This window comes from Myxococcales bacterium (genome assembly GCA_016717005.1).
GTDB lineage: Bacteria > Myxococcota_A > Polyangia > Haliangiales > Haliangiaceae > UBA2376.
Genome location: JADJUF010000008.1, coordinates 423529 through 481199 on the forward strand (window position 1 = coordinate 423529; position 57671 = coordinate 481199).

Annotated in this window: 48 protein-coding genes and 1 pseudogene (1 of these 49 running past the window's edge); 20 read left to right on the top strand and 29 right to left on the bottom strand. The window is 73.2% G+C overall.

Going from position 1 to position 57671, the window contains the following annotated elements; all coding sequences use genetic code 11:
- Positions 1-66: 66 nt before the first annotated feature.
- From IPL61_11600 to IPL61_11610, 3 genes are all read right to left on the bottom strand, one after another.
- A complete protein-coding gene (locus IPL61_11600; protein ID MBK9031952.1) occupies positions 67-597 on the bottom strand; it encodes a hypothetical protein in 531 nt (176 codons plus the stop codon).
- Positions 598-869: 272 nt separating this feature from the next.
- Positions 870-2576: an ABC transporter permease gene (locus tag IPL61_11605; protein MBK9031953.1), complete on the bottom strand. Its 1707-nt coding sequence runs from the start codon at positions 2574-2576 to the stop codon at positions 870-872.
- 39 nt (positions 2577-2615) lie between these two features.
- The gene (locus IPL61_11610) at positions 2616-4280 is read right to left on the bottom strand and encodes a lysine--tRNA ligase (GenBank protein ID MBK9031954.1); all 1665 of its coding nucleotides are present in this window, start codon (positions 4278-4280) and stop codon (positions 2616-2618) included.
- 82 nt (positions 4281-4362) lie between these two features.
- On the opposite strand from IPL61_11610, the gene IPL61_11615 reads away from it, so the two are divergent.
- The 3 genes from IPL61_11615 (at position 4363) to IPL61_11625 (ending at position 7929) form a co-directional block, all read left to right on the top strand.
- Positions 4363-5844, top strand: coding sequence for a thioredoxin family protein (locus IPL61_11615; protein MBK9031955.1), 1482 nt, complete (start codon positions 4363-4365; stop codon positions 5842-5844).
- Positions 5841-6983, top strand: a complete 1143-nt coding sequence (locus tag IPL61_11620) for a PLP-dependent transferase (GenBank protein MBK9031956.1) — start codon at positions 5841-5843, stop codon at positions 6981-6983. The genes IPL61_11615 and IPL61_11620 overlap by 4 nt, the downstream gene beginning before the upstream one ends.
- A gap of 79 nt (positions 6984-7062) precedes the next feature.
- Positions 7063-7929: a hypothetical protein gene (locus IPL61_11625; protein MBK9031957.1), complete on the top strand. Its 867-nt coding sequence runs from the start codon at positions 7063-7065 to the stop codon at positions 7927-7929.
- Between the two features lie 177 nt (positions 7930-8106).
- Here IPL61_11625 and prfB read toward each other — a convergent pair whose 3' ends face one another.
- Both prfB and IPL61_11635 read right to left on the bottom strand, forming a co-directional pair.
- On the bottom strand, positions 8107-9126 hold the full coding sequence (gene prfB / locus IPL61_11630) for a peptide chain release factor 2 (protein ID MBK9031958.1): 1020 nt from the start codon (positions 9124-9126) through the stop codon (positions 8107-8109).
- A gap of 114 nt (positions 9127-9240) precedes the next feature.
- Positions 9241-10637, bottom strand: a pseudogene (locus tag IPL61_11635) (amidophosphoribosyltransferase).
- A 107-nt stretch (positions 10638-10744) separates the two neighbouring features.
- Between IPL61_11635 and IPL61_11640 the strand changes: the two are divergent.
- A complete protein-coding gene (locus tag IPL61_11640; GenBank protein MBK9031959.1) occupies positions 10745-11704 on the top strand; it encodes an FHA domain-containing protein in 960 nt (319 codons plus the stop codon).
- Positions 11705-12216: 512 nt separating this feature from the next.
- Here IPL61_11640 and IPL61_11645 read toward each other — a convergent pair.
- Both IPL61_11645 and IPL61_11650 read right to left on the bottom strand, forming a co-directional pair.
- Positions 12217-12432 (bottom strand): hypothetical protein, encoded by a 216-nt coding sequence (locus IPL61_11645; GenBank protein MBK9031960.1) that lies wholly within the window; start codon positions 12430-12432, stop codon positions 12217-12219.
- 75 nt (positions 12433-12507) lie between these two features.
- Positions 12508-13425, bottom strand: a complete 918-nt coding sequence (locus tag IPL61_11650; GenBank protein MBK9031961.1) for a phage tail protein — start codon at positions 13423-13425, stop codon at positions 12508-12510.
- Positions 13426-13506: 81 nt separating this feature from the next.
- Here IPL61_11650 and IPL61_11655 point away from each other — a divergent pair, with 81 nt between their 5' ends.
- Both IPL61_11655 and IPL61_11660 read left to right on the top strand, forming a co-directional pair.
- The gene (locus IPL61_11655) at positions 13507-14115 is read left to right on the top strand and encodes a hypothetical protein (GenBank protein MBK9031962.1); all 609 of its coding nucleotides are present in this window, start codon (positions 13507-13509) and stop codon (positions 14113-14115) included.
- On the top strand, positions 14112-14864 hold the full coding sequence (locus IPL61_11660) for a M50 family metallopeptidase (GenBank protein ID MBK9031963.1): 753 nt from the start codon (positions 14112-14114) through the stop codon (positions 14862-14864). The genes IPL61_11655 and IPL61_11660 overlap by 4 nt, the downstream gene beginning before the upstream one ends.
- Here the strand turns inward: IPL61_11660 and IPL61_11665 are convergent.
- From IPL61_11665 to mutL, 5 genes are all read right to left on the bottom strand, one after another.
- A complete protein-coding gene (locus IPL61_11665) occupies positions 14818-15384 on the bottom strand; it encodes an OmpA family protein (GenBank protein ID MBK9031964.1) in 567 nt (188 codons plus the stop codon). The genes IPL61_11660 and IPL61_11665 overlap by 47 nt on opposite strands.
- Before the next feature lie 108 nt (positions 15385-15492).
- Positions 15493-16128, bottom strand: a complete 636-nt coding sequence (locus tag IPL61_11670) for an extensin family protein (protein MBK9031965.1) — start codon at positions 16126-16128, stop codon at positions 15493-15495.
- 46 nt (positions 16129-16174) lie between these two features.
- The gene (locus tag IPL61_11675) at positions 16175-17140 is read right to left on the bottom strand and encodes an acetyl-CoA carboxylase carboxyltransferase subunit alpha (protein ID MBK9031966.1); all 966 of its coding nucleotides are present in this window, start codon (positions 17138-17140) and stop codon (positions 16175-16177) included.
- A gap of 7 nt (positions 17141-17147) precedes the next feature.
- Positions 17148-18083 carry a tRNA (adenosine(37)-N6)-dimethylallyltransferase MiaA gene (gene miaA, locus IPL61_11680; protein ID MBK9031967.1) on the bottom strand — a complete coding sequence of 312 codons (936 nt, stop codon included), beginning with the start codon at positions 18081-18083 and terminating at the stop codon, positions 17148-17150.
- A gap of 26 nt (positions 18084-18109) precedes the next feature.
- The gene (gene mutL / locus IPL61_11685) at positions 18110-20011 is read right to left on the bottom strand and encodes a DNA mismatch repair endonuclease MutL (protein MBK9031968.1); all 1902 of its coding nucleotides are present in this window, start codon (positions 20009-20011) and stop codon (positions 18110-18112) included.
- Between the two features lie 97 nt (positions 20012-20108).
- Between mutL and IPL61_11690 the strand changes: the two genes are divergently transcribed.
- The 3 genes from IPL61_11690 (at position 20109) to IPL61_11700 (ending at position 23048) form a co-directional block, all read left to right on the top strand.
- Positions 20109-21146: an NAD-dependent epimerase/dehydratase family protein gene (locus IPL61_11690; protein ID MBK9031969.1), complete on the top strand. Its 1038-nt coding sequence runs from the start codon at positions 20109-20111 to the stop codon at positions 21144-21146.
- Positions 21147-21251: 105 nt separating this feature from the next.
- Complete coding sequence (locus IPL61_11695) at positions 21252-22328, top strand: acyltransferase family protein (protein ID MBK9031970.1); 1077 nt, start codon at positions 21252-21254, stop codon at positions 22326-22328.
- Positions 22329-22511: 183 nt separating this feature from the next.
- Positions 22512-23048 (top strand): hypothetical protein, encoded by a 537-nt coding sequence (locus tag IPL61_11700; GenBank protein ID MBK9031971.1) that lies wholly within the window; start codon positions 22512-22514, stop codon positions 23046-23048.
- Positions 23049-23063: 15 nt separating this feature from the next.
- Here IPL61_11700 and IPL61_11705 read toward each other — a convergent pair whose 3' ends face one another.
- From IPL61_11705 to IPL61_11715, 3 genes are read right to left on the bottom strand one after another with little or no spacing between them, the layout of a single operon-like run.
- The gene (locus tag IPL61_11705) at positions 23064-23786 is read right to left on the bottom strand and encodes a hypothetical protein (protein MBK9031972.1); all 723 of its coding nucleotides are present in this window, start codon (positions 23784-23786) and stop codon (positions 23064-23066) included.
- A 3-nt stretch (positions 23787-23789) separates the two neighbouring features.
- Positions 23790-24674, bottom strand: coding sequence for a diguanylate cyclase (locus tag IPL61_11710; protein MBK9031973.1), 885 nt, complete (start codon positions 24672-24674; stop codon positions 23790-23792).
- Between the two features lie 28 nt (positions 24675-24702).
- Positions 24703-25242 (bottom strand): hypothetical protein, encoded by a 540-nt coding sequence (locus IPL61_11715; protein MBK9031974.1) that lies wholly within the window; start codon positions 25240-25242, stop codon positions 24703-24705.
- A gap of 132 nt (positions 25243-25374) precedes the next feature.
- Here IPL61_11715 and IPL61_11720 point away from each other — a divergent pair, with 132 nt between their 5' ends.
- Both IPL61_11720 and IPL61_11725 read left to right on the top strand, forming a co-directional pair.
- On the top strand, positions 25375-26694 hold the full coding sequence (locus IPL61_11720; GenBank protein ID MBK9031975.1) for a hypothetical protein: 1320 nt from the start codon (positions 25375-25377) through the stop codon (positions 26692-26694).
- Positions 26695-26795: 101 nt separating this feature from the next.
- A complete protein-coding gene (locus IPL61_11725) occupies positions 26796-28004 on the top strand; it encodes a hypothetical protein (GenBank protein ID MBK9031976.1) in 1209 nt (402 codons plus the stop codon).
- Between the two features lie 46 nt (positions 28005-28050).
- Here IPL61_11725 and IPL61_11730 read toward each other — a convergent pair whose 3' ends face one another.
- Positions 28051-28989 carry a hypothetical protein gene (locus tag IPL61_11730; GenBank protein MBK9031977.1) on the bottom strand — a complete coding sequence of 313 codons (939 nt, stop codon included), beginning with the start codon at positions 28987-28989 and terminating at the stop codon, positions 28051-28053.
- Positions 28986-29267 (bottom strand): GIY-YIG nuclease family protein, encoded by a 282-nt coding sequence (locus IPL61_11735; GenBank protein MBK9031978.1) that lies wholly within the window; start codon positions 29265-29267, stop codon positions 28986-28988. Before IPL61_11735 ends, IPL61_11730 begins: the two co-directional genes overlap by 4 nt.
- A 96-nt stretch (positions 29268-29363) precedes the next feature.
- Between IPL61_11735 and IPL61_11740 the strand changes: the two genes are divergently transcribed.
- Together IPL61_11740 and apaG are read left to right on the top strand one after the other, a co-directional pair.
- Complete coding sequence (locus tag IPL61_11740) at positions 29364-30662, top strand: citrate synthase (GenBank protein MBK9031979.1); 1299 nt, start codon at positions 29364-29366, stop codon at positions 30660-30662.
- 208 nt (positions 30663-30870) lie between these two features.
- Positions 30871-31287 carry a Co2+/Mg2+ efflux protein ApaG gene (gene apaG, locus IPL61_11745; GenBank protein ID MBK9031980.1) on the top strand — a complete coding sequence of 139 codons (417 nt, stop codon included), beginning with the start codon at positions 30871-30873 and terminating at the stop codon, positions 31285-31287.
- 395 nt (positions 31288-31682) lie between these two features.
- Here apaG and IPL61_11750 read toward each other — a convergent pair whose 3' ends face one another.
- From IPL61_11750 to IPL61_11760, 3 genes are read right to left on the bottom strand one after another with little or no spacing between them, the layout of a single operon-like run.
- Positions 31683-31940: a hypothetical protein gene (locus IPL61_11750; GenBank protein ID MBK9031981.1), complete on the bottom strand. Its 258-nt coding sequence runs from the start codon at positions 31938-31940 to the stop codon at positions 31683-31685.
- Positions 31937-33511 (bottom strand): hypothetical protein, encoded by a 1575-nt coding sequence (locus tag IPL61_11755; GenBank protein MBK9031982.1) that lies wholly within the window; start codon positions 33509-33511, stop codon positions 31937-31939. The genes IPL61_11750 and IPL61_11755 overlap by 4 nt, the downstream gene beginning before the upstream one ends.
- A complete protein-coding gene (locus IPL61_11760) occupies positions 33508-34452 on the bottom strand; it encodes a D-glycerate dehydrogenase (GenBank protein MBK9031983.1) in 945 nt (314 codons plus the stop codon). The genes IPL61_11755 and IPL61_11760 overlap by 4 nt, the downstream gene beginning before the upstream one ends.
- A gap of 233 nt (positions 34453-34685) precedes the next feature.
- On the opposite strand from IPL61_11760, the gene IPL61_11765 reads away from it, so the two are divergent.
- A complete protein-coding gene (locus IPL61_11765) occupies positions 34686-37406 on the top strand; it encodes a tetratricopeptide repeat protein (GenBank protein ID MBK9031984.1) in 2721 nt (906 codons plus the stop codon).
- A 577-nt stretch (positions 37407-37983) separates the two neighbouring features.
- On the opposite strand, the gene IPL61_11770 is transcribed toward IPL61_11765, so the two are convergent.
- On the bottom strand, positions 37984-38709 hold the full coding sequence (locus IPL61_11770) for an FHA domain-containing protein (protein ID MBK9031985.1): 726 nt from the start codon (positions 38707-38709) through the stop codon (positions 37984-37986).
- Between the two features lie 115 nt (positions 38710-38824).
- Positions 38825-40132 (bottom strand): hypothetical protein, encoded by a 1308-nt coding sequence (locus tag IPL61_11775; protein MBK9031986.1) that lies wholly within the window; start codon positions 40130-40132, stop codon positions 38825-38827.
- A 42-nt stretch (positions 40133-40174) separates the two neighbouring features.
- Here IPL61_11775 and IPL61_11780 point away from each other — a divergent pair, with 42 nt between their 5' ends.
- From IPL61_11780 to IPL61_11800, 5 genes are all read left to right on the top strand, one after another.
- Positions 40175-41611 carry a hypothetical protein gene (locus tag IPL61_11780; GenBank protein MBK9031987.1) on the top strand — a complete coding sequence of 479 codons (1437 nt, stop codon included), beginning with the start codon at positions 40175-40177 and terminating at the stop codon, positions 41609-41611.
- Complete coding sequence (locus tag IPL61_11785) at positions 41608-42696, top strand: saccharopine dehydrogenase NADP-binding domain-containing protein (protein MBK9031988.1); 1089 nt, start codon at positions 41608-41610, stop codon at positions 42694-42696. The genes IPL61_11780 and IPL61_11785 overlap by 4 nt, the downstream gene beginning before the upstream one ends.
- A 68-nt stretch (positions 42697-42764) precedes the next feature.
- A complete protein-coding gene (locus tag IPL61_11790) occupies positions 42765-44174 on the top strand; it encodes an insulinase family protein (protein MBK9031989.1) in 1410 nt (469 codons plus the stop codon).
- Complete coding sequence (locus tag IPL61_11795; protein ID MBK9031990.1) at positions 44171-45466, top strand: insulinase family protein; 1296 nt, start codon at positions 44171-44173, stop codon at positions 45464-45466. Before IPL61_11790 ends, IPL61_11795 begins: the two co-directional genes overlap by 4 nt.
- A 46-nt stretch (positions 45467-45512) precedes the next feature.
- Positions 45513-46973, top strand: a complete 1461-nt coding sequence (locus IPL61_11800) for a hypothetical protein (GenBank protein ID MBK9031991.1) — start codon at positions 45513-45515, stop codon at positions 46971-46973.
- Positions 46974-47158: 185 nt separating this feature from the next.
- Here the strand turns inward: IPL61_11800 and IPL61_11805 are convergent, their stop codons facing one another.
- The 3 genes from IPL61_11805 to IPL61_11815 all read right to left on the bottom strand — a co-directional run bounded on the left by IPL61_11805 (position 47159) and on the right by IPL61_11815 (position 49427).
- Entirely contained in the window at positions 47159-47809 is a 651-nt protein-coding gene (locus IPL61_11805) for a glutaredoxin (GenBank protein MBK9031992.1), read from the bottom strand.
- Between the two features lie 221 nt (positions 47810-48030).
- On the bottom strand, positions 48031-48507 hold the full coding sequence (locus IPL61_11810) for a hypothetical protein (GenBank protein MBK9031993.1): 477 nt from the start codon (positions 48505-48507) through the stop codon (positions 48031-48033).
- Positions 48508-48521: 14 nt separating this feature from the next.
- Positions 48522-49427: an alpha/beta hydrolase gene (locus IPL61_11815; GenBank protein MBK9031994.1), complete on the bottom strand. Its 906-nt coding sequence runs from the start codon at positions 49425-49427 to the stop codon at positions 48522-48524.
- A 232-nt stretch (positions 49428-49659) separates the two neighbouring features.
- On the opposite strand from IPL61_11815, the gene IPL61_11820 reads away from it, so the two are divergent.
- A complete protein-coding gene (locus IPL61_11820) occupies positions 49660-50244 on the top strand; it encodes a universal stress protein (protein MBK9031995.1) in 585 nt (194 codons plus the stop codon).
- A 58-nt stretch (positions 50245-50302) separates the two neighbouring features.
- Here IPL61_11820 and IPL61_11825 read toward each other — a convergent pair whose 3' ends face one another.
- The 4 genes from IPL61_11825 to IPL61_11840 form a co-directional block, all read right to left on the bottom strand.
- Positions 50303-51757 carry a hypothetical protein gene (locus IPL61_11825; protein ID MBK9031996.1) on the bottom strand — a complete coding sequence of 485 codons (1455 nt, stop codon included), beginning with the start codon at positions 51755-51757 and terminating at the stop codon, positions 50303-50305.
- A 94-nt stretch (positions 51758-51851) separates the two neighbouring features.
- The gene (locus tag IPL61_11830; GenBank protein ID MBK9031997.1) at positions 51852-52556 is read right to left on the bottom strand and encodes a glutathione S-transferase N-terminal domain-containing protein; all 705 of its coding nucleotides are present in this window, start codon (positions 52554-52556) and stop codon (positions 51852-51854) included.
- Positions 52557-53029: 473 nt separating this feature from the next.
- Positions 53030-54961: a 2-hydroxyglutaryl-CoA dehydratase gene (locus IPL61_11835; protein MBK9031998.1), complete on the bottom strand. Its 1932-nt coding sequence runs from the start codon at positions 54959-54961 to the stop codon at positions 53030-53032.
- A 27-nt stretch (positions 54962-54988) separates the two neighbouring features.
- Positions 54989-57671 carry the 3' portion of a CoA activase gene (locus tag IPL61_11840; protein ID MBK9031999.1) on the bottom strand. 881 nt of this gene lie beyond the right edge of the window, so the window shows 2683 of its 3564 coding nt (coding positions 882-3564); its start codon lies off the right edge, out of view; the stop codon is at positions 54989-54991.

The following is a 57671-nucleotide window of genomic DNA, read 5'->3' on the forward strand; positions in this document are numbered from 1 at the left end:
CGGGGCTGTCAACGCGATTGGACCCCGACTCACGCCCCCGGGTTGCCTCGAGATCGCCGACGGCGGTCACAGCCCCAGGGTCGCGCCCAGGGTCCACAGCCGCACGCCGCCCTTGGAGTCGTCGGCGAACGTCAGCTCGTCCTGGCTGACCTCGGCCCAGATCGCGGCCTGGCCCAGCAGCGGCATGGTCAGGCGGTACTCGAGCCCGAGGCCGGCCACCATGCCGTCGGCCGACTCGCCGAAGCGCGGGTCGAGCTCGCGCAGCCAGACCCGCTCGACACCGAGCCGGCCGTAGGCGCCGAAGTTGCCGTCGAGCGGCACCGACAGCCGGGCGTGGGCGCCGGCGGCGATCGCGTCGCCCGCGCCGACGCCGAAGCGCCCGACGCTGGCCTCGATGGCCAGGCGGCCCAGGCTGTGGCCGAGCGCGATGCGCTGCTGCGGCACGTCGCTGTCGCCGGTCGAGGCGGCGACGGTGAGATCGCCCTGCCCGCTCGGCGAGCCGCCGATGCCGAGCGAGACGTAGGTTCCAGCGGAGGCGAGCGCGGGGGCGGCGAGGAGCGCGGGGAGGAGCGCGGAGAGGAGGACTGCGGGGCGCATGACCTCGACATGAGCAACCGCCGTGCCACGCGGGCGCGCCGTCGTCACGGCGGGTTACCGCGCGATCATGACCCCTGGTTCACGGTCGCCCGCACACGTGGTCGCGGCGGCCACACCTGCCGCAGCGGCGTCGATCTCGATCCTGCGCCCGGATCGTGCCCGTGGCGTGGACGGCGCCAGCGGCCGGTCGCGCCGCGCATGGCCTCGACCGGGAGCGGCGGCGGCGGACGCCGCGCGATCCCCGCAAGGATCGCCCGCCAGGATCGCGGCGGTCACTTCTTCAGGCCGACGGCCGGCCGCAGCTGCGAGCCCAGCACCGACGGGTAGATCGTCGCGGCGAAGCTGATCACCAGCGCCGCGATGTAGACCAGGCCCACGGTCGCGAGGTCGATCTGCACCGGCAGCCGGTCGATGTAGTAGACGTCGGGGTTGATCGGGAACCCGAACGCCTTGAGCCAGGCGCACAGCCCCAGGCCGATCGCGACGCCGAGCGTGCCGCCGATGAAGCCGATCAGGCTGCCCTGGGTCACGAACACCGCGACGATCCCGAGGTCGCTAGCGCCCAGGGTCTTGAGCAGCGCGATCTGCCGGGCCTTCTCGATCACGGTCATGATCAGCGTGCCGACGATCGAGAACGACGCGACGATGATGATGATCGCGAGGATCATGAACATCGCGATCTTCTCGAGCTTGAGGGCCGAGAACAGGTTGCGGTTGAGCTCGCGCCAGCCCTGGACGTGGTACGCGGGGCCGATCTCCGTCGAGATCCGCTTGACCAGCGCGTCGACGTCGTCGGGATCGCTGATCCGCACCTCGATGCCGTCGACCGCGTCGCCCAGGCGCAGGAACCGCTGCAGCGAGTCGAGCGTGACGTAGACCAGCTTGAGGTCGTACTCGTACATGCCGGTGAAGAACTGGCCGGCCACCCGGTAGTCGCGGTTGAACGGGATCGGCGTGCCGTTGGCGTCGGGGTTCATCGGATCGGCCAGCGGCGACACCATCCGCACCTCCTGGCCGGTGAACAGGTGCATCTGCTTGACCAGCTCCTTGCCGACCAGCACGCCCGACAGCGTCGACACCCGCGACGGCGGTCGGCCGCCGCCGCCGAGCTCCGGCGGTGGCGCGTCCTCGGACAGGTCCCGGGGCGCGGCGTCGGGCAAGGCGTCGGCGCCGTCGGCGAAGTCGGGCGGCGCCGGATCGAACGCCGGCGGATCCGCGGTCGGATCGCTCCAGTCGATCGGATCGCCGGCGCTCGGCAGGTCGTCCGGCGCCGGGTCGATCACGTCGCCGGTCGGCGGCGCGGCCGGCGCCACGGCCGGGGCCTCGGGGCCGTCGCCGACCAGGGGCTCGAGCCGGTCGAGCGCCTCGGGGTCGTCGAGGCTCTTGCGCAGCGACGTCACCTCGACCGCGCTGGCGACGTCGATGCCCTTGACGACCACGTTCGAGTAGTTGCTGTTGGCCGCGATCACGACCTCGCTGGTGGCGAACGGGGTCGACGCGACCACGCCCGGGACCCGGTCGATCCGCGCGCGGACCTCTTCCCACTCGACGAACTCGCCGTCGTCCTTCGAGACCTGGACGTGGGCGTTCGAGCCGAGGATCTTGGACCGCAGGTCGCCCTCGAAGCCGTTCATGACCGACAGCACCGTGACCAGCGCGGCGCAGCCGATCGAGACCCCGACGATCGACACGGTCGAGTAGAACGTGAAGAAGATCCGGATCAGGAACACGTAGACGCACACGCCGCTGACCGCGAACGCGATCGCCCCGGCCGACAGGACGTCCTGACGGTAGGGCGAGCCGGTCTCGATCAGCGAGCGCGGGTTGGGCGCCTCGAGCACGAAGTGCCCGACCGCGGTCAGCGCGCCGCCCGTCACGAACGCGACGATCGCGACGATCACCGCGATCCAGCTGACGTGGATCGGGTGCGCCATGAGATAGCGCAGCGCCACGAAGATCTGGAACCGGCTGCGGCTCATGCGGGTGACCTAGGCGGTACCACTTCCGGCCCGGGCGCGCTACTCGGCCCGCATCTGCGGGAACAGGATCACGTCGCGGATCGACGCGGCGCCGGTCAGCATCATCGCCAGACGATCGATGCCGATGCCCTCGCCCGCGGTCGGCGGCATGCCGATCTCGAGCGCGCGGCAGTAGTCCTCGTCGTAGTCCATCGCCTCGTCGGCGCCGACCGCCTTGGCCTGCTGCTGGGCCTGGAACCGGGCGCGCTGATCGTCGGGGTCGTTGAGCTCGGAGAAGCCGTTGGCGATCTCGCGCCCGGCCACGAACAGCTCGAACCGATCGCAGAACGCCGGATCGCGCTCGCTCTTGCGCGCCAGCGGCGACACCGCCAGCGGGAACTCGCACAGGAACGTCGGCTGCACCAGCTTGGCCTCGGCCGTGGCCTCGAACACCAGGTAGCCGAGGTGGCCGGCGCGCACCCGCGCGGTCAGGCCGGCGTCGTCGGCCGGGTAGCCGGCGACGATCCGCGGCGCGACCCCGGCCGCGGTCGCGGCGTCCCTGAGCTCGGCGGTCAGCGCGGCGCGATCGAGGCCGCGCGCGCCCTCGGCCACGCCCTCGAGCAGCACCCGGACGATGTCGGCCGCCGGCACGCCGTGGGCCAGCGCGATCGCCGCGCCCGCGACCGGATCGGTGAACAGCGCCGCGGTGTCCTCGGCCGACAGCCCGCCGAGCTGGTGGACCGCGTCCCTGATCGTGATCCGGCGCCACGGCCGGGCCAGGTCGAGGTCGACGCCGTCCCAGGTCAGCTTGGTGCCGCCGCAGATCTCCTCGGCCAGGCCGGTGATCATCTCCTCGGTCAGGTCCATCAGGTCGGTGTAGACCGCGTAGGCCCAGTAGAACTCGAGCATCGTGAACTCGGGGTTGTGCTGGCGCGACAGCCCCTCGTTGCGGAAGTTGCGGTTGATCTCGTAGACCCGCTCGAGCCCGCCGACCACCAGCCGCTTCAGGTACAGCTCGGGCGCGATGCGCATGTACAGGCGCATGTCGAGCGCGTTGTGGTGGGTGATGAACGGGCGCGCCGCGGCGCCGCCGATGATCGGGTGCATCATCGGGGTCTCGACCTCGAGGAACGCCCGCTGGTCGAGGAACCGGCGGATGCCGGCGACGATCTTCGAGCGCTTGACGAACACCTCGCGCACGTCGGGGCTGATCGCCAGGTCGACGTAGCGCTGACGGTAGCGGGCCTCGACGTCGGTCAGGCCGTGCCACTTGTCGGGCAGCGGCCGGATCGCCTTGGTCAGCAGGAACAGCCGGGTCACGAGCACGCTCAGCTCGCCGCGCTTGGTCCAGAACGCCGCGCCCTCGGCGCCGACGATGTCGCCGACGTCGAGCTCGGGCACGACCGTCGCGAAGTCGTCGGCGTCGAGCTGATCGATCGCGAGGTAGAGCTGGATGTCGACGCCGCCGTCGCGGATCGGCGCGAACACGGTCTTGCCGAAACCGCGCTTGGCGACCAGGCGCCCGGCCAGCCGCACGACCTCGCCGTCGATCGGCGTGATCGGCGCGCCCTTGTCGCGCGGCGCGTCGGCGGCCGGCGGCGGCGGCTTGGTCGGCTCGTAGCGCGCGCGCACCGCCGCCACCGTGTGGCTCGGGCGGAAGTCGTTGCGGTACGGATCGCGGCCGGCGGCGCGGAGCTTGGCGGCCTTGGCCCGGCGCTCGGCCATGATGCGGTCGAGGGTGGACTCGTAGCTGGGCCCGTCGGACATGGCCGCGGAGCCTACACGAGAACGTGCTATCACGCGCCCCATGAGGACGATCGCGTTGGTCGCGCTGGCCGGCCTGGCCGGCGTGGGATGCAAGGGCAAGGCGAAGGACGGCGGCGGGCCTGGATCAGGATCGGGGTCGGGCACCGCGGGGACCACGGCCGCCGCGACCTGCGCCGGGCCCGACGCCAAGGGCCCGCTGCGCTGGTTCGAGGACGACTACCCCGCGGCGCTGGCGTGCGCGCGCGCGTCGCACCGCCCGCTGGTGATCGACATGTGGGCGCCGTGGTGCCACACGTGCCTGTCGATGAGCGCGACCGTGCTGATCGATCCGTCGCTGGCGCCGCTGGCCGATCGGTTCGTCTGGCTCGCCCTCGACACCGATCGCGAGGCCAACGCGGCCGCGGTCGGAACGTTCGCGCTGCAGAACTGGCCCACGTACTTCGTCCTCGACGCCGCCGACGAGAGCATCGCCGCCCGCTGGCTGGGCGCGGCCGCGGCGCCGCAGTTCCGGCAGTTCCTCACCGACGGCGAGCGCGCGGTCCTGGCCAGCCGCGGCGGCGCGGCGCTCGATCCCCTGCTGGCCCAGGTCCGGGCCGGCGACGTCGCCGCCAGCGCCAAGGACTGGGCCGCGGCCGAGGCCGCGTACGCGGGCGCGCTGGCCGCGGCGCCGGCCGACTGGCCGCGCCGGCCCGACGTGCTGGTCGCCCAGATCGCGGCGCGGCAGAAGGCCGGCGACGTCGCCGGCTGCCTGGCGCTGGGCACGAGCGCCGCCGGCCAGACCGGCGCGAGCGCCAACGCCACCGACTTCCTGGTCTGGGCCCTGGCCTGCGCCGACGCCGAGGGCGCCGACCCGGCCGCGGCCAAGGCGCTGCGCGAGCGGGCGGTCAGCGTGCTCGGCGCGCTCGACGCCCAGGCCGACGCGCCGCTGTCGCTCGACGACCGCAGCGATCTCATGCTCAACCTGCGCGAGGCGCTCGGCGCCCTCGGCCGCACCGACGACGCGCGCGCGGTGGCGACGCGCCAGGCGGCGCTGCTCGACGACGCCGCCGCCAAGGCCGGCTCGCCGGCGGTGGCGATGACCTACAACTGGCACCGGGCCGAGGTCTACGTGTTCCTCGGCAAGGGCGCGGAGATCGTGCCGGCGCTCGAGCAGTCGACCAAGGATCTGCCGACCGAGTACGACCCGCCCTACCGCCTGGCGTGGGTGTACCTACGGATGGGCCAGGCCGCCGAGGCCAAGCGCTGGGCCGAGGACGCGCTCGGCAAGGCCTACGGGCCGCGCAAGGTCCGCGTCGCGAACCTGGTGGTCGAGGCGTGCAAGGCGCTGGGCGACGGCGCCGCCGAGCGGGCCGCGCGCGAGGGACTGGTGGCGACGCTCGCGGCGCTGCCGCCCGAGATGGCGCAGCCCGAGAACCTGGCCAAGGCGCGCGCGGACCTCGCGGCGATGACCGGAACCGGGCCGCCGGACCGGACCGGGCCGGAACCGGAGCCGGAACCGGAACCGGAGCGCGCTGACCCATGACGATCGATCGCGCGGCGTCGATCGACACGATCCTGGCGCAAGGCGGAGCCCCGATCGATCCGGCCTACGGCGAGGTGGTGCCGCCGATCCGCGTGTCGACGACCTACGCGCGCGACCCGGCCTACCAGCTGCCGACCCGCGCCGCCTACAGCCGCGACGACAACCCGACCTCGCGGCCGGCCGAGGCGCTGCTGGCGGCGCTCGAGGGCGGGCCCGAGGCGATGATGTTCGCGTCGGGGATGGCCGCGGCGACCGCCGTGATCCAGGCGCTCGCGCCCGGCGACCACGTGATCGCGCCGCGGATGATGTACTGGGGCCTGCGCGGCTGGCTGGTCGAGCACTGCCGGCGCTTCGGCCTGGGACTCGATCTGGTCGACACCCACGTCACCGACGCGGTGCGGGCGGCGCTGCGCCCGGGCACGACGAGGCTGGTGTGGCTCGAGGTGCCGGCCAACCCGACCTGGGACGTGGCCGACGTGGCCGCGATCGCCACGCTGGCCCACGCCGCCGGCGCGCGGGTCGCGGTCGACGCGACCGCGGCGACGCCGGTGCACCTGCGGGCGCTCGCGCTCGGCGCCGATCTGGTGATGCACTCGGCCACCAAGTACCTGAACGGCCACTCCGACGTGATCGCCGGCGCGCTGGTGACCGCCGCCCTCGACGAGGCCTGGCAGCGGCTGCGCGCGCACCGCCACGACGTCGGCGCGGTGCTCGGGCCGTTCGAGGCGTGGCTGGTCCACCGCGGCATGCGCACGCTGGCGGTGCGGGTCCGGCGCCAGAGCGCCGGCGCCCTCGCGGTCGCGACCGCGCTCGCCGGGCACCCCGGGCTGGTCGACGTGCTCTACCCGGGCCTACCCACGCACCCGCACCACGCGGTCGCCGCGCGCCAGCTGCACGACGGCTTCGGCGGCATGCTGTCGCTCCGGGTCGCCGGCGGCGCCGAGGCCGCGCTCGCGGTCGCCGGCCGGCTGCGGTTGTTCGCCCGCGCGACCTCGCTCGGCGGCGTCGAGTCGCTGGTCGAGCACCGCGCGTCGGTCGAACCACCCGACTCGCCGGTGCCGCACGATCTGTTGCGCCTGTCGATCGGCCTCGAGGACCCCGGCGAGCTGATCGACGATCTCCGCGCCGCACTCGGTTAGCAGCGGCCAACGGTCGATCGAGCGACTGGTCTGGCCACCTGCTCCGGCCCGTGCTCCAGTCGCGGCCATGCGCCAGCCCGTGATCGCCCTCCTCCTCGTGTCCGCGGTCGCCTGCGGCGGCGACGACACCTCCGCCGGTGCCGACGCCGGCCTCGACAGCGGCTCGACCGTCCACGCGTTCGTGCCGACGCCGACCGGCACCTGCCCGCCGCTGGTCACGGGCGATCAGATGTTCGCGCCCGGCGGCGTCGCGCCGCGCCGGGTCAAGCTGACGCTCAGCCCCAGCGCCGCCCGCGGGCCGCTGATCCTCTACTGGCACGCCACCGGCAGCAACACCGACGAGGCCGCCTACGCGCTCGGCGCCACCCAGCAGGCGCTGGTCGACGCCGGCGCGGTCATCGCGGTGCCCGCGGCCGATCCCGCGGCCGGGCAGTTCCCGTGGTTCATCGTCAACCAGAGCACCCGCCAGGACGACTTCCTCGTGGCCGACGAGATCGTCGCGTGCCTGGCCCAGGCCAACCGCATCGACACCGATCGCGTCCACTCGATGGGCATGAGCGCCGGCGGCCTGCAGACGACCGGCATGACGTTCCTGCGCGGCACGTACATCGCCTCGGTCGCGACCTACTCGGGCGGCGTCCCCTCGATCTTCACGCCGCCGCCGCTCGATCCCGACAACAAGTCGGCCGCGCTGATCTTCTACGGCGGCACGTCGGACAACGTCTTCAACGTCGACTTCCAGGACGCGGCGATGCGCTTCTACACGCTGCTCACCGACGGCGGTCACTACGCCGCGCTGTGCAACCACAACACGGGCCACGCGATCCCGCGCGACGCCGCGCCCTCGGTCGCGCAGTTCTTCGCCGACAACCCGTTCGGCGCCTGGCCGTCGCCCTACGCCGCGGCCGGCCTGCCCGCCAGCTTCCCGGCCTACTGCGCGCGCTGATCACCGCGCCGCCCCGGCCGCCCGCCGCGTCGGCCAGGAACGCGCGCTGATCACCGCGCTCGCCGCCCGCCGCCGGTCGGCCAGGCCGCGCGCGTCCTGCCGGCGCCGACCACGCATCCACGCCGCCGCCCCGGCGGGTCCGCGCGCGCGCCCCCGCCGTGCACCAGCGCCCGAGGCCTACGCGGTCGCGCCGGCGCGCTGGAGCAGGTACGTGCGGATCAGCTCGTCGAGGTCGCCGTCGAGCACGGCCGAGACCTGGCTGGTCTTGACCTCGGTGCGGTGGTCGTTGACCTGCTGGTACGGGAACAGCACGTAGCTGCGGATCTGGCTGCCCCACTCGATCCGGAGCTTGGCCTTGGCCTCCTCGGCCGCCTTGGCCTCGCGCTTGGAGACCTCGAGCTCGTACATGCGCGCGCTCAGCATCTTCATCGCCTTGGCCTTGTTCGAGTGCTGGCTGCGCTCGTTCTGGCACTGGACGACGATGCCGGTCGGCAGGTGGGTGATGCGCACCGCCGAGTCGGTCTTGTTGACGTGCTGCCCGCCGGCGCCGCCGGCGCGGTAGGTGTCGATCTTGAGGTCCTCGGTGTTGATGTCGACGACGATGTCGTCGTCGATGTCCGGGGTGATCGTCATCGACGCGAACGAGGTCTGGCGCCGGCCCTGCTGATCGAACGGCGACACCCGCACCAGCCGGTGGACGCCGTTCTCGGCCTTGAGCAGGCCGAACGCGTTCTCGCCGGTGATGATCATCGTCGCGCCCTTGATGCCGGCCTCCTCGGCCGGCTGCTCGTCGACGACCTCGGTCTTCCAGCCCTTGCGCTCGGCGTAGCGCATGATCATGCGCATCAACATCTGGGCCCAGTCCGAGGCGTCGACGCCGCCGGCGCCGGCCTGGATCTGGACGATCGCGCCCTGGCCGTCGAACTCGCCCGAGAGCATCCGCCGGAACTCGAGGTCGTCGAGCGCGGCGCTCACCGCCTTGGCGGCGGCGACCGCCTCCTGGCCGGTGGCCTCGTCGCTGGCCTCGTCGGCCAGCTCGAGCAGGATCTCGGCGTCCGACAGCGCCCGCATCTGGTTGTCGTAGGCCGACACCAGCGACTTGAGCGACTTGGTCTGCTTGGTGATCGCCTGGGCCCGCTCGCGGTCGTTCCAGAACGACGGCGCGTTGGCCAGCGACTCCAGCTCCTCGATCTTCAGGCGCTTGGGTTCGAGGTCAAAGTAACCTCCGGAGCGACTCGGCCTTGCCCGAGAGCTCCTTCAAGAGGTCGCGGACCTCGCGCACGTCGACAGTGGTCAGCGGCATGGCGCACCCTATACCGTGTCGCGGCGCAGCGGCACAAGCTCGGCGCGCCGGCCCAGCGGCACCGGGTACTCGCCGGTGAAGCAGGCCGAGCAGTAGCCCCCGGCGTTGACCGGGCCGGGCTCGCGCACCACGACCGCGCCCATCAGGCCGTCGTGGGACAGGTAGCCGAGCGAGTCGCAGGTGACGTAGCGGGCGATCTCCTCGATCGAGTGCGAGGCCGCGACCAGCTCGCTGCGGGTCGGGGTGTCGATCCCGTAGAAGCACGGGTGCGTGGTCGGGGGCGCGCTGATCCGGAGGTGGATCTCCTTGGCCCCGGCCGCCCGCAGCATCTTGACGATCTTGCGCGAGGTCGTGCCGCGCACCAGCGAGTCGTCGACGACGACCACGCGCTTGCCGTCGACGACGCTGCGCACCGGCGACAGCTTCAGGCGCACGCCGAAGTGGCGGATCGAGTCCTGGGGCTCGATGAACGTCCGCCCCACGTAGTGCGAGCGGATGAGGCCCATCTCGAACGGGATGCCGGCCTGCTTGGCGTAGCCGATCGCCGCGGGGACGCCGGAGTCGGGCACCGGGATCACCACGTCGGCCTCGGCCGGCTGCTCGATCGCCAGCCGCACGCCCATGCGCTCGCGGGCCCGGTAGACCGACTTGCCGTTGACGAGGCTGTCGGGGCGCGCGAAGTAGACGTGCTCGAACACGCAGAACTTGTTCTCGACGGGCTCGGGCTGGACCCGGTGGCTGGTCAGGCCGCGCTCGTCGATGACCACCATCTCGCCCGGCTCGACGTCGCGGATGTACTCGGCCTCGATCAGATCGAACGAGCTGGTCTCCGACGACAGCACGTAGCTGTCCTTGAACCGACCGATCACCAGCGGCCGGAAGCCGTGGGGGTCGCGCACGCCGATCAGCTTGCCGTCGGCCAGCAGCACCAGTGAGTAGGCCCCGGTGACCTGGCGCAGGGCGGCGATCAGCCGGGCGACCAGGTCGAACTCCGGCACCTTGGCCATCAGGTGGACGATGCACTCGGTGTCGCTGGTCGTCTGGAAGATCGAGCCGGACGCCTCGAGCCGCGTGCGCAGGTCCTCGGCGTTGACCAGGTTGCCGTTGTGGGCGATGGCCACCGACCCGCCGGCGTAGTCGAACAGGAACGGCTGGGCGTTGCGGATCTCGGAGCCGCCCGCGGTCGAGTACCGGGTCTGGCCGATCGCCGCGCGTCCGGGCAGCCGGGCCAGGGTCTTCTCGTCGAAGACGTCGGTCACCAGGCCCATGCCGACGTGGCGCCGGAGGCCTTCTCGCCCGCGACGATCCCCGCAGACTCCTGGCCGCGGTGCTGGAGGGCGTGGAGGCCGAGGTACGCCAGGTTGGCCGCCTCGTCATGACCGTGGATGCCGAAGACGCCGCACATGGGGTTCCCGGTACCACGCCCGGTCGGCCCTGTCATCCGGCGATCACCTCCACACGGATGGGCTGAAACCTTGTGCAAACCCAGTCCGTACCCGACAATATCGTCCGGTGACTGCCAAGGTCCTCTGGCGCCACGCACAGGGCATCGAGGGCTCGATCGAGCTCGGTGCGCAAGAGATCCGGGTCGGAAGGGCCATGGATTGCGCGATCCGCACCGACGACGCGATGGTGTCTCGACACCACGCGCGCATCGTCTGGGGCGGTGGCGGATACGTGGTCGAAGATCTCGGCTCCGCCAACAAGGTCTTCTACCAGGAGCAGCAGGTGCAACAGCACATGCTGCGGCACGGCGACGCCGTCCGCTGCGGCAGCCTGTGGCTGCGGTTCGTGGACACGTCCCAGCTCGGCCAGCCCGCGCCCGCCGCCCCGGCGGCGATCCCGCCCCCGCAGGCCGTGCCCCAGCCCGTCGGCATGGCCCCGACCGGCGCCCAGCAGGCCGCCCCCATGGCGGTCAACATCGAGGGTTTCGGGCCGATGCAACCGATGGCGCCCGCGGCCCCGCCACCGATGGCCGCCCCGGCGCCGGCGCCGCAGCCCCAGGCCGCCACGCCGAGCGGCGAGAACGACGAGGAGATCCGCCGCCTCCGGCGCCGCATCGATCAGCTCCAGGCCGAGCTCCGCGTCTACCGCGGCGGCAAGGTCGGCCAGGAGAAGGCCCGGCGCATGGAGGATCTCGAGAACGATCTGTCCAACGCCGAGGTCGAGCGCGATCGCTTCAAGGTCCGGATCTCCGAGCTCGAGGGCACGCTCCAGGCCGAGAGCGGCAGCGCCAAGGTCCAGCGCGCGGTCGAGATCCGCGGCAAGGCCGCCGAGATGGTGACCTCGCTCAACGACGTCCTGTCGAGCCTGCGCATCGAGGTCATGGCCGCCGAGGGCGAGTTCGACCAGTTCTCGCACCAGCTCCCCCGCGCCTCCTTCGAGCTGATCCGTCAGTCGATGAAGAACGCCGCCGACTGCGCCGACCAGGCCCGCGAGCTCCTGCGCTCCCTCCGCGAGATCGCCAGCTGAGTTTCCGCGAGGAGCCTGTTCTTTGGGAGGAGCTTTCGCAAAGCTCCTCCCCCGGCATCCGCCGGGGCCCCCGCCTGAAACGGCCCAGATCCCGGATCGTCGCGTCGGCGTAGACGTAGTTGGTTGACGGGGGGATGACTGGGGCGGGCGCTGGGGGCGGGGGGCGGCGCGCGGTTCACGTTCGCTGGTGCCCTGGCGCGTCGCCGCTCGCTACCGTCGGGGCCCGTGATCGCCAGGCCCCGTCCGTCTCGCATCTGGCCGCGCCCCGCCCGTCGCCCCGCGGGGCTGGCCCCGCTCGCCGACGCCGCCCGCCGCGGCCGTGATCGCCTCCTGGTCGGGGTGCCCGCGGCGTCGCCACGAGCGGCGAGCGAGGTGGTCGGGTCTCCGTCGGCCCGAAGTTCCGCGGGGGGGGCCCGGACGGTCGGGGGGTCGCCCCAACCGCGGCCCGAGGGGACCCGCGCCACCCCCAGCGCCTCCCGCCTCCAGTCATCCCCGCGCCGCCGCCTCCAGCGCTAGACCTGCTCAGCAGCCATCGGCGCGTGCAGCGCATGCCAGCGCCGCACCGCCTCCGCCTTCGCGGGTTCGATCAGCTCCGCCACCGCCGCGATCTCGTCCGGATCACCGGTGGGTGCGAACACCTCGGGCGGACACAGCACGAACGCAAGCACGTCGAGTGCACGCGCGGGGTCGGGGGTGAACCCGCTGGCGAAGACAGTCTCGGCGGCCATGGGCCACCCTCACACCGTCGATCGAGCCGGGCAACTTTTCCCTCGGGGGTGGGATCGCCCCGCCGCCGACGGGATCTACAGCTTCGTGAACGTGAGGCTCTCGATCGCCATCTCCACCTTCACCAGGCGCACGTCCTCGTTCGCCGCGTCGCTCTTGTCGGGCTGGACGTTGAACACGTGGCAGCCCACGAAGTGGATCTTGCCCTTGGGCGTCTTGGAGTTGTCGAAGTACGTGACGTCGGCGTTGGTCATCGGCGGCCGCTCGCCCGTGGCCGCCTTCTTCATGAGGGTCATGAAGTACTCGGCGTCGACCTCGGGCAGCGAGAACGAGATGTTCGGCTGCTCGATCTTGCCGCCGAGCTTGATCGGCTCGAGCCGGCCCGCGTGGTGGTACTCGATCGTCTTGGACTTCAGGCTGAAGCCCTCGACCTTGGTGACGCGCTTGACCGCGCTCTCCGGCGCCCCGTCGAAGCTGAAGTCGAAGTTGCACGCGGCGATGTGCTGCTGCTGGGCCTGGGCCGCGTCGTGCTGCATCACCGAGCCCGGCCCGGGCTGCTCGTAGGCCAGGGTCTCGGCCTGGATGGTGATGGTGACGTTGGCGGCGTTCTTGTCGTTGCTATCGAACTTCGGGAAGTCGAGACACTCGATCACCGCGTCGCAGAAGCTCCGCCGAGCCTTCTCGTTGTAGTTGTAGTCGCCCGCGACCAGCGCGCCGTGCTTCCGCTCGCAGTCGCCGGTGCAGAACGAGTTCATCCACTTGTAGAGCGCGTCGCCCGCGGCCAGCCCCGCGACGACCTTGATCGGCTCGTACTTGACCTTGCCGTTCTGCCGCCAGATCGCGCCCTTGTGCTCGTTGGCGTGATAGGTGATGACCTCGGTCTTGATGGTGCCGCCCTCGATCGAGCGCACCGTCGACGTCGGCACACCCTCGAGCTCGAGGTTGAAGTGCGCGGACGAGTAGACATCAGGGGACTGGCTGGGATTAGCTGGCATGGAAGACCTCGAGGGAGTGTACACGACGGCCTCGCAGGACCGCCGGATACGACCGGTCGCTCCCATGGTACGGTGGTCCCCGTGGAAACCTTCCCGGCGGCGGTCGCGGGCCAGCCCGGCCCCGCGCCGGGAAGCGCTCGATCTCGCACGCGAAAGCGCCGCCGCCACAGCTTCGCCAAGGGCTTCCTGGTCGGCGCGTTGCTGGTCATTCCACTGATATCACTAGCGATCTTCGCCGTCAGTCGCCTGGGCCTGGGCGGGGAGCGACCGGGGATCATCGCGATCGTCCGGCTGGTGACCGTGTTCGCCGTGCTGCCCGCGGTCGTTACCGCCGGCGGCGTCGGCCGCCTCGCCGCGCAGGCCAGCCTCCACGGCGGGCGCCGGCGCGCGGTCTGGGTCGCGGCGCGCGCGCTGGCGTTCGGCGGTGCCGGCCTGGCGATCATCGGGGCCATGCCGTGCGAGGTGACGCCCGAGACGTGGCCAGGATGGGTCGTGCTCGCCGCCGCCGGCATGGTCGCGGGCGCGCTCGCCGGGATCGGCGTCGGCCTCGCGTGTGGCGGGCCGATGCCGTCGCTGACCGACCTCGGGATCTGGCCCCACGACGGCTCGGTCGGCCGCGCCGTCGAGCGGGTGATCACCCGCGCCCGCCGCCGGCCCACCACCGGGCCGCCCCCGACCGACCGGCCGTGACCGAGCGCGACGAGTCGCTGCGCCCGCTGGCGCTCGCGCTGGTCGCGAGCGTGGTGCTGTGGCAGGTGCCGTACGGCCCGTACCTGCTGTACCCGTTCAAGCTGCTCGGCACCTGGTTGCACGAGGGCAGCCACGCGCTGGCGATGCTCATGAGCGGCGCCGGCTTCTCGGGCATGGAGGTGTTCGCGGACGGCAGCGGCCTGGCCCACGCGCAGTCGCTGGCCGGGCCGATCGCCGGCGGGTTCATCGCCGCCGCCGGGTACATGGGCGCCCCGGTCGGCGGCGTGATCCTGGTGCTCGGCGCCCGCGATCCGCGCGGCGCGCGGCGCGCGCTGGTCGGCCTGGGGCTGGTGCTCGCGGTCACCGCGCTGGCGTCGATCACCAACCGCTTCGGCCAGGTCGCGATCGGCGCGACCGGCGCGGTGATCATCGCGGTCGCGGCGGTCCCGCGGCCGCGGCTGCACGCCGGCCTCGCGCACCTGCTGGCGGCGCAGGCGTGCGTCGGCGCGCTCGTCGACATCCGCGTGCTGTTCCGTCCCAACCTCATCGTCGACGGCCAGGTCGTGCGCGACTCCGACGCCCACGCCATGGCGGTCGCGACCTTCGGCACCGACGCCAGCTGGGCGGTGTGGACCTGGGCCGCGATCTGGCTGGCGTGGTCGCTCGCGCTCCTGTTCCTGGTGCTGCGTCGGTTGCGCCGCGCTAGCGCTGCACCGCCATCTGCACCCGGACCTCGACCCGCCGATTGAGGCCGGCGCCGAGGCGCGGCGACCGATCGCCGTAGCCGCGCACGATCAGACGGTCGGCGCTGACGCCGTGGGCGCGCAGGTACTGCTCGACCGCGCGCGCGCGCGCCACGTCGAGATCGCCGCGCCGCTCGCCGGGGTCGCGGTGACCGCCGATCTCGACCTGCTGGACCTCGGGGTGGGCGGCGAGCGTGTCCGCCAGGGCGTCGAGCACCGGCCGGCTCGCGCGCTCGACCTCGGCCTTGCCGGCGCGAAACTCGATCGCGATCACGTCGGGCTCGGCCAGCTCGACGTACTGGGGCGCCGGGCAGCCGCCGTCGTCGCGGCCGTCGCGCCGCGCCGGCACGAGCGGGCACTTGTCCACGACGTCGGGCACGCCGTCGCCGTCGTTGTCGGGGTCCGGGCAGCCGTCGTCGTCATCGAAGTCGTCGAAGTCCTCGGGCTGGGTCGGGCACAGATCGGCCCACGCGGCGATGCCGTCGCCGTCGTCGTCAGAGCTCGGATCCGGCCCCGGCGCCGGCATCGGGGTGCGCGCCGGGCCGCCGGCGGCGCGGCGATCAGCGGCGCGGGCGCGCCGGGCGGGTGACAGCCCGCCAGCGCGAGCGCCAGCGCGAGCCCCAGCGCGCCGACGTCAGTGGATCGCGTCGCGGCCATCGGTGAGCTGCGGGCGCGCCGACCACGGCCGCGCCTCGAGGTGGAAGTGATCGTGGTGGGCGTCGTCGTAGTCCGGCGACAGCACCAGGTAGAACAGCCCGGTGCGGATGAGCTGGCACTGCAGGACCTTGAGCACCGCCCCGGCCTGGGTCATCGGCTGACCGACGCAGTCGACCGCGTCGCCCAGGCCGGGCTCGAAGTCCGCCGCGACCGCGAGCGCGCCGACGTCGGGGCCGACCACCCGCGGCAGATCGACCGCGAGGCCGAACGAGTGCTTCGAGCGACGATCGGTGCCGCGGACGTTGCGGACCGAGTAGGCCGAGCTCCACCGGGCCTCGGTCAGGCCCACCGCCCGGAATGCACGCCCGGCCTCGGCCAGGGACACCGCCAGCGAGCAGTCGATCACCAGCGGCGCGCCGCCGGGGCCGACCCACGCGATGCCGCCGAGCGGCCCGGTCACGGTGACCGCGTCGGCGATCCCGGCCTTGCGCGCCGGCCGCCACGTCACGCCGCGGGCGTCGAGCTCGTCGTGGCAGCGGTCGTCGGCGACGGCCGGCGCCGCGGTCGCGGCCGCCAGGGCCAGCCCGGTGACGATCGTCAGCGTGCGCCGCATGGGCCGACGCTACCCGCCACCGCCCCCGCGCGCGAGTTTTCCGCGGTCACGCCGCGGGATCGAAGAACTTCCCCATCGCCCGGAACTTCTGGTAGCGGGCCTCGACCAGCTCCTCGGGCGTGAGCTTGCACAGCTCGCGCAGGTGGCGCTTGAGCGCGACCCGGATCCGGGCCGCGGTGATCGCGGCGTCGCGGTGGGCGCCGCCCGACGCCTCCGGGATGATCTCGTCGCAGATGCCCAGGTGCACCAGGTCGGGCGCGGTCAGCTTGAGCTGGGTCGCGGCCTCGGGCACCTTGGCCGGGTCGCGCCACAGGATCGACGCGCAGCCCTCGGGCGTGATCACCGAGTAGATCGAGTACTCGAGCATCAGGATGCGATCGGCGACGCCGAGCGCCAGCGCGCCGCCCGAGCCGCCCTCGCCGATCACGACCGCCACGACCGGACAGGTCAGGGTCGACATCACCTGCAACGACTTGGCGATGGCCTCGGCCTGGCCGCGCTCCTCGGCGCCCTTGCCCGGGTACGCGCCGGCGGTGTCGATGAAGCACAGGATCGGCTTGCGGAACCGCGACGCCATGCGCATGAGCCGGGTGGCCTTGCGGTAGCCCTCGGGCCGCGCCATGCCGAAGTTGCGGTGCAGGTTCTCCTTCGTGTTCTTGCCCTTCTGGTGGCCGAGCACCAGCACCTCCCACGCGTCGAACCGGGCCATGCCGCCGACGATGGCCGGGTCGTCGTGGAAGCTGCGGTCGCCGTGCAGCTCGACGAAGTCCTCGGTCAGCAGGCGCACGTAGTCGAGCGTGTACGGCCGCGCCGGGTGGCGGGCCAGCTGCACCTTCTGGTGGGCCGACAGCTCGGCGAAGATCTCCTTCTGGAGCTTGCGCGCCTTCTGCTCGAGCTTGCGGATCTCGGACGAGAAGTCGACGGTCGCGGTCGACAGGCCGCGCAGCTCGGCGATCTTGCGCTCGAGATCGATGATCGGTCGCTCGAACTCGAGGACCTGGCGATCGGACACGAGGGGCTCAGCCATGGCGCGGACCCGTTAGGTATGCCGCCAGGTCGCCGAGGTCAACCCGATCGGCGGCCGTCACCCACTCGACCGCTGTCTGGCTGCGGTACCAGGACAGCTGCCGACGCGCGTACCGGCGGGAGTTCCGCTTCATCAGCTCGATCGCGCGCGACAGGTCGAACCGCCCGGCGAGGTGCTCGTGGAGCTCGGCGTAGCCGATCGCTTGCTGCGACCGCAGCGGCGGCACGTGCCCGGCCGCGCGCAGCTGCGCGACCTCCTCGACGAGGCCGGCCGCGACCATCGCGTCGCACCGGGCGTCGATCGCCGCGTACAGGTCGGCCCGCGGCGGCGCCACCCCGATCAAGCGGTGTGGGTAGCGCGGGGGCACGCGCCGGTGGTCGTGGCGGCGATGGTGCTCGGACAGGGCGACGCCGGTCGTGACGATCACCTCGAGCGCGCGGATCAGCCGCTTGCGATCGTTGGGGTCGATCCGCGCCGCGCTATCCGGGTCGGCCGCGGCCAGGCGCGCCCACAGCGCGCCCGAGCCCGCGGCGGCGACCTCGGCCTCGAGCTCGGCCCGCACCGCTGGCACCGCCGGCGGCCCCGCGAACAGCCCGAACAGGAGCGCGCGCACGTACAGCCCGGTGCCGCCGCACACGATCACCGGGCGGCCGCGGCCGGCGATCTCGGCGATCGCCGCGTCGGCCAGGGCCGCGAACCGGGCCGCGGTCATCTCGGCGTCGGGCCCGATCACGTCGAGCAGGTGGTGCGGCGCGGCGGCGCGCTCGGCGGCGCTGGCCTTGCCGGTGCCGAGATCCATCCCGGCGTAGACCTGCTGCGAGTCGCAGCTCACGATCTCGCCGCCGGCCGCGCGCGCCAGCGCGACCGCCAGCGCGGTCTTGCCGGCGCCGGTCGGCCCGACGATCACCACCAGCCGCGGCGTCGCCAGCGGCGGCGGACCCGCGCCCTCGTCGCTCACCGCCCGAACCGGCGCGCGATCTCGGGCGTGCCGATGCGGAGCAGCACCGGGCGCCCGTGGGGGCAGTGCGCGCGAAAGTCGACGCCGTCCATCTGGCCGAGCAGCGCGGTGACCTCGTCGGGCGACAGCACGTCGCCGGCCCGCACCACCGAGTGGCACGCGACCGTCGCCAGCACCTGATCGAGCCGCTCGCTGACCGCGCGCGAGCCGCCGCGCTCGGCCAGATCGCCGAGGAGCTCGCGCAGCACCGCGGTCGCGTCCTGGCGCAGCCCGGCCGGCACCGCCTTGACCGCGACCGCGGTGCCCCCGAACGGCTCGACGTCGAAGCCGACCCGCGCCAGCACCGCGGCGTGCTCGCCGACCAGCGCGGCCTCGGCCGGCGGCAGCTCGATCACGCTGGGGAACAACATGCGCTGGACCGCGATCTCGTCCTGGTCGGCGCGATCGCGCAGGCGCTGGAACGCGATCCGCTCGTGCGCGGCGTGCTGATCGAGCAGCACCAGCTCGCCGTCCCCCTCGCACACCAGGTACGTGCGATCGAGCTGGCCGAGGTAGCGCAGGTGCGCGAAGTAGCCCGGCGCCGCGGCCGGCTCGCTGGGCGCGGCCGACGCGAGCGCCTCAGCCGGCGGCGCCGCCCCGGACGACGCGGACGAGGGGGACGACGACGGCGGCGGCGGCCGCGGTGCCGGTTGCCAGCGGGGGCCGGCCTCGCGACCGAGCGCCAGCGCGCCCTGCTGGCTGGGCGCGCGCCCGAGCCCCCCGGCGGGGAAGAGCGCGCGCATCGTGTCGTCGGCGTAGCGGCCCGCGAGGTCGTCGGCGCGGCGCGCGCGCGGCCCGGTCCAGCCCGGCGGCGCCGAGCCCGCGATGGCCTGCATCTGCACCGCGGCGCGGCCGGCGCTCTCGCCCAGCCACGGCGCCGCGGCGACGCCGGCCCGGACGCCGTGGCGGACCGCGGCGGTCACGACGCCAGGGTCCGAGAACCGGACCTCGAGCTTCTGCGGGTGGACGTTGACGTCGATGTCCTCGCCGGGCACGTCGACGAACACGATCGCGACCGGGTAGCGCCCGCGCGGCACCAGCTCGCCGTACCCCATCGTCACCGCCTGCAAGAGGCCGCGGTCGCGGACCCAGCGTCGGCCGGCGAACAGGTGGACCCCGCGCGAGGTCGACTGCGCCAGCTCGGGCGCGGCCAGGTACGCGCGCACGGCGACGCCGTGCTCCTGGTGGACCAGCTCGTGCAGCCGATCGCCCAGGCGCGTGCCCAGGACCGCCCGGACCCGGGCCGCGGCCGGCTGCGGCGGCACCTCGAGCGCGGGCCGGCCGTTCTGGTGCAGCCGGAACCCGACCTCGGGGTGGGCCAGCGCCAACCGCATGACGGTCTCGGTGACGTGCGCGGCCTCGGTCGCCTCGCCGCGCAGGAACTTGAGCCGGGCCGGCACGTTCGCCAGCAGCTCGCGCACGATCACTGCGGTGCCGGGCGGCGCGCCAGCGGCCGTGGTGCTGACGATCGCGCCGTTGTCGACCGCGACCGCGATCGCCTCGTCGACGCCGCGCTGGCGCGTGGTCAGGGTCAGCCGCGACACGCTGGCGATCGACGGCAGGGCCTCGCCCCGGAAGCCCATCGTGGTCAGCGTGGTCAGGTCGTCCACCGCGCGCAGCTTCGAGGTCGCGTGCCGGGTCAGCGCCAGCGCGGCGTCGGCGGCGTCCATGCCGACGCCGTCGTCGACCACCCGGATCAGCCGGCGGCCGCCGCCCTCGACGTCGATCGAGATCATCGTCGCGCCGGCGTCGAGCGCGTTCTCGACCAGCTCCTTGACGACCGACGCCGGGCGCTCGACCACCTCGCCGGCGGCGATCTGATCGACCACCTGATCGGGCAGAACGGCGACGCGACCCACGCTCCCGCGTAGCACGACCGGCGCCGCGGCGGAAGCGGGCGCCGACATCCGCGCGCGCCGAATTGCGTCGGCGGCCGCCGTTCTATATGTTCGGGCGATGGCGACCGTCTCCGTCGGCAGCGCCCGCGCGCGCCGGGCTTCCGACCGCGTGGTGGCGGTCACGGGCGCCTGCACCTTCCTCGGCACCGAGCTGATCCGCCGCCTCGAAGAGGACCGCCGGTACGCCAAGGTGCTGGTGCTCGACGTCAAGGCGCCGCCGATCCTGGCCGACGGCACGACCAAGGCCCGGTTCTTCCCGATCGATCTCACCCAGCCGACGATCGACGGCGAGATCGCCACGCTCTTGGCCCGCGAGGACGTCGACACCGTCGTCCACGGGGCGTTCCTGTCGCACCCGACCCACGCCACCGAGTGGGCCCACGAGTTCGAGGACGTCGGCACGATGCACGTGCTCAACGCCTGCGCCGCGGCCGGCCCGGCGCGGGTGGTGATGGTGTCGACGACGATGGCCTACGGGGCCCACCCCCACAACCCCAACTTCCTCGACGAGCGCGCCGAGCTGCGCGGCCACCCCGACTCGCGCTTCATCAACGACAAGGTCCGGGCCGAGAAGCAGGCCGCCCGGTTCGCGCGCGAGCACCCGCACGTGCAGGTCTCGACCCTGCGGTTCGCGCCGATCCTCGGCCCCACGATCAACAACCTGCACACCCGGTTCTTCTCGCGGGTGGCCGCGCCGGTCATGGCCGGGCACGATCCGCTGATGCAGTTCATCCACGAGCAGGACGCCGCCTGGGCGCTCAAGCTCGCGGTCGACTGTGACGCGGTCGGGCCGTACAACATCGTCGGCAAGGGCGTCCTGCCCTACACTACCGTCCTGGCGCTGATGGGGCGGGTGCCGGTGCCGGTGCCGTACCTGCTCGCGCGCCAGGCGGCGAAGGCGCTGTGGGCGACCCAGATCCTGTCCTCGCCGCCGAGCCTGCTCGACTACCTGCTCTACGTGTGCGTCGCCGACGGCGGTCGGGCCCAGCGCGACCTCGGCTTCGCCGCCCGGTTCTCGATCAAGCGCACCATCCTCGACTTCGTCGGGGCCTCGCCCGAGGACGGCGCCACCGACGTCGCCAGCTCGTTCGCCTGATCGCCTGTTCTGTTCGCCTGTTCGCCTGTTCGCCTGTTCGCCTGTTCGCCTGTTCGCCTGTTCGCCTGTTCGCCGGCCCGCACGATCCGCCTGCCCCCTCGACCCATGGCCCTCCCCCCCGACGACACCGACCCCATCGCCGATGACCTCGGCGCCCCCGACGCGTCTCAGGCCCCCGACGGCGACTGGCCGAGCATGCTCGACGACGTCTACGTCGGCGGCGACGCCGCGCTGGCCTCCGGCGACTCGTACGACGCCTACCCCGGGCAGGTCGACGACCTCGACAGCGAGGCGGCCCTGCGCGAGCTCGGCCGCCGCGTCGACGAGGGCCGCACGCCGGTCTACCCGCTCGACGCCCGCCGCCGGCTGCCGCTGCCGGGCCTGTGGCGCCGGTGGCGCGCGTTCGCGATGCGCGGCCGCGCCGACGTGGTCGACGACTTCGGCCGCGATCCCATCGCCACCGCGCGCTGGGAGTGGGTGCTCGACTTCCTGTACTCGCGCTGGTTCCGGACCGAGGTGACCGGCCTCGAGCACGTGCCGGCCCACGGCCGGGCGATCCTGATCGCCAACCACGCCGGCAGCCTCCCCTACGACAGCGCGATGGTCATGCACGCGATCCGGCGCGACCACCCGGCCCGGCGCGACGTGCGGCCGCTGGTCGAGGACGCGGTCTTCCACCTGCCGTGGCTGGGGCCGCTGATGAACCGCATCGGCGGCGTGCGCGCGTGCCCCGAGAACGCCGAGCGCCTGCTCGCGAACGACGAGCTGATCGCGGTGTTCCCCGAGGGCGTCAAGGGCATGAGCAAGCTCTGGCGCGATCGCTACCGCCTGCAGCGGTTCGGGCGCGGCGGCTTCGTCAAGCTGGCGCTCAAGACCGGCGCGCCGATCATCCCGGTCGCGGTGGTCGGCGCCGAGGAGGCGCTGCCGCTCCTGGCCCGGGTGACCTGGTTCGCCAAGTCGGTCGGGATCCCGTACGTGCCGATCACCCCGACGTTCCCGTGGCTGGGCCCGGCCGGGCTCTTGCCGCTGCCGAGCAAGTGGCGCCTCGCGTTCGGTCCGCCGATCGATCTCGCTGGCGAGTACGGCGCGGCCGCCGCCGACGATCGGCTGCTGGTCGGGCGCCTGGCCGAGCAGGTCCGGGGCCAGCTCCAGGCCATGGTCGACGACCTGCGCCGACGCTGAGGGCCGCGGCCGATCCGCCGCCCGGCGCGCGTGCCCAAACATCGGCGCCGGCGGGGCGCCGGGGCCGCGCGCGCGCGCAGGTCCGGCGCCGCGAGCGCCGCGGTCGGTCCGCGGGCGCGCGTGCGCAAAGGTCCCGGCGCCGCCCGGCCCGCCGTGTTATTGTGCCGGCGTTAGGGAGCCGCCATGGACGAGGATGTCGACCCCGTCGCGCAATGGCTCGAGGTCGCGCGCGGCCTCCTGGGCGAAGGCGATGATCAGCGCACGCTCGGCCGCGCCAACCGCGCCGTCAACCAGGCGCTGGCGCTGGCGCCGACCCACGCCGGGGCGTGGCTGGTGAAGTGCCAGATCTCGTCGGCCCGCGGCGACGACGTCGCGGCGCTGGCGGCGGCCGAGGCCGCGCTGGCCCAGGCGCCGTCCTCGCCCGAGGCCCACTACTGGCGCGGCGCGCTCCTCGGCGACATCGGCCACGTCCGCGCCGGCCTGGCGTCGATCGAGCGGGCCTTCGAGCTGGTCGCCGACGTCGACGCCTGGCTCCTCGAGGATCTGTACTTCGAGAAGGCCTCGATGCTCGACGCGCTCGGCGACCGGGCCGCGGCCCAGGCCACCTACGAGGCCGGCCTGCGGCGGTGCCCGACGTCGACGCTCCTGACCGCGGCGCTCGAGCCGACCCGGCCGCGCCGGGCGCCGTCGCTCAAGCTCCTGCGCGGCGGCCTGGTCTAGCCCGGCCGGCCTCGGTCACCGCGGCAGCCGCAGCACGAACTCGACCGGCAGATCCGGGCGCGCGGCGACGCCGATCGAGCCGCCGTGGGCCTCGGCGACCAGCCGGCAGAAGTACAGGCCCAGGGCCCGGCCGCGGCGCGCGCCGGCCGCGCGCTCGGCCCGCCGGAACTCGCGCTCGAACACCCGGGCCCGCTCGTCGTCGGTCAGCGCCGGCCCGGTGTTGCCGACCGCCAGCTCGACCTCGGCGCCGTCGACGCTGGCGCGGATCGCGACCCGCCCGCCGCGCGGCGCGTAGCGGACGGCGTTGTCGAGCAGGCACCCGAGCACGCGCCCGAGCAAGCGCGGATCGACCTCGGCGATCAGGTCGTCGCCGATCGCCTGGGTGATCGTGAGCTGCCGGGCGGCGACGTCGGCCGCGACCGTGGCCAGCGCGCCCTCGACCGCGGCCGCGAGCCGGATCGGCGCGCGCCGCGCGACCACCGCGCCGCGCGCCAGGGCGTCAGCGTCGACGATGTTGCCGACCAGCGCCAGCGCGCGCAGCACCAGCGCGTCGCAGTCGTCGAGGCAGCCGACCGCGATCGGCGGCACCTCGATCGCCCCCAGCTCCTCGCGCACCAGCGCGAGGTTGCCGGCCAGGGCCGCGAGCGGGTTGCGCAGGTCGTGGACCAGCGTCGCGACGAGGTCGGCGTCGGGCGCCGCCCGCGGGCCGCGGTCGGCGTCGGAGCCGTCGGTGGCCACGGGTCAGCCGACCACCTGGTTGCGCCCGCCGGCCTTGGCCGCGTACAGGTTGTCGTCGGCGACCTTGACGAACCCGACCCAGTCGACCGTGTCCGACCCCAGCGTCGCGACCCCGACCGACACGGTCAGCGGGATGTCGGTCTCCTCGAACCTGAACGCGGCGCGCTCGATCAGCCGCCGGACCTTCTCGGCCAGCTGCATCGCGTTGTGGTGGTCGATCTCGGGCAGGACGATCGCGAACTCCTCGCCGCCGTAGCGCGCCAGCACGTCCTCGCGTCGGATCTGGTGCTTGACGATGGTGGCGAGGTGCTTGAGCACGTAGTCGCCGGCGAGGTGGCCGAAGGTGTCGTTGACGAGCTTGAACCGGTCGAGGTCGAACATGATCAGCGACAGGTCGCGGCGGTAGCGCTGGGCCCGGCCGATCTCGCGCTCGAGCGTCTCCTGGAAGAAGCGCTTGTTGTAGATCTGGGTCAGGCCGTCGACGGTCGTGAGCCGGTAGATCTCCTCGTGGTAGGCGTTCTCGATGTTCGAGCCCGACAGGAACTTGAAGATGCACCGACCGACCTTGATGAAGTCGCCGTCGCGCAGCAGGTACTCGTCGATCAGCTCGTCGTTGATGTAGGTGCCGTTGGTCGACCCCATGTCACGCAGCACGACCGAGCCGTTGCTGTTGATGATCTTGCAGTGGTTGCGCGACACCGCCTCTTGATCGATCTGGATGTCGGCCTTGCTCGAGCGGCCGATGATGATCTGCGCGCGGGTCAGGTTGAACTTGCGGCCGAGGTCGAGGCCGTAGATCACGACCAGGCACGCCTCCTTGGCGGCGGGCCGATCGCTGATCTTCGAGATCGCGGTGACGACGGTCTTGTTGCGGCCGGTATCACTCACGGTCGGGGGCCTAGCGTACCCCAAGTCGTCACGGCGCGCCCGCAGCGCGCTCGCGCTCGGCGCACAGGATGCGGTCGTCGGCGACGCGCCGGCACAGGAGCGCGTCCGTGAGCAGGTAGCCGCCGCGCCGGAACTGGTAGGTGTGGATCAGCAACCGGTCCCCGCCGAGGCTCCAGTAGCTGCGCACGTCGGGCCACGCGCCGCCGGTGGCCGGGCCCGGCTCGAGGGCCGCGCCCGCGATCACCCCGGCGAACCGCTCGCACCCGTCGGCCTCGGCCCGCACGAACACGTTCCAGTAGCAGTTGTCGCCCTGGCACAGCCGGCGATCGGCGATGACCGACTCGGGCCGGCCGTCGCCGTCGAGGTCGCGATCGGCGCGCTGGCGATCGGGCTCGGCCGACAGCGCGCCGTCGTGGTCGGGGCGCGCGCACTCGCCGACCTTGACGCTGGGCGTGGGCAAGCGCGTGACCTCGGGCCCGCGCGGCGCCGGGGCGCGACCGCCGCAGGCCGCGACCGCCGCGAGGACGGCGAGCCCGACCCGCGGGTCCGCGCGCTCGGGTCGAGCCATCGCGGCACCGCAGGCCGCGCCGGGGCGCCGGGTCAGGTCCAGGACTGCAAGGGGAGCCATCGGTGCGACAACGTAGCGCAGAACGCTCATTAGTTGCGGGCGCCTGGGCCGATGCGGTAAGCCTTGAGGCTCATGGCACGTCACGTCCGCCGGAACCTGGTCCTGGGCGTCGGGCTCGCGCTCGGCGCGGCGGTGATCGCGCTGGGGCACGATGACGACCGGGTCGCGACCGATCTCGGGCGCCGCGATCTGCCGGCCGCGCCGGTCGCGGTCGCCGCCAGCGTGGCCCCGCCGGCGCCCGCGTCGAAGGTCGTGGCCCCGCCCCGCCCGGTCTTGACCGTCGACACGCCGCCCCCGGGGCCGGCCCCCGACGGCTCGCCCTCGGTCGATCTGGCGCGCATGGAGCTCCACGGCGATCGCTACCTCGCGCCGATGAGCGACGGCCGGTTCGCGGTCCTGACGATCGATCCCAAGATCCAGGAGGTCGCCGAGAAGGTCCTCCGGCGCGCCCGGGCACCTCGCGGCGCCATCGTCGTGACCCACCCCGACGGGCGCATCCTGGCGCTGGCCGGGCGCCGGACCGAGGATCCGACGGGCGCCGGCGACGGCGTCGCCGATCCCCGGGTCGCGCTCGACGCGTGGGCGCCGTCGGCGTCGATCTTCAAGGTGGTGTCGGCGACGGCGCTGGTCGAGGCCGGCGTCGGCCCCCACGATCGCGTGTGCTTCCACGGCGGGCTGCGCTCGGTGGTCGAGTCGAACCTGACCGACTCGCGCGAGGACCGTCGGTGCGAGGACCTCGCCTACGGCGTCGCGCACTCGCAGAACGCGATCATCGCCAAGCTCGTGCACCAGCACGTCACGCCGGCCCGGCTCGCCGACGTCGCGCGCCGGTTCGGGTTCGACCGGCCGATGGCCCTGCCGACCCCGGCCGCGTTCGGCCACGTCGCCGTGCCGACCGAGAAGGGCGTCGAGTTCGCCAGGACCGCCGCCGGCTTCACCAACGTCCGGCTGTCGGCCGTCGGCGGCGCGATGGTCGCCAACACGGTCGCGACCGGCGGCATCGCCGCGGCGCCGCGGATCGTCGCGGCCACGCTCGACGGCGCCACCGAGACCCCGACCGGCGCGCCGCTGGGCCAGCGGGTCCTCGAGGAGACGGTCGCCGACGAGGTCGGCGCGATGATGGCCGAGGCGTGCACCGACGGCAGCGCCGCCAAGGCGTTCAGCGGCCGCGATCGGATCCCGGGCGTCACCGTCGCCGGCAAGACCGGGACGCTCTCGGACACCGAGCCGTTCTACATGCAGTACTCGTGGTTCGTCGGCTTCGCGGGCGCCGGCAAGCCGCAGCTGTCGATCGCCGTGCTGCTCGGGAACCCCGAGCGGTGGCAGATCAAGGCCCACACCGCCGCGCGGATGGTCCTGATCGAAGCGCTGCGCAGCCGCGCTGGATCGTGATCCGCGTCGTGCGCGGCCGGCCGGGGGTGAATGGTATGCTCGGTGGGCCGTCACAGTCTCGTTGGCGCGTCGTCCGTGCGCGCCGATCGTCCGGAGGAATCATGGCTTCGACTCGACTCATCCTCGGCCTGTCGGCCGCGCTGGCCCTCGTGGCCGGCAGCGCCGCGGCCCAGTCCCCGGCCCAGAAGGCCGACACGCTCAACGATCAGGGCAAGGCGCTGATCAAGGCCAAGAAGTACGTCGAGGCGACCGAGAAGTTCCGCGCGGCGATCGTGCTGTCGCCCGAGGGGCGCTTCTACCTCAACCTGTGCATGTCGCTGTACTCCGAGGGCAAGCTGGGCGAGGCCATCACCGCGTGCCGCGCGGTCAAGGATCACGGCGCCTCCGGCGATCAGGTCACGCAGGCCAACAACATCATCGACCAGTTCATCGCGCCCAAGATGCGCGCGGCCGGGCTCGACCCCGACGCGGTCGACGGCGGCACGGGCAACACCGGCAACACCGGCAACCCCGATGGCACCGGCAACACCGGCAACCCCGACGGCACCGGCAACACCGGCAACCCCGACGGCACCGGCACCACCGGCAACCCCGACGGCACCGGCACCACCGGCAACCCCGACGGCACCGGCAACACCGGCAACCCCGATGGCACCGGCACCACCGGCACCACCGGCACCACCGGCAGCAACTTCACCGTCGCGCCGCCGCCGTCGCTGTTCGATCAGGTCGCGGCCAAGCCGACCCACGAGTACACGTGGACGCTGGGCGCGCAGCTGCTCGGGATGCGGACCAACGTCGGCCGCGCCGGCGACTGGGCCAAGGGCACCGCCGGCATCCGGATCCTCGGCGACTACGCGCTGTCGCGGAACCGCCAGTTCGGCGCCCAGGGGCACTTCACGTTCTTCTCGGTCGACGGCACCGACGCCGGGTCGTACGCCGACGAGTCGATCACGTTCCTCGACTTCGGCGCGTCGGTCTACAAGGAGCTGTGCCGGGGCCGGATGTGCGTGAAGCCGCTGGTCGGCGCGCAGATCGGCTTGCTCGCGGTCGATCAGGACAACCAGTTCGCGGTCCTGGGCCTGCGCGGCGAGGTCGGCCTCGAGTACGCGCTCGGCAAGCGCTACGAGAACGTCGTGACCGTGGCGCTCGGCGTCGACGCCTACCTGGCGGCCCAGGAGGGGGACAACGGCGCTGACCCGGCGCTCTACGATCTCGACCGCGCGTCCTCGAACCTGTACTTCGGCCTCGGCTACACCCGGCGCTTCAACACGCCGCTGGGCAGCTCGCCGATGTTCTCGCTGCAGTAGGCGACCGGAACGGACGTCGGGTGGGCGTCGCGGCGCGCGCCGAGCGCTACAGGTCGTCGTCGTCGCTGGGCCGGTCGGCGCCGAGCTCGACCCGGCGATCGGCGTAGTACGTGTTGAGGGCGGGGAAGCTGTCGCCGAGGAACTCGGTGGCGAGCCGGGGCGCGGCCTCGCGCAGGAGCAAGATCTCCATGTCGCGATCGCCGCGCCGCCCCAGCGCCCAGGCCAGGAGCACCAGGTTGGTGCCGAAGCGGCTGCAGCCGAGCGCGACCTTGGCCCAGTCGTAGAGCTCCTCGTCGGCGGGCAGCTCGGTGGGATCGTCGGCGCAGAACGCCAGGACCAGGTCGGTCAGCGCCAGCTCGAGCGCGAAGTAGTCGCCGGTCGGCGCGTTGCCCAGCTCGCCGCGGGCGGTCCGGGCCGCGGGCAGGCGGCCCATCACGGCCAGGAGCTGCGTGCGGTCGAAGGCGCACACCCAGTACATCGCGCGCCGCCGCCGCGGCGTGACCGCGCCCATCGCGCGATCGTAGAGCGCGAGCGCCGCGTCGAACTGCCCGCGCTGCCACTCGAGCTTGCCGCGCAGGTAGGCCAGGAACGGGCGCAGCGGCTCGGCGACGCGCCCGCGCTCGATCGCCTCGACCGCGGCCAGGGCCTCGTCACGGCGGCCGGCCGAGGCCAGCACCAGGGCGCCCCGGGCGCGGCGCCAGGTCCGGCTCTGCCGCCACATCACCGCGGCGAACACGCTCCCGGCGATGACGCCGAAGATGGGGCCCGACGCGACCGCCATCGCCGCCACGCCGATGCCGGCCACGCCGCCGACCGCCGCCCAGGCCACCGCCTGCTGGCGGCGCATCGCCGGCGCGCCCATGACCTGGCCCTGATCGTCGAGCAGGAGCACCTCGCCGGGCTTGGCGTCGGCCAGCGATCGCGAGACCCGCCACGGCGGTGCGTCGGTCGCGAGCACCAGCGCGGTGTCGGTCTTGCTCGTCACGTCTCCAATTCTAGCGGATGTGGCGCCAGGCGCAGCGCCCCACGGCGCCGCTTGACGCGGGCCTCGACGACCTGGGCGCCGCCACGGCTGGCGATCGGCCCTAGCAGCCGGCCGACGTGCCACGGCCGGTGAGCCCGGGTCGCCCGAGCGCCGCCGGCCAGCTCGCCGTTGTGCTGGCGCAAGCGTCGCCCCACGTCGGTTGTGATGCCGACATAGGTGCGGCCGCGGCCAGAGACCAGGACGTACACGAACCACACGCCGCGGCAATTTTGCACCATCGCGCGACGAGGCGCGCGGTCGAGATCTGCTACGGTCCCGGCGTCGAACCGCCGCGGTGCGGCATCCGACCAACACACGATCGAGGGAGTACCTGCATGTCCGGAAAGACTGCCAAACTCACCCTTCCCGACGGCGCGGAGCACACGCTGCCCGTCGTCATCGGCTCCGAAGCGGAACCGGCGGTGGATATCCGCGCCCTCCGCCAGCAAACCGGGTACGTCACCCTCGACAGCGGGTACATGAACACCGGCGCGACCACGAGCGCCATCACCTACCTCGACGGCGAGAAGGGCATCCTGCGCTACCGCGGCTACCCGATCGAGGAGCTGGCCGAGAAGTCGACCTTCGTCGAGACCGCCTACCTCCTCATCAACGGCCAGCTGCCGACCACGAAGGAGCTCGAGGACTTCTCGGTCAAGCTGACGCGCCACTCGATGATCCACGAGGGCATGCGCCACTTCTTCGAGGGCTTCCCGCCGGGCAGCCACCCGATGGCGGTGCTGTCGGCGATGGTCACCTCGCTGTCGGCGTACTACCCCGACTGCCTCGACCGCACCGCGCCGATGGACCTGCACCTGACCCGCATCCTGTCGAAGGTGCGGACCATCGCGGCGTTCTCGTACAAGAAGACGATCGGCCAGCCGATCATGTACCCGCGCAACGCGCTGTCGTACTGCGCGAACTTCCTGCACATGATGTTCGCGGTGCCGGCCGAGCCGTACGAGCCCGACCCGATCATCGTCAAGGCGCTCAACCAGCTGCTGATCCTCCACGCCGACCACGAGCAGAACTGCTCGACCTCGACGGTCCGCATGGTCGGCAGCTCCGACGCCAACGTCTACGCCGCGGTCGCCGCCGGAATATTGGCGTTGTGGGGCCCGCTCCACGGCGGCGCCAACCAGGCGGTCATCGAGATGCTCGAGACCATCCGGGACCCGAACGGGCCGTTCCAGGGCGACTACAAGAAGTTCATCGCGGAGGTGAAGGACAAGAAGTCCAACCAGCGCCTGATGGGCTTCGGTCACCGCGTCTACAAGAACTACGACCCGCGCGCCAAGATCCTCAAGAAGATGACCGACGAGGTGCTCAACCACCTCGGCGTCGACGACCCGATGCTCGACATGGCCAAGGGCCTCGAGGAGGTCGCGCTGTCGGACGACTACTTCATCGGCAAGAAGCTCTACCCGAACGTCGACTTCTACTCGGGCATCCTCTACCGCGCGATCGGCATCCCGACGCCGATGTTCACCGTGATGTTCGCGCTCGGCCGCATCCCCGGCTGGCTCGCGCACTGGAAGGAGATGGTCGACGATCCGGGCACCAAGATCGGCCGCCCGCGCCAGATCTACACCGGCGAGACCGTCCGCAACTTCGTGCCGATCGACAAGCGCTGAGCCGCCCGGCGGCGCGTCCGCCCCCGCGGCCATCGAGCCTCCAGCGCCCCTGGAGGCTCGACCCATTTTTGGTCGCGCACACGCTGAACATCGATCCGGCCCACACCGCGGGGCTGTTCGCCACCTGCGCGGCGCCGGCGTCGTCGTAGGACGGTTGGGCCCGGCGAGCGGCTTGCGCACCGACGGCCGGCACGGCATGGTCCCCGCCATGCTGGCGACGGCTCAGGCCACCTCCACCGCGACCACCGAGGGCATCGAAGTCACGGTGCGCTCGCGCTACCTGCCCGAGCAGTCGGCGCCGGATCATCACCGCTACGTGTTCGCGTACACCGTCGCGATCGCCAACCGCGGCGCGGTCCCCGCCCAGCTCCGCACCCGCCACTGGGTGATCACCGACGGGCGCGGCGGGATCGAGGAGGTGCGCGGCGACGGCGTGGTCGGCGAGCAGCCGCGGCTCGAGCCGGGCGAGCAGTTCCAGTACACGTCGGGCTGCGTGCTCAAGACGCCGATCGGCACGATGCACGGCACCTACCAGATGGTGCGCGACGACGGCGACGGGTTCGACGCCGAGATCGCGGCGTTCTCGCTGGTGGCGCCGACCCGTTCGGCCGCCGTCATGAACTGATCGCGGGTCGAACGACAGGCGCTCGCGCGCGACGCGGCGCCGGCCGCCGGCGTTGAACTGCTCGGCGAGGACCTTCATCTCGCTGGCGATCGCGGCGCCCCAGACGGTGGTCCAGCCCGGCTCCGACTCCGGTTCCGGCTCCGACTCCGGAGCCGGCTCCGGCTCCGGCTCCGGCTCCGGCTCCGGCTCCGGCTCCGGCTCCGGCTCCGGCTCCGGTTCCGGCTCCGATCCCGAGTCCGATCCCGGACTCCGATCCCGAGTCCGATCCCGACTCCGATCCCGGAGTCCGATCCCGACTCCGATCCCGACTCCGATCCCGGTTTCCGATCCCGAGTCCGATCCCGAGTCCGATCCCGAGTCCGATCCCGAGTCCGATCCCGAGTCCGATCCCGGCCCTAGTACGGGTGGTGGTGGCCGTACGGGCCGTCGAGGTGCGGGTGCGGGTGCGGGTGATGGTGGTGCGGGCTGCTGCCGTGGGGATGGCTGCCGTGCGGGTGCTCGTGGCTCTTGTGCTTGGGCGCGGGCGGCGTGGTCGCCGCCGGCTTGTGGGTCGGCTCGACCCGCCAGGTGCGCTTGCGAGCCTTGGGCGACGACGACGACGAGCACGCCGCGAGGGCGAGCACCATCATCGAGATCAGCACGCGAGCCTTCACTTCTTCTTCGAGTCTGCCATGCGGCGCTTGAGCGCGGCCAGCTCATCGTCGACCGACACCGACGCCGCGCGCGACGCGCCCGCGGCCTTGCGCCGCAGGTCGGCGAGGGGATCGACCGGCGGCGCGGCCGGGCGTTGCCGCGGGGGCGGTGGCGGCGGCGCGGTCCCGACGTTGGCGGCGGCGGCGCGCGCGGCGACCGCCGCGGCGTCGAGCGCGGCCAGCTCCTGATCGAGCGCCGCCAGCTCGCTGAGCAGCCGGTGCATGCCGGTGCGCTCGCGCTCGGCCCGAGCGGTGTCGCCGCTGGCGATCGCGGCGTCGGCGGTGCGGCGGGCGGCCTCGACCGACCGCACCAGCTCGGCCTTGCGCGCGGTGGCCTCGGCGCGCACGGCGTCGACGTCGGCGATCGGCGGCGGCGGTGGCGGCGGCGGCGCGCTGTCCCCGCCGAGATCCTCGAGCTCGCCGGGCATCGCCGCGGCCCGGGCGGCGGCCGTGGCCGCGGTCGTCGTCGAGCGCAGCCGCTCGTGAGTCGCGGCGCGGGCCTCGGCCCGGCCCTCCTCGATCACCGCGCGCTTGTCGACGCCGACCGCCCAGATCACCTCGGCCACGGCGAGCGCGCCGTCGGGCCGCGGCGCCAGCCCCGGCGCGGCCAGCGCGGCCTCGATCGCCGACGACACGAGCAGCGTGCCCTTGGCGCCGACGCCGGCGCCGCGCAGCTCGAGCGCGCGGGCCAGGCTCTCGGCGTTGGCGACGCCGTCGTCGACCAGGGCCACCAGCCGCGCGCCGACCAGCGCCGCCCGCGCCAGCGCCCGCGTCGACGGCCGGGCCACGATCACGTCGCCGACGCGCCAGGTCCGGGCGGCGTCGGCGGTGCTGCCGAACAGCTTGGCGCGCAGGCCCAAGACCGGCACCTGCCGCCGCAGCACGGCGGCCGCCTCGACGTCGCCCGCGGCGTCGAACAGGAACGTCAGGCCCTCGCTGACGTCGGCCAGGGACAGCTGCAGCGCCAGCGCCCCGGTGGCCTCGGCCCCGAGGCCGGCCACCTCGACGACGACGGCGCGCGTGGCCAGGCCGAAGCGCTGGGCCAGGCCTGCGCGGCCCTCGGCGCCGGCCTCGGCGAACGCGCGCTCGCCGATCGCGCCGACCACGAGCACGCGATCGCCCTCGACGCCGCCGTCGGCCAGCGCCACCGCCGCGTGATCGTCGATCGCGCACACGCGATCGGCGTTGGTCTCGCCCCAGCCCCGGGCCGGCTCGAGCTCGCCGACCACGCCGACCACCGGCGCCGGGTTGGCCACCGCGTCGCGGGCCAAGGTCAGCGCGGCGGTCGCCAGCGGATCGAACGCGACCGCGACGTCGGGCGGGTTGGAGTCCATCTCCTTGCGCAGCCGGCGCTCGGCGCTCTCGCCGAGGAGCGCGCGCCGGAACCGATCGGGCAGCCAGTGGCCGCCGACCGCGCCGAGATCGATCGCGCGCACGCGCATGCCCGCCGCCTCGCACGCCGCCAGCACCGGCACCACGATCGCCGGGTCCGCCGCCGACGAGGTCACGATGAGCACGTGCGGAGCGCTCACGTTGCCACCCGGTTGGGCGGCACGCGCCCGGCCAGGACGTCAGCGACCGCGGAGATACAGAGCTCGGCCATGCGCACGCGTGCCGTAGTCGTAGCGGATCCCAGGTGCGGCGCCAAGACGGTCCGCGGCGCCGCGCGCAGCCGCGGGTCGATCGCCGGCTCGGCCGCGAACACGTCCAGGCCGGCGCCGCCCAGGCGCCCGGCGACGAGCGCGTCGGCCAGCGCGGCCTCGTCGACGCAGCCGCCGCGCGCGGTGTTGATCAGCAGCGCGCCCGGCCGCATCCGCGCCAGCGCCGCGGCGTCGATCAGCCCCCGGGTGGCCGGCGTCAACGGGCAGTGCAGCGACACGACGTCGGCGCAGGCGTAGAGCTCGTCGAGGTCGACCCAGCGCACGCCGTCGGCGTCGGCGCCGCGCCGCCCGGGCCGGCTGTCGGCCGCCACCACCGCCATCCCGAACCCGCGCGCGCGCCGCGCCACGGCCCGACCGATGCGCCCCAGGCCGATCAGCCCGAGCGTGCGGCCGCCCAGCTCGGTGCCGAGCAAGAAGTCCGGCGACCAGCCCGTCCACTGCTCGGCGCGCACCAGCCGCTCGCCCTCCCCCAGCCGGCGCGCGGTGGCCAGGATCAGCGCCCAGGTGAAGTCGGCCGTGGCCTCGGTCAGGACGTCGGGCGTGTTGGTCACGACCACGCCGGCCGCCGCGGCCGCCGCGACGTCGACGTTGTCGTAGCCGACCGCGTAGTTCGCGACGACCCGCAGGCGCGGGGCCGCCGCCAGGACCTCGCGGTCGATCCGATCGCCGAGCAGGCACACCAGCGCCTCGGCGTCTGCCACCTCGGCCAGCCAGCGCGCCCGCGGCCAGGCCTCGTCCGCGGGCTCGCGCAGCGCGTGCTCGGCGATCCAGCCGCGCCAGGACGGCGCGCCCTCCGGCAGCCGCGAGGTCATCACGATGCGCGCCACGCCCTCGGGGATGCCGCGAGTGGCCCGGCGCCGCAAGGGTCGACACCGCGGATCGCACCCAGAAAAGGCGATTGACAACTACACTGTCCCACCTTAGCTTCCGCCCGCTTCTCCAGGCGCTCTCGCCCGGGGGGAGGAGCACTGGACGATCTATGGAACCGCGGACCAATCCCAAACCCGCCGGCTCGGTGCCGGTCACTGCGTGGTACGCTGATCCGGTGGCGAGCGCCGAGACCGGGCCGACCCCGGAGATCGACGGCGATCTCTTCGGCGACGGCGAAGAGGAGCTGACCCAGGCGATCCCGGCGGTCTACGACCTCCGCAGCCGCTTCACCGGGCGCAAGGACGCCCTGACCGCGCTCGAGCGGCTGTTCACGGCGACGATCGCCGAGCGGACCCTCGGCTTCGCCGTGGTGATCGGCCAGCCCGGCATCGGCAAGAGCCGGCTGGTCAGCGAGCTGGCGCGGGTCGCGCGCGCGAAGGTGCCCGACGTGCGCGTGCTGGTCGGCGCCGCCGAGGACGGCGCCGGTCCGTTCCACGCGGTCGCGCGGCTGCTCGCGCAGCGGTTCGGCATCGCCCCCGGCACGATGATCGTCGAGGCCCGCGAGCGGGTCATCGCCGGCGTCGCCGACATCCTGCAGCCGGCCCGGGTCACCGAGGTCGCGCACCTGCTGGCGCACATGATGCGGGTGCCGTTCGACGACAGCCCGGTCGTGACGCCGCTGCTCGAGTCGCCGCAGCAGCTCGAGACCCGCACGTTCCTGGCCCTGCGCCGCTTCCTCGCCGCCGACGCCGAGCGCCGGCCGCTGGTGCTGGTGCTCGAGAACCTCGAGCTGTGCGGCGCCGAGACGATCAACCTCGTGAACTACCTCGCCGCCGGCCTGCAGTCCGAGCCGGTGCTGATGCTCACGACCGCGCAAGCGTCGCTGTACGATCTCCACCCGGGCTTCGGCGCCGGCGAGTTCGCGCCCGAGCGCATCGATCTGGGCGCGCTCGGCGCCGCCGACTCCGACGATCTCCTGCGCGAGCTGCTCCGGCCGCTCGGCGCGGTGCCGGATCGCCTGCTGGCCCACGCGCGCTCGCTCGGCGGCTCGCCGCGGGCCTTGCAAGAGCTGGTGCGCCTGCTGCTCGAGTGCGAGTGCATCGCGCGCGGCCCCGGCGCGAGCTGGCGGCTCGACGCCGTGCGCCTGGCCGAGACCCAGCTGCCGCGCACGTACGAGCAGCTGGTGATGGCGCGGCTCGCGGTCATGGCGCCGGTCCACCGGCGCGTGCTCGAGATGGCCGCGACCGTCGGCGAGGTCTGCTGGATGGACGCGGTGCTCGCGCTCGAGCGCGGCGAGACCCTGCGCATCGACGACCCCGACGGCCCCACCCTCGCCCAGATCGCGTCGTCGGGCGATCACTCGCGCACCACGGTCGCCGCGGCGTTGACCAAGCTGGTCGAGCACGAGTGGCTGCTCGAGTCGGATCCGCCGACGATGTCGGGCGAGCGCGAGCTGCGGTTCGCGTACCCGATCCTCCACCAGCTGGTCAGCGGCGGCGTCGACGACGCCCGCCGCCGCCAGTACCACCGGCTGGCCGCGCAGTGGCTCGAGCTGCGGCCCGAGGGCCGCGGCCCGGCGGCGCAGGAGCACGTCGCGCGGCACCTCGAGCAGGCCGGCGAGCTGCGCGAGGCCGCCGGCCGCTACCGCCGCGCCGCCGAGGCCGCCCGCGGCGCCTACGACAACGATCGCGCGATCCGCCTCTACGATCGCGCGCTGGTGTGCGTCGGCGACACCGACCACGCGGCGCGCATCCACCTCTGGCACGACCTCGGGTCGGTCTACGAGCACATCGGCGACTTCGAGGCGGCGCTGGGCGCGTTCGAGCGCATGCTGCGGCTGTCGTGGGTCGGCGCGTCGAAGGCCAAGGCCGCGGTCGCGTTCAACAAGATGGGCCGGGTCTGGCGCCGCAAGGGCGACCTCAAGCTCAGCCTCGAGTACCTCGAGCGCGGCGCCGAGCTGTTCCGCGCCGCCGGCGACGCCCGCGGCATCGCCGGCTCGCTCGACGACGTCGGCAAGGCGCTCAACCTCCTGGGCCGCTACGACGAGGCGTTCGCCAAGATCACCGAGGCCCTGGTCCGCCGCGGCAAGGGCGGCGACAAGCGCTCGATCGCCGCGTCGCTGTCGAACCTCGGCGTCGTGCAGCAGGCCCGCGGTGAGCACGAGGCCGCGTTCAACTGCCACCGCGAGGCGCTCGAGCTGCGCCGCGCCGCCGGCGATCGCTGGGGCGCGGTGGTGTCGCTCAACAACCTCGCGGTGCTCCACTACACGCTCGGCGATCACGCCGACGCGCGCGCCGGCTGGACCGAGGCGCTGGCCGAGGCCGAGGCCATCGGCTCGCTGCCGATGGCGGCGATGGTGCTCACCAACCTGGGCGAGGTCGCGATCGAGGAGAACAAGCTCGAGGAGGCGCGCAGCCGACTCGAGGACGCGCTCGAGATCGTCGAGGATCTCGAGGACCTCCAGCTCGAGAGCGAGTGCTGCCGCAACCTGGCCGTGCTCGAGAACCAGCTCGGCGCGATCGGCAAGGCCCGGGACTTCGCCGAGCGCGCGCTGGCCGTCGCCACCACCGCCGGGCTCAAGGAGCTCGAGGGCCAGGCCCTGCTGACCATCGGCCTGGTCCTGTCGACCAGCCTGTACGACGCCGAGCGCACGGAGATCATGGACGCGCCCGGCGAGCCGCCCGCGGAGGCCTACTTCCGGCGCGGGCTCGCGGTGCTGCGCGGCATCGGCCACGACGGCGCAACCGCGCGCGGCCTCGAGCTCTACGGCCGCTACAAGATCGAGAACGGCGAGCCCGACGCCGGCAAGGATCTGCTGCGCGAGGCGCTCGCGATCTACGCGCGGCTCGGCATGCGCCGCGGCGAGAAGGTCCAGCAGCAGCTTCAGGGTGTCTGAGCGGCGGAGCCGGACGCGGAGCCGGAGCCGCACGCGGAGCCGGAGCCGGACGCGGAGCCGGAGCCGCACGCGGAGCCGGAGCCGGACGCGGAGCCGGAGCCGGACGCGGAGCCGGACGCGGAACCGGAACCGGACCCGGCGCGGAGCCGGACGCGGACCGGAGCCGGACGCGGAGCCGGACGCGGAGCCGGAGCCGGACGCGGAGCCGGAGCCGCACGCGGAGCCGGAGCCGGACGCGGAGCCGGAGCCGGACGCGGAGCCGGAGCCGGACGCGGAGCCGGAGCCGGAGCCGGAGCCGGAGCCGGACGCGGAGCCGGAGCCGGACGCGGAGCCGGAGCCGGACGCGGAGCCGGAGCCGGACGCGGAGCCGGACGCGGAGCCGGACGCGGAGCCGGAGCCGGACGCGGAGCCGGAGCCGGAGCCGGACGCGGAGCCGGACGCGGAGCCGGACGCGGAGCCGGAGCCGGAGCCGGAACCGGACGCGGATCCGGAAGAACCGGAACCAGACGTGGATCCAGAGCCGGAGCCAGACGTGGATCCGGCGCCGGCGCCTCCCCCGCCGCTCACACCCTCTGCGCTACTCGCCGCGGTACGTGAACCGCAGCTCGTAGTCGCACAGGTGGAACACGTCGCCCTCGTCGATGCGCTTGTTGTCGATGCGCATGCCCTTGTAGTCGATGCCGTTGGTCGACCCGAGGTCCTTGATATAGAACGTGCCGTTACGGCGGATCACCGCGGCGTGCTTGCGCGAGATGTTGCCGTCCTTGATCGCCAGGTCGCTGGTCTTGGACCCGCGGCCGATGATGAACTGGTCCTTGGCGACCGGGTAGCGCTGGCCGTTGAACATCAGGAACAGCGTCGAGCCGGCCGGGCTCATCATCGGGGGCGGCGCCGGCGCGGGCGCCGGCGCGGGCGCCGGCTGGGCGGCGGCGCCGTAGTTCGACGTCGGTCCCGGTCGGCCGCCGTGCGGCATCCCGCCGCCGCCCATGTGGCCGGCCGGGGTCGGCGGCGCCGGGCGGCGCGGGCTCGACGCGGTCGGGGGCTGGGCCATCGGCCCCGGCGGCTGGGTCCCGGGCTGGGGGCGTCGGCTCGGCGGCCCCGCGGGCGCCATCGGCTGCTGACCGCTCGACGACGCGCCGGGCGCGCCCTGGGCCGGGTAGTTCTTCGAGCGGGCGTAGTACCGCATCGACTCGTTGATCAAGTAGTCGATCGAGCAGTCGAAGTCGTTCGCCATCTGCTCGAACGTCTCCCACAGGACGTCGCGGCAGTAGAAGTGGCGCATCGTCTTCTTGCTCTGGTCCATCCGCGCGAAGCTCCTGCGTGACTTGATCGACAACCGCTCGATCGGGCTGCCCCCCCCGGGAGGGCAAAAAAACAATACTACTTGTCCGCGCCGGGCGCTCTATTTCGACGCGCCTTTAGCGCAGCGTCGCGGCGAGCTCGGTCGCGCGCTGGCCCAGGGTCGGTAGCGGCTTCTGCTCCTTCTTGGGGAGGTCCGACTGGTCGCCCCAGTAGCCCAGCAGCTTGGCCTTGTCACCGCCCAGCGCCGCGATCCGCTCGACCTCGGCCTTGCCGCCCAGGCTCGCCAGCGCCTCGATCCCGATCCATCGCGCGACCCAGTTCGAGCTGGTCGTCAGCGCCTGCGCCGCCGCGATCAGGCCGTCGCGATCCCCGAGCTGGGCCAGGGGCGTCACCACCGCGCCCATCAGGATCTCCTTCTGGTAGCCGTCGCGGGTCGACAGCGAGCCGGCGACCTCGGTCAACGCCTTGGCGCCACCGCACCGGATGGCGTTATTTGCGCCGACCCAGCGGAACCGCGGATCGCGGTGGGCCTGGTTGACCATCGCCAGCAGCGGGTCGAGGCAGCCCGGCAGCCCGGCGGCGCGGATCAGCTCGACCGCGTCGTTCGCGATCCGGGCCGACTGGTTGTCGTCGCGCGCGATCGCGCCCAGGCGATCGAGGCTGGTCGCCAGCGCCGCCGGCGCCCCCACCGGGAACAGCCCCGCCGGATCGATGTAGACCTGGTAGAGCGCGTTGATCGCGCGCTCGGTCAGGGTCGAGTCGCCCCGGTCCATCACGGCGATCTCGACCACCAGCTTGACCGCGTCGGGCGAGCCCGACGCCGCCAGCCCCAGCAGCAGCTGATCGCCGATCTTGGGGCGGCGCCCGTCCTTGTCGGGCGCGGCGATGACCCGGTTCGCGACCGCGATCAAGCGCTCGCCGGCCTTGGGCCCGAGCGCCCGCATGATCGCCGCGCCGCGGAAGCGCCCGGTGGCCGCGCGGCCCTCGTAGTAGCCGCCGGTCAGCCAGTCGGTCAGGTAGCCGTCGATGACCGCCCGGGTCTCGTCGTCGGCCAGCGGCCGCAGCTCGAACAAGGCGTCCTTGCCGATCTCCTGGAGCGAGGTCGGCTGCGCCATCTCGCCCTCGATCCGCGCGATCGCCCACAGCCGCGGCGCCAGCTTGGCCAGCACCTGATCGCGCCGGGCCGGCGCCATCGCGTCGAACATCGCCTTGGCGTCCTGATCGTTGCCGCGCTTGTACAGGTTCTCGGCCGCGTGGGCCGACAGATCCGGATCGATCGAGCCGTTCTTCATCGTCGACTTCAGCTTGCTCAGCCCCTTCTTCGAGGTGAGCCACTTGTCGATGCTGGCGTGGTTGGTCTTCTCGCACGCCGCGCCCAGCGTCAGGGCCAGGACGACGAAGATGATCGCGACGGACTTCGGCACGGGCGTCAGCATACCAGGCAGAGACGGTGCTACCGTGCCGCGGTGCGCCGATCGCCCTGCACTGCCGTCGCGGTCGTCGCGGCCCTGGCGTCCGCGGCGGGCCCGGTCCGCGCGTCGCCGGCCGACGATCCCGCCACCGACGGCGCGGTGTTCGCCGGCGTCACCGGCGCCGATCCGGCCAACGCCACGACCAACCCGGCGGCGCTCTTGCGGCTGGTGCCGGGCGTGCATGTGTTCACGATCGCGACCGGCAGCTACGAGCGCGTCAAGGTCGATCAGCGGACGATCGATCCGGACACCGGCGCCGTCGGCGCGGGGCCCAGCCTCACCGACGCGGTCTTCGGCGGCGGCGTCACCGCCGGGTTCGCGGTCGCGTCGCCGCGGCGCATGGTCGCGGTGCTGGCGTCGGTGCGCCCGCCCGACGAGACCATCGACGACCCGGCGGTCGGCTACCACACCCGCGGCAGCCGCACGCGGCGGATCGACTGGGCGACCCTGGCCGGCGGCTTCAGCATCACCAGCCGCCTGTACCTCGGCCTGGCCGGCACGCTCGCCGATCGTCACCACGTGCTCGCGTTCGCGCGCGACACCGCGCTCGACGCCGGCCGCGATCCGACCCGAGGCCTCGGCAGCGACTGCGGCGGCGCCCCGTGCGGGCTCGGCGACCCGGCGGCGCGGGAGCTGTGGCGCATCGACGTCGAGCCCTCGTCGCTGCCGACCACCGACAACCTCATGTACACGGTCGGCGTCCTGGCGAAGCTGCCCGGCGGCATCTGGCTGGGGCTGGCGGCCGAGCGCCCGTGGCAGCTCGGCCGCTTCACGATGACCGGCGACGTGACGATCGTGCGGGCCCCGCGCGACGGCGGCGGCACGCTCCGCGGCGACGCGGTCGTGTACCAGCACCTGCCTGAGGTCATCCGGTTCGGCGGGCGCGGCCCGCTCACGCGCACCTGGGAGGTCACCGGCGAGCTGCGGTGGCGCCGCCTGGCCCGGGTCGATCCGGTCGACGTGCGCGTCTTCGGCGCCGATCTCGCGGGCACCGACGTGCCCGAGCTGACGCTGCGGCCGTCGGGCCTCACCGACGCGGTCGCGATCCAGGCCGGCGTCGAGCAGCTCGATCGCGGTCAGACCTGGCGGGCCGGCGCCCGGCTCGGCCTCGACACCGGCGCGGTCAGCGCCGATCACCTGTCGCCGCGGGCGCCGTGGGGCCGCCAGGTCACCGCCGCCGCGGGCCTGCAGGTCCGGCTCGCGCGGTGGACGCTGCAGCTCGGGTACCGCGTCGATCTGCAGCTGCCGACCTCGACCGGCGCCAGCGCGTTCGATCCGCTCGACCGGATCGCGTGCGCCGAGGCCGACTACGACTACGACCTGCCGGCGTGCGCGACCGTGCGCGCCGGCTACGGCACGACCACCGCCGCCGGCGACTACAGCCGCCAGACCCACACGCTCCGGCTCGCGCTCGGGTTCGTGCTGCCGTGATCGTGATCTACGGCGCCAGCGGGGCCATCGGTCACCGCATCGCCGCGGCGCTGGTCGATCGCGGCGCCGAGGTCCGGCTCGCCGGGCGCGATCGCGTGCGGCTGCTCGGCGTCGCCGACGAGCTGGGGCTGGTGCCGGCCGACGTGTGCGCGGCGCCGATCCACGATCCGGCGGCGCTGGCGCGGGCGTTCGCCGACGCGACCTGCGTCGTCAGCGCGGCCGGGCCCTACGGTCGGGTCGGCGCCGCGGTCGCGGCCGCGGCGCTGGCGGCCGACGCCCACTACCTCGATCTCGCGATCGAGCCCGGGTTCGTGCGGACGCTCTACGAGGAGCACGAGTCCGAGGCCCGCCGCCGCGCGCGGTGCGTCGTCAGCGGCCTCGGCACGCTCGGCGCGCTCGGCGACTGGGCCGCCGACGCCGCCGCCGGCGCGCTGCCGGCGGCGCCCGACGACGACGCGCCCCTCGACGAGATCGAGATCGCGTACGCGTTCGACGGCGCGCGGTTCGCCACCGGCATGGCCCGGTCGCTGGTAGCGACGCTGGCGGGGCCGGCGCTGGCGTGGCGGCGCGGCCGCTGGGATCAGATCGACCCCACCAGCCGCGGCCGCACGATCGATTTCGGCGAGCTGGGGGCACGCCGCGCCCGCGCGCTGGCGACGACCGAGGCCGTGACCGTGCCGCGGCGGTGGGCGGTCCGGCAGCTCGACACGTTCGTCGCGCCGACCGGCGCGCCCTGGCTCGATCGCGCGATCGGCGCCGCGGCGCCGCTCTTGCGCTGGCTGCCGGGCGCGGCCGCGACCGTCGAGGCGCTGATCGATCCCGGGCGCGCGCCCGCCGACGCCGCCGACGCCGCGGCGCGGTTCGCCGTGGTCGCGCGGGCCCGGCGCGGCGACGCCCAGGCGACGGTCGCGGTGAGCGGCGCCGACGTCTACGCGACCTCGGCCGCGATCGTCAGCCGGCTCGCCCACGCGCTCGCGACCGGCGCGCTCGATGGCGGCGGCGTGCTGACGCCCAGCCAGCTGCTCGCCGGCGAGCGCGCGCTCGGCGCCACGCCCGATCTCGTGATCACCCGCGTCGGGCCGTGACGCGCGCGCGCCGCTCGATTCTCGCGCGCGGGCGATGCGAACCTGCCGGACCCTGGTAGAACCGTGCGATGGCATCGGTTCCGGCTGGCGTGACCCTCGAGGCCGAAGGCACGATCGGCCGGCTCGCGGTGCGCCGCTGGCGGCTCGGCAACGGCCTCGGCGTGGTGTGCGCGGTCGACCCGAGCGCGCCGATCGTGTCGTACCAGACCTGGTTCCGCGTCGGCTCGCGCCACGAGGAGCCCGGCAAGACCGGCCTCGCGCACCTGTTCGAGCACCTGATGTTCAGCCAGACCGAGCGGCTCGGGCCCGGCGAGTTCGACCGCGTGGTCGAGGCCACCGGCGGCGAGTCGAACGCCGCCACCTGGGTCGACTGGACCCACTACCGGCTGAGCCTCCCGGCCCACGAGCTGCCGCTGGCGATCGAGCTCGAGAGCGATCGCATGCACCGGCTGGTGCTCGAGCCCGCGACGATCGAGCCCGAGCGCGACGTCGTCACCAACGAGCGCCGCGAGCGGGTCGAGGACGACGTCGACGGCTGGCTCGACGAGCAGCTGATGGCCACCGCCTTCGACGTCCACCCGTACCGCTGGCCGACGATCGGCTGGATGGCCGACATCCGCGCGGTCACCGTCGATGACATCCGCGCGTTCTACCGGACCTGGTACGCGCCCAACAACGCCACCCTGGTCGTGGTCGGCGCCGTCGACGAGCACGACCTCCTGACCCGGATCGAGGCCGCCTACGGCCAGCTCGCGCCGGCCGCGCTGCCGCCAGCGCGCGAGGTCGTCGAGCCGCCGCCGACCGAGGCGCGCCAGAAGATCGCGCCGCGACCGATCGCCAGCGATCGCGTGCTCCTGGGCTGGCGCGCGGTTGGCCAGGCCCACCCCGACTGGGCGCCGCTCGAGCTGACGACGACGCTGCTGGCCGGCAGCCCGTCGGCGCGGCTGCACCGCCGGCTGGTGATCGAGCGCGAGCTGGTCTCGACCGTCGACATCCAGCTGACGCCGTTCCGCGATCCATCGCTGTACCGGGTCGCGATGACCTGCACCCGCGGGCACCGCGCCGCCGAGGCGATCGCCGAGCTCGACCTGGTCCTGGCCGAGGTCGCGGCCGAGGGCGTCACCGCCGCCGAGCTGGCCAAGGCGAAGAACCTCACCGAGACCGACTTCTGGGCCCAGCTGGTCGACGCCGACGGCAAGGCCGAGGCCCTCGGCCACCACGAGACCGCGCTCGGTGACTTCCGGTCGCTGGCCGAGCTCGGCGAGCGCCTGGCGGCGGTCACGCTCGACGACGTGACCCGCGTGATCCGGACGTACCTGGTGCCGACCGCCCGCACGGTCGTGATCGCGGAGCCCGACGGCGACGGCGACGACGACGGCGACGGCGACGACGACGGCGACGGTGACGACGACCTCGGCGACGACGACGATCGCGGCGATGACGACGACGGCCACGACGACGATGGCGGTGCCGCGTGATCGACGCCATCGCCGGCACCCGGGTCGTGACCGCCGCCGCCAGCGACGCGCCGCTGGTCTGGATCGACGTCGCGATCGCGGGCGGCGCCTCGGCCGATCCGGTCGGCCTCGAGGGCCTGCACCGCCACGCCGCGCTCCTGGCCCGGCGCGGCGCCGGCGCGCGCGATCGCGCGGCCTTCGACGACGCCCTCGACAGCCTCGGCGCCGCGATCGAGGTCTCGATCGGGCGCGACGCGGTGACGCTGTCGGCGCTGTGCCTGACCCGCAACCTCGAGCCGGTCGTCGCGCTGATGGCCGACGTGCTGGCCGCGCCGCGGTTCGCCGACGACGAGCACGCGCGCCTGATGCGCGAGACCCCGCAGGTGCTCGACGAGGTCCGCGACGACGACGGCGCGCTCGCGACCCGCTGGTTCGATCACGAGGTCTGTCCCGGCCACCCCTACGCCCGGACCGCGCTCGGCACCGAGGCGTCGCTGGCCGCGCTCGGTCGCGCCGCGGCCCAGGCGCTGTGGCGGCGCGAGGTGGTCGCGGCCAACCTGATCATCGGCATCGCCGGCGACGTCGATGGCGTCACCGCCCAGCGCATCGCGGCCCAGCTGGTCGCCGGGCTGCCGGCCCAGCCGGCGCCGACGCCGATCGCGTTCACCGCCGGCACCGGCGGCCGGGAGCCGCGCCTGATCGTCGTCGACAAGGCCGATCGCACCCAGGCCCAGCTGCGCTTCGGCCACCTCGGCCCGCGGTTCGGCGACGACGACACCGCGGCGATGCTCGCGCTCGAGACCGGCTTCGGCGGCATGTTCTCCGCCCGGCTCATGCAAGAGATCCGCGTCAAGCGCGGCTGGAGCTACGGCGCCGGCTGCGCGCTGCGGCGCTCGCGTCAGCCGCACTGGTTCGAGCTGTGGATGGCCACCGGGATCGACGTCGCCGGCCCGGCCTGCCGCCTCACCCACGATCTGTTCGCGGCCCTGGCCGAGGACGGCCTGACCGAGGCCGAGCTCGCCCTCGCGCGCTCGTACCTGGTCGGCTCGCTGCCGTTCCACCTCGCGACCGCGCGCCAGCGCATGCAGCTCGCGATGCGCGACGCGCTGTTCGGCCTGCCGGTCGGCTACACCGCCGAGCTGCCGGCCCGGGTCGCGCAGCTCTCGGTCGACGAGGTCCGCGCCGCCGCCCGTCGCCACCTGCACCCCGAGCGCCTGGTCACGGTCGCCGTCACGACCGCCGCGACCGCCCGCGCGGGCCTGGTCGCCGCGGCCATCGGCGCGCCGCGCGAGGTCGAGTTCGACGCGTACTGAGATCGCCGGCCCCACGGCCGGGCCCGCCCGCGATACGATGGGGGCCATGGCCCGAACGCCGCTGGTCCTGACCGCTGCAGTGATCGCCCTCGCGCTGACCGGCGCGTGCAAGAAGAAGGACAAGCCGCAGCCCCCCGCGGATCCGTGGGCCGCCGGCTCGGCCAGCTCGGCCGGCTCGGCCGGCTCGACCGCGGCCCCCGGCGATCTCACCGCCAAGCCCAAGGGCGCCGACACCGCGCCGCCGCCCATGGCGTCGAGCTTCGGCGCGGCCGCCGGCGACAAGCTGGCCAAGCTCACCGCCCCGGCGCCCGCCCCCGACGCCGCCGCGCCGTCCCCCGTCGCCGCGCTGGCCGCGCCGATCGACCCGGCCGGCATCACCAAGGACGGGCTGCCGACCCTGGCCGTGCGCGGCTTCGCCGGGGTCCAGCAGACCGGGTTTCGCGTGGCGTACGCGCCGTCGAAGAACCCCACCCACGAGCAGTTCCGCCAGGTGCTCTCGCACAACCACATCTTCGAGGCCGTCGCCGAGGGCCTCAACAAGACCGTCCGGCTGCCGCGCACGATCGACATCCAGCTCGTCGACTGCGGCGCGATCAACGCCTACTACGATCCCAACAACGGCCGCATCATCGTCTGCTACGAGCTGCTCAGCTACTTCGTCGACGTGTTCAAGCCCACCGCGCAGAACGACGACCAGCTCGGCCAGGCGGTCATCGGCGCGACGATCTTCAGCTTCTATCACGAGAGCGGCCACGCGCTGATCCACCAGCTCGACCTGCCCGCGGTCGGGCGCGAGGAGGACGCGGTCGATCAGCTCGCGACGTTGATCCTGATGGCCGCCGGCGACGACGGCGTCGGCATGGCGCTGTCGGGCGCGTACTGGTTCCAGCTGCAGCAGAAGTCCGGCAACGAGACGCCGTTCTGGGACGAGCACGCGTTCGAGGGCCAGCGCTTCTACAACATCATGTGCCTGATCTACGGCTCCGATCCGAAGAAGTACGCCGGGTTCGTGGCGTCGGGCAACCTGCCCGAGGCCCGCGCCCAGCGCTGCCAGGAGGAGTACGGCAAGACCCAGCGCAGCTGGGAGAAGCTCCTGCAGCCGCACCTGACCAACGACGCCGCCGAGGAGATCGACTACACGCCGTCGGTGCCGGTGGCCGAGACCACGCCCGACACGCAGGTCCCCACCGTCCCGACCGCCGACGACGGCGACGACGACGGCGCCGACGACCCGATCGCGGCGCCGCCCGCGCGCGGCGGCCACGCGATCACCTGCGAGCGGGTCGCCGAGAAGGCGGTCGAGCTGATCGCCACCGAGGCCGAGCAACAGCTCGGCGAGCTCTCGGCCGAGGCGCAGACGCAGGCCATCGACGAGATCAAGGCCAACCTCCCGGCGTTCCTCGAGCAGTTCCTGGCCCAGTGCGCCAAGGAGGACTGGCCGGACAAGGACCGCCAGTGCGTGCTCGACGCGCGCACGCTCGATCAGGCCTCGCGCTGCGGCACCTGACCTTCAGCGGGTTCGCCGCCGAACCCAGGCAGGTGCAGGGGCCTCCGGCGACCGCGGTCTCGCCCGGATCAGGCCGGCACCTGCGCTACGCCCTGACGAGCGCCCTCGGTGCGCATATATATGCGCCCATGCATGGGCCTATCGAAGGCCGATCAAAGACCGGCCACAGCCGCGTCTGACGAGGCCTACTCGCCGTCGGTCGGGGCGATGTCGTCGGCCGGGACCACCTCGTCGGTGTTCGGCCGCGCGACGATCTCGACGCCGCGCTGGTGGGCCGGCAGCGCCGCGCGCTCGGCCGGGGTCAGCAACGCCGCGTCGAGCTGGCCCAGCCGCTCGATCTCGGCGAGGGCGTTGAAGCCGCCGACGAAGTGACCGCGCAGGTACACGTACGGCACGGTGTGCTGCTTGGTCTCGCTCGACAGGCGCACCTGCAGCGCCTCGTGCTCGGGCTGCTCGATGTCGACGAAGTCGTAGTCGACCTTGTACTTCTCGAGCACGGTCATCGCGCGGCCGGTCCACGGGCAGCTGCTCTTGCCGTAGATCTGGGCCTTGATGTCGGGGTCGCCGAGCGCGTCGGACTTGACCGGCGGCGGCGTGGTCGCCGCCACGGCGATCGCCTGGGCCACCGGGGCCGGCACCGGCCGCGCGGCCGCCGGGGCGCCGCCGAACCGGGCCTTCAGCTTGGCCAGGCGGGGATCGTGGGTCCAGCGGTCCTGGAGGTAGTCGCGCAGGTCGCCCCCCAGCTCGTCGGCGCGATCGATCGCGGTGAGGACCGAGGTCTTGACCTTGGCGGCGAGGTCCTTGGGCAGCTTCAGCGACGACAGTGGCGAGGGCATCGGACCGGCACCATAGTGGGGGCTCCGCCGACGGGCAAGCGGATCCCGTCGGTCGCGCCCGCCGTGGCGCGCGGGCCCTCCGGCGTCAGGCCGGCGGTAGTGGCGCCGGCCGCGGGATCAGCCGCACCGGGTTGCCCTCGACGTCCGCGCACTCGCAGCAGGCCGCGCCGGCCCACGACCAGGGGGCCTTGGCTGACCGCCGGCGTCGAGCACGGCCACGATCAGCCGAAGACCTTGCGGACCAGCTCGCCGGTGCTCGCCAGGTTGATCAGCTCGATCCGGCCGCCGACGCAGTCGCCGGCGATGAACACCACCGGCAGCCGGTAGCCGGCGCTGTCGCGGCGGACCGCGGCCTGGCCCGCGGGGTCCTCCTCGAGGCTCATCTCCCGGTACGGGATCTTGTGGGCGTCGAGGATCTCGGTGAGGCGCGGCACGTCGCGCCGCTGCTTGTCGAGGAAGTACACGATCACCGGCGCCGCCTCCCGGGCCCCGGTCGACGGCGCGGGCGCCGCGGCGGCCGCTGGCCCCGACGGCGCGGTCGCGCTGGCCGCGGTGTAGCCGGCGGCGAACGCGCGGCGATCGGCCAGCTCCTCCGGCGACGCCAGCGGTCGCCCCAGCCGATCGTTCAACCGGCGCGCGGACTCGGAACCAGACAGCGCTCGCCAGCCGGCGGCGCGCACGCGATCGAGGACGCTCATCGGGCGGTTGTAGCTCAACCCGGCCCCGCCGCCATCGCTCCGACGTGGCGATCGAGGAACGCCAGGGTCGCCGCCAGCACCGCGGCGGGCGCCTCGAGCTGGGGGTAGTGCCCGACCCCGGGCAGCTCGACGACGTCGGGCCGCGGCACCAGCGCGCGGTAGCGCTCGACCATGTGCGCGCCCGAGATCGGGTCGGCCAGGCCGTCGATGACCCGCACCGGGATCGACGCGTCCACCAGCGCGCCGACCCAGCGCGCGCGGTGGCGCCGGCGCTCGGCGATGTACCCGAGCAGGCGCGGCATCGCCGCCTTGCCGCCGGCCCGGGCCGCCAGGGTCCACATCGCGTCGAGCTCGGCCTCGGTCGGGGGCGCCGCGCCGGCGATCGCGCGCATGCTGCGGTCGAAGGTCCGGCGCGACGACAGCGGCGCCAGGAGCGGCCCCAGCGGCGACGCCAGCAGCCGCTGGATCGGCCGGGCCCGGTGGGTCTCAGGGAACAGGCCGCCGTTGAGCAGGACCAGCGCCTGCACCGCCAGCGCCGGCGCCCCGCCCCGCCCGCGCGCGAGCAGCTCCTGGGCGACCGTGTCGCCGTAGTCGTGGGCCAGCACCGCCGCCCGGTCGACCCCGGCCCAGGCCGCGACCGCCTCGACCAGATCGGCCTGGTCGGCGATCCGGTAGCGCTGCCGCGGCTTGGCCGACAGCCCGAGCCCCAGCAGGTCGCACGCGATCAGGCGGTAGCGGGCCGCCAGCCCGGCCCACAGCGGCCACCAGTCCCACGACCCGGTCGGGAAGCCGTGGATCAGCACCAGCGGCGGCGCGGTGGCCGCGCCGTCGACCCGCGCGAACACGTCGTGGTCCCGCCAGCGCACGTAGGTGCCCAGGGCTCGCCACTGCTCGACCGTGGGCATCGCGGGCTGGCTCATCGCGGCATCGTAACGCAGCGCGGCCACGCCCCCTGGCGGCCTTCGCGACAACTGGACGCGTGCGCGCTACGTGACCTCGTCGACCTCCGCCTGCATCGAGTCCTGGCGGCCTTCGCGACAACTGGACGCGTGCGCGCGGCCGCGACGATGCCTAGGTTGAGCGTGCGCCCGCGAGCGCGTCGCCCGTGATCGCTGCCTGGAGGCCCCCATGTCCGAACGCCCTCGTCGCCCTGTGATCGTCGTCGCCGTCGACCTGTCCGAGTACTCCGACGCGGTCCTCACCCACGCCTTCGATCAGGCCGCCCGCATGGAGCGCCCCGCCGTCCACATCCTGGCGGTCGTGTCCGACGAGCACGGGCTGTGGCACCGCCCGACCGAGGCCGAGCTCAGCGAGCGCGAGGATCACACCAAGGCCGCGCTGGTGGTGCTGGCCCGGCGCGTGCTCGACGACGCGGTGCCCGCCGTCACCCGCGAGCACTGGAACGTGCGCCTCCACGTGCGCCGGGGCCACCCCGACGAGCAGATCGTCGAGCTGACCGAGCAGGTCATGGCCGATCTCCTGGTCATCGGCCGCTACGGCCACTCGCGCCGCCGGCTCGGCTCGATCGCCGACCGGGTGCTGGCCCAGGCCGAGTGCCCGGTCCTGGTCGTGTCGGCCATCCGCGAGCACAGCGCGACCGACCGCCAGTGCCCGGACTGCGTCGTGGTGCGCGCCGACAGCAGCGGCGAGGAGTGGTTCTGCCCCGCGCACCACGGCGGCCGCGCCAGCTCGACCGTCGTGCGGCTCGGCAGCAACTTCGCCCGCGGCGGCTGGTGACCGCCGGGTAGGCCCGCGCGTCGGCGGGGCGATCGTCCAGGCTCGTCCGGTGGGAGCGCTACATGCAGTCGACCGGGTCGCCCGGCCCCCACACGGCCGTGGTCGGCGCGCCGCCGGTCGCGAACGCGGCGATCACCGCGCCGAACGTCCGCGGTGAGCCCGCCGCGACCACGGTGACGCCGAACGTGGCCGCGTTGTTCGACAGGGTCTCGTGCTTGTCGCAGGGCGGCCCGAACACCGCGGGCGTCCGCGCGAACGGCTCCTCGGGCGTCGACGCCGGCAGCGCCAGCAGGTCGGCCCGCACCAGCTCGGCGAACAGCGCCAGCGACATCAGGCCCCGGCCCGGCACCGTGAACATCGCGTCGATCAGGTTGCTCGAGATCAGGTCGTCCTTGAGGCCCATGCGGACCACGAACGGCGAGGTGAGGTGGTCGCGCACGACGTGCCCCTCGTCGTTGCAGCGCCAGGCCGTGCTCGGATCGTTGGCGGCGTGCCAGGTCGCGCAGCTGACGTCGGGCTGGCGCCCCTGCAACGCGCCGGTGTCGGCGGTCATCGCCGCCTCGTAGGTGCAGGCGCCGGTCGCCGCGCACACGGTCGAGGTCGACCAGTCGAGCGCGGCCAGGTCGGGCTTGAAGATCGAGTCGATGATCGCCAGGTACGCCAGCGGGCAGGTCGCGCCGGTGCAGGCGGTGTTGTGGGCCCGCAGGTAGTCGCGCACGCGGTCGGCGTTGTGGATCACGCCGGTGCCGCCGGCCGACGCGCCCGCCAGCACGACCGCGTCGGCGTCATCGAGATCTGGCAGCTCGACGCTGCCGCCGCCGAGGGTGTACGGCGGCGGCGCGGCGCCGTCTCGGCGCATCGTCGCCAGCACCGCGTCGAGGATCCGGGCGCCGGCGAACGCGATCCGGAAGCGCACCGGCGCGCCGCTGATCGGGTGGTGGCCGTCGACGTCGACCGCGCCGGCGGTGCCGCCCCAGCCGTCGCTCGAGCAGTACCGGATGAACACCTGGTTCCCGTCGCCGAGCGGGTTGGGCTCGCCCAGCGCGCCGCCGCGGGCCATGACGCCGTCGCCGCCGATGCCCATCGCGGGCGACAGGGTCGCGGTCATCTGGGTCATGCCGAAGTTGGTGTCGACCGAGCACCACCGCGCTGCGCACGCGTCGGGGCTCCCGCAGCCGCCGCCGCCCTGGAGCTGGATCACCCAGCGGTTGCGCGCCGCGGCCGTCGCCGCCGGCCGCACGTAGAAGAACGCGCGGGTGCCGTCGTTGCAGCGGGCCTCGGGGAACGCCACCGGGTCGAGGTCGACCCGCTGGAGTTCGACGCCCGGAGCCAGCCCGCCGGCCGCCGCCGGCCTGCCGCAGTCGAGCACGTCGCCGATCCACGGCGTCGCCGCCGCGTCGACCACGTCGGCATCGACCGGGGCTTCAGCGTCGACGCCCCCGTCGACAGCCGGGGCATCGGCGACGCCACCGCAGGCGACCACGGACAGGAGCAGGCTCGGCATGAGGCGCATGGGACGATCCTGAGCAAGGTCGATGCCCGCGTAACGTCGAGAGATCCTGAGGTGACCGGGACGTCGAGGTCCCGGCCGGAGACGATCGGGACGATCAGGTCCGCGCCGGGACCTCGAGGCCGCGGACCACCGCCGGCCGGGCCAGGAACGCCTGCAGCACGCGGTCGACGTGCGCGAAGTCGGCGTACCCGACCAGATCGCCAGCCTGGTAGAAGCCGACCAGCGCCCGCACCCACGGCCAGATCGCGATGTCGGCGATCGTGAACTCGTCGCCCATGATCCAGGCGCGGTCGCCGAGGTGCTGGTCGAGGACGCCGAGCAGTCGCCGCGACTCGCCGACGTAGCGATCGCGCGGCCGCTTGTCCTCGTAGTCCTTGCCCGCGAACTTGTGGAAGAAGCCGAGCTGCCCGAACATCGGCCCGACGCCGCCCATCTGGAACATCAACCACTGGATCGTCTGGTAGCGCGCCGCGGGATCCTTGGGGACCAGCTGCCCGGTCTTGTCGGCGATGTAGATCAGGATCGCGCCCGACTCGAACAGCGCCAGCGGCTGCCCGCCCGGCCCGGCGGGATCGAGGATGGCCGGGATCTTGTTGTTGGGGTTGAGCGACAGGAACTCCGCGGACATCTGGTCGTTGGTGTCGAAGCGCACCAGGTGCGGCTCGTACGCGAGGCCGGTCTCCTCGAGGGCGATCGACACCTTCACGCCGTTGGGCGTCGGCAGCGAGTAGAGCTGGAGCCGGTCAGGGTGCTGCGCCGGCCACTTCTTGGTGATGGGAAAGTCGGAGAGCGAGGTCATCGCGCCGACTGTGCCACGCCTTCACCGCGGCGCGCGGCGCGCACCGGCTGCCCGATCGGTCGGGTCATGGCCTCGAGATCCGGAACCTGGAGGCGGCGCCGACGCCGGCGCCGCGGCGGGTGCCGAATGCAGGTGCCGCGCCGCATGGCACCTCGACGTCCCACGCTGCGGCGCGCCCCGGCAGACGCACGTGACCTGAGGGTCCCGGCAGAGTTCAGCGGTGCGCGCGATCACCGCGTGTTGCGGACTGGCCCGGGACCTGCTGAAGCCCCACGCATGACGCGTGCGTCGCGACGATCCAGTACGCCGACGTGGCGCTGAACGCGCGGGTCATCAACACCACCGCGATCCCCTGAGCGCGAGCGCCGCATCCGGAACCGGAACCGGAACCGGAACCGGAACCGGAACCGGAACCGGAACCCGGCACGGGCGCCCTGCGAGGCCCAGCCCCTCACCCGCCCCGTCGGTCGGTCTCAGTTGATGACGTTGAGCGCCTTGCGGCCAGCCGGGATGGCGGGGCGCGCCTCGATCGAGCCGTCGTCGACCTCGGGCGCCACGGTGACGATCGAGGTCTTCTTGGTGGTCTTGGCCGCGGCCTTGCGGGCGACCGCCAGGACGTGGTCGTGGGCCGCGTGCTCGGCCTTGCTGTGGGCGCGGGTCACGACCTCGATGGCCTTGTTCTTCCAGTACGCCAGCTTGCTGCGCTTGGCGCCGACCTCGTAGACCAGGTCCGCGGTCGTCGAGCCCGACTTGTGCGGGCTCTTGTGGAACGCGTGGTTGAGCTCGGGGTGCCGGGCGAGGTAGGCGCGGACCTCGTCCATGGTCATGCCGACGTCGGCGAGGGCCCGGTCGACCTCCTTCTGCGCCGCCTGCTTGGCCTTGAACAGCTGCATCTGCACGCGCGAGTACACGTTCACGGCGCCGTCGCCGTTGGTCTCGATCGGCAGGAAGATCGCCTGCGGGTACAGCTCGGTGATGAACGACTGGATGCCGTCGGACACCGACGAGCTCGGCATGCACCCGAACGGCTTGACCGACAGGGTCATGTTGACCTTCGAGTACGCCACGTTCTGGATCAGCTTGCCGACCTCCATGTGGCCCTCGCCGCCGCGGAGGTTGTTGTCGTAGAACGCGTGCGAGATCTCGGCGATCGCGTCCATGTCCGACAGGTGGTGATCGTGGAGGCCCAGGCCGGCCGCGATCGTCTGGAACATGCCGCGCAGGACCTTCTCGCCGGCCCACAGCGACACCATGCGCTTGCGCACGTCGACGCCCTCGAGCGAGAACTTCGAGCCGCCCTCGGCGTCCTTCTTCTTGTCGGTGCCGCGCAGGACCGCGCGGTGCTTGGTGTCGTACCGACCCTGCCAGACCATGTAGAGCAGCCAGGCGGTGACGATCTGGATGTCGACCTCGGCGCCCTCGCCCTCGAGGAAGCGCTGGAGGCCGTAGTTGCCGTCGCCCTCGGTGGTCATCGCCCAGAACTCGCCGATGATGCCGACCTTGGGCTTGACCTTGGTGCGGTCGACCTTGACCGCGCCGATGATCCGGCGCGACTGGTAGAGCGCCTTGAGCAGCGAGGTGTTGCCGGCGAAGGCGGCGGCGATCAGGCCCTTGGCCCGCTCGAGCGCGCGGTCGGTGGCCCCGGCCTCGACCTCGTAGGGGCGGACCCGGTAGCCCAGCACGTTGAGCGCGTCGCCGATCAGCACGGCGCGGATGACGCCCCAGAAGAACTGCGGGTCCATCTTCAGGCCGATCTCGTCGCCGGTCGCCTGCTTGAGGCCGCCGGTCTGCTGGAACAGCAGCACGCGGAAGCCGTCGAAGCCGGAGTCGCGCAGGGCCTTGCGGTACTCGGTGACGTAGGTGCCGAAGCGGCACGGGCCGCAGGCGCCGGCCGTGATGAAGACGTGGTTCTTGACGATGTCCTCGGTCTTCATGCCCTGCTCGCGCAGGCCGTCGAGGTACTTCACCAGGTTGCCGACCGTGAAGTAGGTCGGGTTGCACTGGCCACGGTTGCCGTACTCGCGCCCGTACTGCAGGGCGTCGTTGTCGGGCGTGTCCATCGCCATGACCTTGTAGCCGATGCCGCGCAGCGCCGACTGGATGAACAGGTCGTGGGCCATCGTCAGGCCGCTCACCAGGATCGTCGTGTGGGCGCGCTGGGCCGCGGTGAACTCGCGCGGCACCTCGTCGATCCACATCTTCGCGTGCTGGGTCGGCAGGCCGAGCCGGACCCGCTCCTCCGACTCGAACTTGGCCAGCTCGGCCTCGATGGCGTCGATCGAGAGGCCGTCGACGTTGGTGCCGTTGTTTCCGGGGGCGGTCGGGGCGTTTGGCGGGGGTGGGCTGCGGTGGTGGCCGATCGTGGGTGGGGCCCCGACCGGGCGGCCGGGCGGGGAGGGTTGCACCTGCGGGGAGGGGTTGGCGACAGACCCTCAACGAAGGACCGCGAGCTGCGGCGCCCGCTTGCCGCTGCCCTTGGGCGAGGACGCGGCCAGCAGGTCGCGCAGCACGGCCAGCTGGGTCTCGACGGTGGTGTCGGTCTTGCCGATGCCGGCGAGCTGCTGCTGGAGCCGCTCGAGCAGCTCGACCCGCTTGCGCGCGACGCCGAGCTCGAGTTCCTTCTGCTTCTCGCCCTGATCCTCGAGCTTCTCGCGCAGGAGCATCAGCGTGTGGGCGTAGGTCTTGACGCGGATCTTGATCGAGCCCGACGGCTTGTTGGCGTCGATGTCGTGCAGCGCCGAGTAGGCCTTGCCGGCCGAGGCGATGATCGAGTCGATCAGGCCGTAGGTCGGGGCGTCGTGGCCGCACTTGAACGACGACAGGTCCATGACCGCGACGTTGGGGTGGCGCGACGCGAACTTCGCGGCCCACACCTTCTGGACCGAGTTGACCGAGTAGTTCTCGGGCCAGACGTCGGACACGTCGCGCGGGTCGTCGATGTGCCCGAGCTTGAGGTCCTGGGCGAAGATCGGATCGAGGTACGCGCGGTTCTTCGGGATCGACCGCATCGACAGGATCGGGTAGCCGAGCGCCTGGAACTCCTCGAGCACGGCGTGGTTCATGCCCGGGTCGTTGTGGTAGGGGCGGCCGATCATCAGCAGGGCCACGCGGTTCTCGGCGGTGACCTGGTCGAGCATCTCCTTGCCCTTGACCTCCATCTGCCGGTCGAACTCGTCGAGGGCCGCGAACGCCTGGTCGATGGCCCAGTCGTTCTCGTCCTCGGTGATGCCCAGGAGCGGCCCCCACTCGGCGAACATCTGCTTCTTGCACATCAGCCGCTCGTTGAGCGTCACCGCGGTGTCGAGGTAGCTGATGCCGCGCTCGGCGAAGAAGTCGGTCTCCTTGGTGAACGCCGCGCGGATGACCTTGGGCGTGCCTGACACGACCGGGCACGACGCCGTGTCCATCGTGTTGACGTTGTACGTCGGCACGTGGGTCATCGCCGGGAAGAAGACGTAGTTGAGCGGCTTCTTCTCGTGGTGCTTGAAGAGCAGGTTGTGGATGTGCGCCTGGCACACCTTCGACGGGTAGCAGGGGTCGACCGAGCCGTACTTGCAGCCGGCCTGCCACAGCTCCTCGCTGGTCTCGTCCGAGAAGACGACGTTGCGCGAGTCGACGCCGATCGACTCGAAGTACGCGCGCCAGAACGGGCCGGTCGACCACAGGTTGAGCACCCGCGGGATGCCGATGCGCGCGTCCTTGCGCTTGGCCGCGACCTCGGCGCTCGAGCGCTCGAACGGCCGGACGACGTCCTTGCGCAGCACCCGCCCGGTCAGCGTGCGCTTGACCGAGACGTCGGCCTTGGGCGAGCCGGCGGCCGGCATCGGCGCCGGCGTGTAGAAGCTCTTGAACGCCAGCTTGGCCTCGTAGTCGACCAGGTTGGGGAACTTCTTCATCCGGCCCTGCCGCTCCTTGTTGAGCGTCTTGAGCGCGTCGAGGTTCTCGACCGTGCCCTTCTCGCACGAGAAGCCCGAGATGTAGCGGGCCTTGTTGCCGTCGAGGGTCGCGGTGTCGATGAACGTGCGCGAGCAGTTGTTCGGGCAGAAGTTGCAGCGCGTGGTCTCGTCGTTGGTCGACGTGTAGTGGATGTCGATCGCCTGATCGAGGCCGACGAACGTGGTCTTGCCGCGGCGCTTGGTGACGCGCAGCGCCTCGAACGCGGCGCCGATCGCGCCGGCCTCGCCGCAGTGCGGGTGCAGGTAGACCTCGGCGTTGGGGACCCGCTTCTCGATGTAGTCGACCTGGGCCTTGAGCGCGGCCAGGTTCTTCTGGGTGCCGCCCTGCAGCACGAACACCTTGCCCAGCTCGGCCATGCGCGGGATCTGGACGACGTACTGCCAGACGTTCTTGGGCAGCACCAGCGCCAGCCCGGCGAGCAGCTCCTCGCGCGAGTAGCCCTCCTTCTGGAAGTTGACGCGGTCGGAGTCGAGGAAGACCGCGCAGCCGTAGCTGAACTTGGGCGCCAGCCGGGCCTGGAACGCGACCTCGGCGTACTGCTTGACCGGCAGGCCGAACTGGTCGGCCATCGCCTGGAGCAGCATGCCGTTGCCGGCCGAGCAGCTGTTGCTCAGGCGGAAGTTCTTGACGTCCCCGTTCTGCATGAACATCACCTTGATGTCCTGGCCGCCGATGTCGCAGATGACGTCGACGTTGGGGAACCAGCGCTTGGCGCTCATCATGTGGGCGACGGTCTCGACGATGTTGGCGTCGGCGCCCAGCGACTTCTCGAGCACGTCGCCGGCGTAGCCGGTGACGCCGAAGCCGGTGACCTCGATCGTGGCGCCCTGATCGGCCGCCCACTGCCGCATCTCCGCGAACATCTCGCGCATGTCGGCGATCGGGTTGCCCTTCGAGAGGATGTAGACCTTCTTGAGGATGTTCTCGTGCTCGTCGATGAGCACGCACTTGCTCGAGGTCGAGCCGCCGTCGAGGCCGATCACGCCGCGGTAGATCTTGCCGGCCTCGAGCTGCGCGTCCTCGTAGTGCGGGGTCTGGTACTTGTCCTCGAACGTCAGCCGCTGGGCGTCCTGCTCGACCAGGCCGGGGCCGGCCGACTCGCCGAGCTTGGCCTTGCGCCCGTGGTTGATGAACTCCTTGAGCGGGTCGACGCCGCGG

Bases quoted from the DNA above. Each gene is read 5' to 3' on its own strand.
- IPL61_11830 (MBK9031997.1), bottom strand. From the start codon at position 52,556: ATGACCTCGCTCTCCGACTTTCCCATCACCAAGAAGTGGCCGGCGCAG.
- IPL61_11815 (MBK9031994.1), bottom strand. From the start codon at position 49,427: ATGAGCCAGCCCGCGATGCCCACGGTCGAGCAGTGGCGAGCCCTGGGC.
- IPL61_11615 (MBK9031955.1), top strand. From the start codon at position 4,363: ATGAGGACGATCGCGTTGGTCGCGCTGGCCGGCCTGGCCGGCGTGGGA.
- IPL61_11800 (MBK9031991.1), top strand. From the start codon at position 45,513: ATGGCCCGAACGCCGCTGGTCCTGACCGCTGCAGTGATCGCCCTCGCG.
- IPL61_11735 (MBK9031978.1), bottom strand. From the start codon at position 29,267: ATGGTGCAAAATTGCCGCGGCGTGTGGTTCGTGTACGTCCTGGTCTCT.
- IPL61_11700 (MBK9031971.1), top strand. From the start codon at position 22,512: ATGGACGAGGATGTCGACCCCGTCGCGCAATGGCTCGAGGTCGCGCGC.
- IPL61_11645 (MBK9031960.1), bottom strand. From the start codon at position 12,432: ATGGCCGCCGAGACTGTCTTCGCCAGCGGGTTCACCCCCGACCCCGCG.
- IPL61_11690 (MBK9031969.1), top strand. From the start codon at position 20,109: ATGGCGACCGTCTCCGTCGGCAGCGCCCGCGCGCGCCGGGCTTCCGAC.
- IPL61_11650 (MBK9031961.1), bottom strand. From the start codon at position 13,425: ATGCCAGCTAATCCCAGCCAGTCCCCTGATGTCTACTCGTCCGCGCAC.
- IPL61_11825 (MBK9031996.1), bottom strand. From the start codon at position 51,757: ATGCGCCTCATGCCGAGCCTGCTCCTGTCCGTGGTCGCCTGCGGTGGC.
- IPL61_11605 (MBK9031953.1), bottom strand. From the start codon at position 2,576: ATGAGCCGCAGCCGGTTCCAGATCTTCGTGGCGCTGCGCTATCTCATG.
- IPL61_11695 (MBK9031970.1), top strand. From the start codon at position 21,252: ATGGCCCTCCCCCCCGACGACACCGACCCCATCGCCGATGACCTCGGC.
- IPL61_11770 (MBK9031985.1), bottom strand. From the start codon at position 38,709: ATGGACCAGAGCAAGAAGACGATGCGCCACTTCTACTGCCGCGACGTC.
- apaG (MBK9031980.1), top strand. From the start codon at position 30,871: ATGCTGGCGACGGCTCAGGCCACCTCCACCGCGACCACCGAGGGCATC.
- IPL61_11740 (MBK9031979.1), top strand. From the start codon at position 29,364: ATGTCCGGAAAGACTGCCAAACTCACCCTTCCCGACGGCGCGGAGCAC.
- IPL61_11665 (MBK9031964.1), bottom strand. From the start codon at position 15,384: ATGCCGGCGCCGGGGCCGGATCCGAGCTCTGACGACGACGGCGACGGC.
- IPL61_11620 (MBK9031956.1), top strand. From the start codon at position 5,841: ATGACGATCGATCGCGCGGCGTCGATCGACACGATCCTGGCGCAAGGC.
- IPL61_11670 (MBK9031965.1), bottom strand. From the start codon at position 16,128: ATGCGGCGCACGCTGACGATCGTCACCGGGCTGGCCCTGGCGGCCGCG.
- IPL61_11725 (MBK9031976.1), top strand. From the start codon at position 26,796: ATGGCTTCGACTCGACTCATCCTCGGCCTGTCGGCCGCGCTGGCCCTC.
- IPL61_11805 (MBK9031992.1), bottom strand. From the start codon at position 47,809: ATGCCCTCGCCACTGTCGTCGCTGAAGCTGCCCAAGGACCTCGCCGCC.
- IPL61_11810 (MBK9031993.1), bottom strand. From the start codon at position 48,507: ATGAGCGTCCTCGATCGCGTGCGCGCCGCCGGCTGGCGAGCGCTGTCT.
- IPL61_11720 (MBK9031975.1), top strand. From the start codon at position 25,375: ATGGCACGTCACGTCCGCCGGAACCTGGTCCTGGGCGTCGGGCTCGCG.
- IPL61_11600 (MBK9031952.1), bottom strand. From the start codon at position 597: ATGCGCCCCGCAGTCCTCCTCTCCGCGCTCCTCCCCGCGCTCCTCGCC.
- IPL61_11610 (MBK9031954.1), bottom strand. From the start codon at position 4,280: ATGGCCGAGCGCCGGGCCAAGGCCGCCAAGCTCCGCGCCGCCGGCCGC.
- IPL61_11760 (MBK9031983.1), bottom strand. From the start codon at position 34,452: ATGACCTCGCGGCTGCCGGAGGGCGCGCCGTCCTGGCGCGGCTGGATC.
- IPL61_11790 (MBK9031989.1), top strand. From the start codon at position 42,765: ATGGCATCGGTTCCGGCTGGCGTGACCCTCGAGGCCGAAGGCACGATC.
- IPL61_11715 (MBK9031974.1), bottom strand. From the start codon at position 25,242: ATGGCTCGACCCGAGCGCGCGGACCCGCGGGTCGGGCTCGCCGTCCTC.